The sequence below is a fragment of the Clostridium sp. UBA5712 genome (assembly GCF_002419845.1).
Classification (GTDB): Bacteria; Bacillota; Clostridia; order Clostridiales; family Clostridiaceae; genus Clostridium_J; species Clostridium_J sulfidigenes.
The window spans coordinates 115344-173014 of sequence record NZ_DIGW01000012.1; the positions used below are offsets into that span (position 1 = coordinate 115344).

Genomic DNA, 57671 nt, shown 5'->3' on the forward strand with positions numbered 1-57671 from the left:
CAAGAAAACTTCATAGAAGATAGCAATTTTGGAATCAGTGAATATATATCCTATAAAATTTACAAACCAATTATGAACCTAATACAAAAAGAAGGACTTTATAATGAAAGTCAGATTTTAATATATGTAGATAAGAATGAGATATATTGCAAATCAGATGATGAAATATACAAGTTAGAAAACTATCTAGTACCTACCCTTGAAGAAGTAAAATATAAATTGGATTCTATAATAGGTATAGAGGAACTTAAGAATTTTATAATAAATGTTGAAAATAATTGGAAGGTACAAAAAATAAGAAAAAGACTTGGACTAAAAACTTCAAAGATATCTATGAATATGATATTTACGGGAAATGCAGGCACAGGAAAGACTAATGCAGCTAGGGTTACCTTTGAATATTTAAACGCCTTAGGTATATTATCTAAAGGTGTATTTGTAGAGGTGAGTAAAGCAGATTTCGTTACAGAGAACATTAATGATACAGCTAAGAGAACAAATGATATAATTAGTTCCGCCTTAGGAGGAGTACTATTTATAGATGAAGCATATTCCTTATGTGAAAGTGAAGAAGATAAGGTAGGTAAGGAAATAGTAGATGCATTACTTAAGGGCATTGAGGACAATAGAGATAATTTAATAGTCATATTAGCTGGTTATGAAAAGGATATGGAAAGATTTTTAACTATAAATCAAGGTCTAAAATCTAGATTTTCGAATACTATACACTTTAAAGATTACAATCCAGTAGAAATGTATGAAATAGCAGTTAACATAGCTAAATCTAAGGGGTATAGAATAACCAAAAATGTAAAAGCAGGGTTAATAGATTTATTTACAAGAAACCAAATTACAGGCAAAAATGATTTAGGTAATGCTAGGTTTGTAAGAAACATAGTGGAAAATGCAATAATTGATGCTTCTAAAAAGTATCTAACTAATAGTGATAAGGAAATTGATTTATTAGATAGAGATAACTTTAACTTTAGAGCAAATGCAAAGTTTGATTTAGAAGAAAAATTAAATGAAATAATAGGACTTGATGACGTTAAAAAACTATTAAGAAGTCAATATAAGCTTATAGTTGCTCAAGAAAAAAGGAAGTCTGTTGGAGTAAATACTAAGATAGAGCAAAATTTAAATATGGTATTTACAGGTAATCCAGGTACAGGTAAAACAAGCATAGCAAGATTAGTAGCTGAAATGCTAAATAGTATGGGATTATTAAAGGTAGGCCAACTAGTAGAAACTGATAGATCAAGTTTTGTATCAGAAATTCCAGGGGAAACCCCAAAGAAAACAGAAGAGAAGTTTAAAGAAGCTTTAGGTGGAGTATTATTTATTGATGAAGCATATACCCTTGCCAATGATTCATTAGGAATTGAAGCCATAGAGACTCTGTTAAAGTTAATTGAAGATTATTCTAAAGAAGTAATAGTGATATTAGCTGGGTATGAAGAAGAAATGGAAGAATTCTTCGATGTAAACATTGGATTAAGGTCAAGATTTCCATTATGGACTAATTTTGCAGACTATAATCCCAATGAACTTTTTGAGATGGCTGTAAAGCTTGTTGAAGCAAAGGGGTTTAAGTTATCTAAGAATGGATACATAGCTTTAAAGAAAAGCTTTGTTGAAATCTACAATAACTCAGATGCACAATCAGGAAATGGAAGGATGGTTAGAAATTATGTGGAAAAACTAATCAGAAATCAAAGCATAAGAATTGTAGAAGAGGATATCAGTGTCTATGAGATGAACCTTATAACTGCTAAGGATGTAGAAAATATAAATGTTATTGAAGATGATAATATCTTTAATCTAGATAGTAGATTAGAGCTATTAGTTGGTAATGAGGATGCAAAGGAATTTTTGAAAAATCAATATAAGCTTTTAAAAGTTAGAGAAAGAAGAAAGAAATTAGGATTAGGCTCAGATATCAATAGATATATGAATATAATATTTACAGGGGAAAATGGAACAGGGAAGAAAACTGTAGCTAATATTCTCTCAGAAATGTATTATAGTATGGGAATAGTTAAAGCCAAAAACATTGTAGAAATGGATAAATATGAATTCATGGCAATGATTAATAAGGGAATAAAAATTGAAGATATATTTAGTAAATTTTCAGGGAAAATGCTATTTCTAAATAGGGTAGACCTTCTCCTAGAGGAACAGCAATATAATAAAATAGTATCAGATTTCATTAAATTCTTAGATAAAAATAATAAGGTTATATTAATCCTTTCAGGAGAAAAAGAAGGGATGAAAAAACTAGTATTATCTAATCCAGCCTTTAACTATAGATTTCCAACTTGGTTTGATTTTGAAGATTATGATTATATGGGACTATGTAATATAGCATTAAGTATATTAAGTAAAAAGGGATATTCTTTATCGAAGGATGCAGAAGAGGAAATTAATAAAACTATAATAGACATATACGGTAATCCAAATTTAGTAATAAAAAATGGATTAATGATAAAACAGTATTTAGATAATCTTATAAGAACTCAGAGTATTAGAATATGTGATGAAGAATTTAGTAGAGATAGTATAAATTTTATAACCTTAGATGATATTATAAACAGTAAGAAAGAATTTTTAAAAAGAAATATTGTAAAGTAGTAAAATAAAGTAGTAAAGAACTATATCAAGATATGTTTTGATATAGTTCTTTACTTTAGTATAAAATTTATAAGCTTGATATATAGAATTTGTATTAACAATTAATAAGTATTAACAGTATCTAAGTAGGCATTATTATTCCACAAGCTAATCGTTTCCCAGAATTACCAGCAGGTTGACTAGTAAAGTCATCAGCATTTTCATGGATTATGATAGCTTTTCCAACAATATCTTTTATAGAAAATCTGCTTAAATAAACATCCATTGCAGCAATACCATTTGATGACATTAGTGGTGGAAGATCTCCATAATGATAAGGGTGAGGTTCATTTGTTGGATTCCAATGTCCACCAGTAGTTTTAAAAGGATCACTTGGATCACCTATATTACAACTTTCAAACTCATGAATATGAAATCCATGGAAAAGTGAAGGTTTTCCTTCAGAGTTGTATCTTGGAATACCAGTAATATATACTCTAAGAATTATCCCATCATCTAAACAGCAAAATAATGCTCTGCCACGTAGTTCAGGAGCTAAAGGTCCACCTTCAATTACTGCATAAGCTGTTGGTTCAGGCATACCATGATTCATAATTATATCGTTAATACTAAATTTATCATTAGCCATTCTCATATTAATACACTCCATTTTATTGATACAATATAATTTATAATATGTTGTAGTAAGTTGGTGTGTGAACGCAAAATATAAATATTTTATGCACTTTGTTAAATTTAGTTTAATTAAATAAAATTTATGTAAATTTGATTTTAATCAACCGAAAATATATAATAGATATATAAGGAAGAGGAGGGATATAAATGGAAGTTCTTATATTTGTATTAAATGACCCAAGAGATTTAGAGGAAATAATGGTTGAATTCACTAACATAGGTATAAGTGGGTCTACAATTATTGATACTGTAGGGATGGCTAATATTTTATCTAGTTGTGAAGATGCAAGTATGTTTTCTTCACTTCAATTGTTATTAAACAAAGGAAGGTCATCTAATAAAACAGTATTTACCGTTTTAAAGAAAGAAAGAATAGAACAAGCACTAGAGATTATTAACAAAGTAACTGGAGGATTAAATGGTCCAGGTAATGGAATAGCATTTACAATTCCGGTTAATAGAGTAATTGGAGGTAGCTTTCAACAAAAATAGGAGGGACTGAAGTTAAAGATGAATTGGTTATATGTACTAGGGATAGTAATACTTGCAGGTATATTTTTAGGATTACTAGTAAGTTATATTAAACTACCAAAGGTAACAGGATACTTAGTAGCAGGGATAATAATAGGACCTTTTGTTTTAAAGATTGTACCTACTGAAGCTATCCATGGATTAACAGTTATTTCAGAGGCAGCCTTAGGGTTTATTGCTTATAGTATAGGTAGTTCTCTTAATTTTAAGGATTTAAAGAAAATTGGTTCTGGAATTATAATTATAGCTTTATTTGAAGCACTTATGGCAGTAGTAGTTGTAACTTTAGTTATGATAACAGTATTTAAGCAACCATTAGCTTTTAGTTTATCTTTAGGCGCAATAGCTTCAGCAACAGCACCTGCAGCTACAATTATGGTTCTAAAGCAATATAGAGCTAAGGGACCCTTAGTAAATACTCTTATACCAGTAGTTGCTATAGATGATGCCATTGCAGTTATAGCCTTTGGAATAGCTTTATCTATTGCAAAAGCTTTAACAAATGGTACAGGAGCTTTGACAGTGATGTCAATAATGAATCCTTTTATAGAGATTATAGGATCTGCTGTTTTAGGAATAATACTAGGATTTGTGTTAGCATTTATTAATAGGTTATCTAACAGTAGAGAGCAAACTATGAGCATGGCTATAGGTGTAATTTTATTAGCTATAGGCCTAGCTAACAAATTACATTTGTCTGGATTATTAACTTGTATGGTTATGGGTGGAACCATTAGTAACATTACCGATGGTAAAACTAAATTACTTACTGTATTAGATGAATTTACTAATCCAATATTTATAGCATTCTTTACCATATCAGGATTAGAACTAGATATGTCAGTTTTGAAGACTGTAGGTATAATTGGAGCTGGCTATGTAATAGCTAGAGTTATTGGTAAAGTTTTAGGAGCTTATTTAGGAGCTAAGATAGCTAAATCAGAACCTATAGTTCAAAAATACTTAGGATTAACTTTAGTACCACAGGCAGGAGTAGCTATTGGACTAGCACTTATAGTTCAAAATGAATTACCAGCTTATGGTACCCAAATTAGAACTATAATATTGGCAGGAACTGTTATATATGAGTTAATAGGCCCACTATGTACTAAAATTGCAATATTTAAAGCAGGTGAAGCAAATAAAGCTTAATAATAAATATGGTTCATGTATAACATCATTGATTTGGCTTTAAATTCACTATAAACAATGATATAATGAATGTATAAAATTAAATATATTTTATGGTTTTAAAGTTTATTCTTTAAATTAAAAGGGAAGTTGGTGAAAATCCAACACGAACCCGTCACTGTAACAAGGAGTGTATTCTAGATAAGCCACTGTTAACTTAGTTAATGGGAAGGTTAGAATACATGTTGATATGAAGTCAGGAGACCTGCCATAGGATATAGACCAAAAAACCCACGGGGAAACTGGGAGGTGTCTAACATGAAAGATGTATTTAGTGCTTTTCATAAGAGAAACTACTTTTGTAAATCTTTTAATTGTTATACTAGACATCCCGTATAGGATGTCTTTTTTCATGTATAAAAACATAAGTTTATATACATGAAATGCAGGGGAGTGATTAATCTTAAGGTCATTAATAATATTAGCTAAGACAAGGAGATTACAATGAGTAGTATATATGTAACTAAACAATTTATCTCTGATAGTAATATCAAAGAAAAACTAGGTCAAGTATCATTAATTCTTTTAGGAAGTTTAATTTATTCTTTAAGTGTAAATATGTTTATAGTTCCACATAAGTTTTTAAGTGGGGGAGTAGCTGGGATAGCATTACTTTTACAATATGTAACAGATATTCCTTCAGGGTATTTTACATTGTTTATCAATATACCTATATTTTGTTTTGGAATTAAGGTAATTAATAAGGAATTTGGGTTTTTAAGTTTTATTGGTATGATATCAATGTCCATATTTTTAATATTAACTGAAGATATAACTAGATTTATTAAAGTAGATGATTTATTAATATCATGCATAAGTGGAGGAGTTTTATGTGGTTTTGGTATGGCCATAATATTTTTAAATAAGGCTTCAGAAGGTGGAACGGATATAATAGCTATTGCTTTAAAGAAAAAGTATGGTGTTAATTTAGCTTCTATGACATTTATATTAAATGGAGTCATTGTTTTTACAGGGTTAATTTTAAATGATCTAACTATAACTATCTATACGTTAATATCTCTATTTATAAGAGCCTATATTCTAGATAAGGCTATTACTATGACTAATGAGAGAAAATTAATTATAGTGATAAGTAATAATCCAGAGGAAATAAAAAATTCTATCTTGGAACTTTTGGGAAGAGGTGTTACCTTTCTTCATGGAGAAGGTGCTTTTACAGGAGAGAAAAAGAAAGTTATATATTCTATAATGAGTTCTAAACAAGTGGAAAAGGCCAAGAAAGCTATACTAGATATTGATGCTAATGCAGTGATATCCATAATGAATGTGAATGAAGCTCATGGAAAGGGATTTAAACAGTTATCTTTTTAAGACGTAATTTAAATAAATATAAGAAAAAAGTGCTAGTCTTTTATAAGATCAGCACTTTTTTAAATTTAAATTTCATTTTGCATTAGCCATTTACTACAGCTAAGATAGTGTCCTCAGGAGTAAGAAGGGTTACTTCACTTGGAATATTAATATCTTTAGCTAGTAGTTTATCATTAAATTGCATATTAGCTACATTAACTTCAATATATTCTGGAATCTTTTCTACATTTCCTTGAAAATCAAGATATGGTCTAAAGGTTTCTAAAACTAGTCTTTTAGATTCCAAATTTTCTTGACCTATATAATTTATAGGAATAGTTAGTTTAATTACTTCATTTGGTTTAACATATTGTAAATCAAAATGTATAATTTCGTGTAGATTGTTTTTTTGAATATCTTTAACTACACAGTTTAGAGTTTTTCCCTCTAAATCAATAGGTATGATAGAACCACTAAAACTGCCTTTTAACATTTTTAACAGTTCAGTTTTATTCATCTTAGCAGAGATAGGTTCTTCTAAAAATTCACCATAGATTACGCAAGGTACTTCTCCCAAATTTCTAAGCTTCTTTAAATTCTCCTTTGAGCTTCTTTCATATACTTTAAATGTTGTACTTTTCATAATAAATCCCTCACTTATTTTTAATAATTTTTTGTTGATTTATTAAGCTCAGTATATAAATGAATCTAAGCACTATTAATTACACACAGAGCTTATACAAAGCCCACATATGCATCAACCTCCTTAAATATACTTATACCATGATAACATATATTAAGGAAAAAGCAAAATTCATAAAATATTAGAATAGATAATACTTTACAATGTAAATATATACATATATAATTATACATAGATATACTATGTATAGTAAACCGAGGTAAGGGGTGGAATTATGAAAATAAATAAAGAACTTTTGAAAGGAAGCACGACAATACTTATATTAAGTCTACTTAATCGAAAAAATATGTACGGATATGAAATGATTAAGGAGATAGAAGAAAGGTCTAAGGGTATTTTCTCTTTTAAAGAGGGAACGCTATATCCTATTCTTCATAGTTTAGAAAATGAAAATTTTATAGAAGCTTACTGGGATGAAGGCGAAGGAAAGCGTAAGAGAAAATATTACAAGATAACGGAAAATGGTAACAAAATTCTCAAAGAAAAAGAAGCAGAATGGAAATTGTTTAGTTCTACAGTTAATGAAGTATTAGGGGAGGGAGATTTATGTCTACAGTAAACCATCCGAAGGTAGAAAAGTATATAGAAGAAGTATGTGGATTAGTTAAAAATAAAAGAGTTCATAAAAAAATAAAAGAGGAACTTATAGATCACATAGAAGAGATTATACAAGAGTACAGAGATGTTGGAATAACGGAGGAGGAAGCTATAGATAAAGCTATTATGCAAATGGGTTCATACGAAGTTATAGGAAGGGATTTGAATATGGTTCATAAAGCATCTCCTGATTGGATGCTTTTAGGTATAACCGCTATATTTATATTAGTTAGCATATTTACTTTAGGCTTCATTCAGAAGAATAATGCATTGACACACAGTTCATATGCTAATTTTTTAGGTAAGACTATAATTTATGCATCAGGAGGAATTATATTAACAGCAGTTTTACTTAAAATTGATTATAGAAAATTAAAAAAGTACTCTAAATATGTTTATAGTGGAGTAATAATTCTGTTAATATCCCAAATCTTTATAAATACAGGCTATATAAATGGAGAAATGGGCTGGATAGTTATTGGGCCAATTAGTTTTAATGCTTTTAATATAGCACCTTTTTTTCTAATCATTGCTTTAGCTGGAATGCTTGATAAGTGGAATTGGAATGAGATTAAAAGTATATTAAAAGGGATTTTTATTGCTTTTGTACCAATAATATTTTTTATTATTGGAAATGCTTCAGTTAGCATTATTATATATGCCATATCAGCTATTACTTTGATGATTATATCAGGTGTGAAATTAAAACATATTATAACTTCCTTTGGAGCTATGGGGGTTATCTTTTTATCTTGTATGGTTAGTGAACCTTACAGAATAAAAAGATTTCATGTGCTTTTTAATCCTTCATTAGATGTAGATGGAATGGGATGGATTTATAATCAACTAGTTAAATTAAGGGAATCGGCGGGATTGTTTGGACAGGGAGCAAATTTTATACCAAATATGTTGCCAGAAATTCATACAGACTTTATATTTACCTATATAGTTTATTCTTTTGGATGGATTGCTGGAATAATACTAATTTCTTTAATTTTAGCATTCATAATAAGAATGGGTATAATAGGAAAAAGTACTAAAGAAACCTATGGTAAATTACTAGTAAGTGGATTTTGTGCATTATTTATAGTGCAGTTTTTACTAAGTATTTCTGTTAGCTTGACATTAGCACCTACAGTTTCAGTAAGCATGCCATTTATTAGTTATGGTGGAAGCCAACTTTTAATTAATATTTTAGCTATAGGTTTAGTATCTAATGTATGCAAGTGGAGAAATACGCCATATGATGCAGAAGTTAATTAGGTTTTTAATAAAATAAAAATTATGATTTACTATTATTATATAATAAAAGTATTAAGAAAATTTGTTGACATACATATATAATGATGGTAGTATTTAATAAAATATAACACTTAGGAGAATTAAAATGAGTAGAGAAATTAACTTTAAATCAACAAAAGTTAATATGGCATATTATCTTAGCTATTATAGATAGGGTTTGTATTTATAAACAATTATAGATGCAAGCCAGTTTAACAAATTTGGTTTGTGTCTATGATGGTTAGGAAGATTTGCTATACTCAAATGTTTAGTGATTAGACCACATAGATATATCTATGTGGTTTTTATATTTGATGCCTTCTTATTTAAACCACATGGAATCAATCTATGTGGTTTTATTTATTTTAGGAAGGAGATTAGAACATGAAAAACAGAGAGAACTTTACAAGTAGAGCAGGATTTGTGATATCTTGTATTGGAGCAGCAGTAGGACTTGGAAATATATGGATGTTTCCTTACAGGTTAGGTCAAAATGGGGGAGCTGTATTTTTAATACCATACTTTATTTTTGTACTTATACTAGGATCAACAGGGTTAATTACAGAGTTTGCCTTTGGAAGAGGTGCTGAGGGAGGAGCTTTAACAGGAATTAAAAAAGGATTTAAGAATAAAGGTTTAAAGGGAGGAACTCTCTTTGGATTTATACCAGCCATAGGACTTGCAGGAGTGTTTATGTTTTATAATGTGGTAGTAGGTTGGATAATTAAGTATTTAGGACTTAGCCTTAGTGGAAATATAAAAAATATTGATATACCTAAGTACTTTGAAAGTTTTGCAGGAAGCACCCAAACTATACCATGGAATTTACTAGCAATAGTACTAGCCTTGATAATTGTATGTATGGGTATATCTAAGGGAATTGAAAAAATAAATAAAATTATAATGCCTATGCTTTTTGGAATTTTTATATTGTTAGCTATTAGATCATTAACTTTACCTGGGGCGATAGATGGGGTGAAGTACCTATTAACACCACAATGGTCATACCTATTTAAAATAAATACATGGGTAATGGCACTTGGTCAAGCCTTCTTCACAGTATCTTTAAATGGATGCGGAATGGTGGTATATGGTAGTTACATAGAGAAGGATTTAGACATTCCAAGGTCTGCAGTGAGTACTGCTGTACTTGATACTATTGCGGCATTATTAGCATCCTTTGTTATTATGCCAGCAGTATTTGCCTTTGGCTTAGATCCAGCAGCAGGTCCACCTCTATTATTTATAACAATACCAACTATATTTAAAGCTATCCCTGGTGGACAAATACTTATGATACTATTCTTTTTAAGTGTATTATTTGCAGCAATTAGTTCTTCAATAAATATGCTAGAAGGGCCAGTAGAATCTTTTATGGCACAAACAAAATTAAGCAGAAAAACAGCTACTATTTTAATAGCTGTAGTGTCATTTGTATTATCAATACCTTTAAATTTAAATATGAATTTGTTTAGCAACTTTGCAGATGTAATTACTATAGTAATATCACCATTAGCTGCACTGTTAGTATTTATAGTATTTTACTTTATGTACAACAAAGAACAGGTGTTAGAAGAAATAAATAGAGGTGCTAAGAGAAAGTTAGGAAATAAATTTTTTATGTTTTCAAAATATGGGTTTACCCTTATAACAGTATTGGTAATAATACTAGGAATAATTTACGGTGGGATATAAGTCTGTTTATACTAATTTTAGATGTGGATTTTCCTATTTTAAAGAAGGTAATAACTATATATTCTAAATAGTAAATTCTCTGAAACCCGCATGAACAGAAGAACTAGTTAACTATTTTCATAGTTAACTAGTTTTATATATTAATATTTATATAGTTTTATAGGTTTATAGGTAAATATTTAAATAGTTTTATTCATATACTTTTATGAAATGCTAAAGAATTTTTTTATTTCATCAATTCTTTCTAAAGCTATATTATATCCGTGGTTATAGGCGTGTTTAATTTTATTAAGATCTTTTTCAAAGCTATCAATACCATCTTCTGCAGTAGGTCTTAAAATTATAGCTTTGCCATCTCTTTCAAGTTGTTCACAATACTTAACTCTATCATTGTAAAGCTCATGACGTGTAAGAAGAGGCTTTACTAAATTAGGATATTTCTTTTTTAAAACTTTAGCAGCAAAAATATTGCCTTTACCTAATTCTTTAATATACCCCTTAGGTCTAGTTAGAATAATTAGATGCTTTTCATTTCCATCTTCCATGGCTTTTAATACAGGAATAGGATCACAGATGCCTCCATCAAAATATTCATTATCATTAATTATAGCTGGAGGAAAGAAAAGAGGTATAGCACAACTAGCTCTTAACATATTGCATTTTTCATCTAAATCTTTACCATTTAAATATTCGGTAACTCCAGTTTTAGCATTAGTCACACCAACTAAAATTTTACCTTCATAGCTTTTAAAGGTATCCATATCAAAAGGATAAATCTTATTAGGTAACTCATCAAAAGCAAAATCTAAACCAAATAAGCTTTTACATTTAAAAAAGTTTCTAAAGCCTATATATCTTTTATCATGTCTATGGTTAATTAGAATATCATAGTTTCTTTTCTTTTGTTTTGATATATATGAAAAGCCGTTGGTAATACCTGCTGAAACGCCAATGCAATAAGGAAACATAATATCATTATCTAAAAGGGCATCCATTATACCAGCGCTAAAAATAGGTCTAAAGGTTCCACCTTCAAGAATTAAACTACTCATGATGTCAACTCCTTAAAATTAAATTTGTTAGATTGTTTTCTTACATAATTAAATTAAGATATTATTTTAATTATGATTCTTTAGAATAAACTCCATATTTTATTATACCTATATCTCCATAGAAAGTTAAGATATATTAATTTGAAAATAAGCTATGATATAATTATATCTATAAATTACTAATAGGTATTGTAGTATAAGTTATAGATAAAAAACAAAGGAGGACTATATATGTATTTAGTAAGTTCATGTTTAGCAGGAGTCAATTGTAGATATAATGGAAGTAATAGTGAGAATAAATATGTAGCCGAATTAGTAAAAGCAGGAAAAGCTATAGCGATATGTCCAGAACAATTAGCTGGTTTGCCCACTCCAAGGGCGTGTTGTGAGATTTTTATAGATGAAAATTCTAATAAAAGAGTAATTAGTAAGGACGGTATAGATTTAACCGAAAGTTTTTTAAAGGGAGCAGAGAAAACTTTAGGAATTATTAAAGCTGCTGGTATAAAGAAGGCAATACTACAGTCTAGAAGTCCTTCATGTGGGTACGGTATGGTATATGATGGAACATTTTCAGGAAAACTAATAGAAGGCAATGGATTAGTAGCAGAATTATTAATGAAAAATGGGATTGAAGTCTATACAGAAAATGATTTAGATAAAATATAATGTTATTATTTTAATTATTGATATGAGAGGTATGAAGATAAACTTTATTTTAAAAGTTTATATTTAAGTTAGGGGGTGATTAGCATAGAATACATAAAAGCAAAAAAATTAATATCTCAATATATACCTAATAATTCATGGTTTGATATCAATTATAATATGAATATCTATAAAGGATGTTGCCATGGATGTATTTATTGTGACTCCAGAAGTGAATGTTATCAAATAGAAGATTTTGATAGAGTTAGAGCAAAAGAAAAAGCTGTAGAAGCTATAGGAAAAGAACTTAAAGGGAAAAGGAAAAAAGGTGTAATAGGAACAGGCGCTATGAGTGATCCTTACAATCCATTTGAAAAAGAATATGAGCTAACAAGGGAAGCTTTGAAGGAGATTACTAGGTATAATTTTGGAGTTTCCATTGCCACCAAGAGCCCTTTGATTACTAGAGATATTGATATATTAAAGGAGATTTCAAGGCGCTCTCCTGTGTTAATAAAAATAACTGTAACTACCTTTGATGATGATTTATGTAAAAGGATAGAACCTAATGTGGCACCTAGTAGCGAAAGGTTTAAGGCTATAAAACAGCTTAGTGATAGTGGGATATATACAGGAATATTGCTTATGCCAATTCTTCCTTTTATTAATGATTCAGAAGATAATATAAGAAATATAGTTAGAGAAGCTCATAATTCAGGAGCTAAATTTATATTTGCTTATGGAATGGGGCTTACCCTTAGAGGGAATCAAAGGGCCTATTACTATGAACAATTAAGTAGACTATTTCAAAGGGAGAACTTAGTTAGAAAATATATTCATACCTATGGTGATAGATATGAATGTGAATCTTCTAATGGAAAGAAGCTTTGGAAGACCTTCACTGAAGAATGTAATAAATATGGAATTATATACAAAATGAAGGATATAATCAAGGATTATAGAAAGAATTATGAAGAGGAACAGCTGAGCTTATTTTAAGACTATTAAGATAAAATATTAGATTTACCTTACTTAATCTATGTTTCAATATATGATAAAATGTATATAGTATTTAATTAAAAGGGGGAAATGGTTTGTCTTATGTATGTTAAGGCAAAATCTATATAGTTAAAATGAAGGATATTAAATCAATATTCTATTGGATAATAGGATTTTTACTTGCGGATGGCTTTAGATATTTACTTAGGGATGTAGATATTCCAGAGATTTTTAAATGGGCATTAGGAATAGTTATAATTCTTGGAGGCTATATCCTTATAAATAAATTATTTATAAAAGATAGAAGCAAAGAAGAAATATAAACTAAAGGAAAAAATTTATTTTAAGGGGATGAAGATATGCACTTTGATGAGGAGTCAAAAAAATGGGATACAGAATATAGGGTTCAAAGAGCAAAGAAAATTAGTACTGAAATAGAAAACTATTTGGATAAAGATAACAATTTAAGAGCCTTAGAATTTGGATGTGGTACAGGGCTTATATCAGAAAATTTAACTCATAGATTTTCTGATATATTGATGATGGATTTATCTGAAGGAATGATAGAACAGTTAAAATTAAAAATAGAAAAAAACAAAATAAAAAATATGAAAACTTGGTGTGGGGATTTATTTCAATTTAACGATAATAAAAAGTTTGATGTGATTTATACATCTATGGTTTTTCACCATATAGAAGATCTACCAAAGGTAATAAAGAAGCTATATGATTTGCTAAATAAAGAGGGCAAATTAATAGTTGTAGATCTATGTCCTGATAATGGTGGTTTCCATGATGAAGTACAGGATTTTAGTGGACATAATGGATTTAAGCTTACAGAAATGGAAGGCTTAATAGAAGAAGCTGGGCTTGAAGTCATAGGTTCAAAAATATTTTATTCAGGAATGAAGAAAAGTGAAGGTAAGGAGCAACCATATCAGTTATTTAGTATGTGTGGTATAAGAAAGTAAATATATGTTACGAAGTTTTCTCAATTATAGATTAGATTTTAGAGTATACGCAATATTTCTTTTCTGTTGAAACTACATTATTATTTATTGACTTAATTTCAAATATTTGCTATAGTGATTTTATCAAATATAGGAGGTACAACAATGAAATTGTGTAATTGCTAATTAATTTTCATAATTGAAAATTGATGAAAGAAAGAATAAAATGCCTAATCATTAGGTTTTTTTGTGTACTTCTTTTAAATTGGCAATTAAAAGACATACCTCTTATAGAACTAAAATTGTATTTATGTTTTATATAGACGTTAAGTTTATTAGGACAGGAGCTATAGTAATTGGAGATTGTATATATTTATTTTTATTGCATTAAATATATAGTTCTTATTAGATAAACTTATTTAAGTATAAAATTGATTACAGATTTTTAGGCTACAAGAAAGCAGTGCTTTTTTGTAGCCTTTTGTTTTATATTTAATAAATCAATGGTTAGGCCTCAAAACTTATTTTAAGGAGGCTATATCAATGGATAAAACATTGAAGTTTGCACATGAAGAAGATGTAATTTGTGCAATGGAGTTAGTTTATGAACATGAAATCAGAAATATGTTAATTTCAAATATATTTGGGTTAAATAAAGCCTTATCATTTATTAATTTTGCTTGTATTAATGATACTGATAATGTAATTACAATAGGCTCACATTTAGAGATTACCACATTACTAATATCATATATCTATGCACCACAAAAGTTAGTGACACAGATTTCAGATATAAGTTGTGGTATTGATAATGGAGTATTTAAAAATATCAATGAACTTTTATCAGGTTATAAATATACAGAAATTATTAGCTCTAATTTTGATATAGGACTTGTAGAATATGAGAAGGAATCTTTTGACGTAGCAATTTTGGGTTTTGCTAATTTAATTAATATCTCAGAAGAAGTACAGATAAACAGGTTTAGTCTTGAAACTGGAATAGAATATGAGATGTTTGAAAGGTTATTAGCAAAGTCCAGTAAGTTGTTAAAAAAAGATGGAAGATTAGTAGTACTTACGAAACCAGGATGGATATTAAAGTTATGGAGTTTAATTCATGACCTTGGTTTACAATTAGAATATGATAGCTATAGTCTATACGTTGATAGTAATAGACATCCTAATGGATTTATTTGGTTAAGGTTCATTAAAAGAGATATAAATTTTAATCTGGAATTGCATAAGAGGAATATACTATCTTTAATGCATGATAACAACATTGATAGACTGTATGCTCATAGGAATAATTTAATATTTCCATATGTGGAGCTCTCCTATAGTAATTCTGAAGCCTATGTTAAATTAAATCAGAATTTAGAGTATATGCAATATTTCTTTTCCGTTGAAACTACAGCAAATCTAGCGGAATTGTGTGAAGGATATACAGCATGTCTAGTTACTCCATCCGTAGCACAGTATGCATATAAGATAAATAAAAACATAGTCCTTTTTGAACGAGATAACAGATTTAGAGAAAATGGTGGTCTAAAATTTGTAAAATTTGATTTGAATATTGGTTTAACAAAATTTTTACAGAATAAATATTTAAAAAAATTTGATAGAGTTATATGTGATCCACCATTCGATATCAAATTGGATGTTTTAGCAAATGATATTGTTGAATTGTTAAAGCAAGATAGAAAAAGTGTTGCTTATATAATATTTCCTAATAACAGAAAGAGTAGTTTAATCAATGCTATGAAGGTTAGAGGGTTATTATTAGAAGAGGAAACTCAAAAAATAAGTATAGAGTATTCTAGGCCACCTAAGATAGTTAGGGTTAATGGTAAAGATGCCATTCAATTATATAAGTTTATTTATATAATTTAAAACATTTTTATGGAAGATGGAGCAGTTAAGGTTAAAAATAGATAAGAATAAATGTCTATTAATAATTATCAGTAAATTTAAACTTAAAATTTAATTGAAGGTCTTTAAAAAATTTAATAATTCATATTATTGACCACGTGGTTTGTTTTTGATAATATATAATAGACCGTGTGGTCAATATTTATATTTGGAGGGTATTATGAATCAAAAAGAGAAAAGTCAGATAAGTAAAGATAAAATATTAAATGCTGCCATAGCGGAGTTTGGAACAAAGACATATGAAAATGCTTCGCTGAATAATATATGCAACGATAACAAAATTTCAAAGGGACTTATCTATCACTATTTTAAAAATAAAGATGAGTTATTTTTAAAATGTGTTAAGGTTTGCTTTGATGAGCTTGTAGATTATCTTAGTAAAGAAGAATTTGACCAATTGGATTTTCAGAAGTACATGCAAAATTATTTTGATTTAAGGTATCGTTTTTTTAAAGAGAATAATTATTACAGTCATATATTCTTTCATGCAATTTTACAACCACCTATACATTTGAAAGAACAAATCAAAGACTTAAGAGCTAATTTTGACACACTTAATATAAGTCACTATCGCATGGCCTTAAGTAATGTAACACTACGAGATAATATTACAGAAGAAGAAGCAATGGAATACTTCTTTGTTTTTCAAGAAATGTTCAATGGTTATTTTCAAAGTAAAGCTTATGAAAATCTGGACTTTAATTCACTAATAGAAATGCACGAACTGAAACTGTCAAAAATACTAAATATTATGCTTTATGGTATTTCAAAGGAGGAGTAGAAATAATGATATTATTAATTTTAAGGATTTTAGTGGCAATTGCAATTGCTTTTATTGTAGGTAAGCTTGTTTCAAAGATAAAGTTGCCTGCTATTCTAGGATGGTTACTTACAGGTATGATACTTGGACCACATGCATTTGGAGTTGTAAATGATGCAGTTTTAAATGCTCATTGGTATGAACCAATTATGCATATTTTAGAATGTGTAGTGGGACTTTTAATAGGCACGGAGCTTGTTTGGAAGAAAATTAAAAAATCGGGTAAGCAAATTATCATAACAACATTAACCCAATCATTAGGAACATTTTTTGTTGTGAGCTTGGTATTTGGGGTTGTATTTTATTTTGTAGGATTTCCTATTTATCTTGCATTTATATTTGGAGGTATTGCTCTTGCAACTGCACCAGCACCAGCACTTTCTATTGTGCGTGAGTTTAAAACAGACGGACCTGTAACTAAAACATTAATTCCTATGGCAGCCCTTGACGATATGGTAGGAGTAATTGTATTTTTTTCAACTATTTCTATTATATCTGCCAATCTATCTGAGCAAAAACTACCGGCTTATATGATATTACTTGTAGTTTTATTACCAATTATTATTGGGATTGTTGTAGGATTGCTTGCAGGAGTTGTACTGAAAAGAGAACGTTCAACAAAAGTAACTGTATTGCTACTGAGTGCAACCATACTAATATCAGCAGGTGTTGGTTTTATATTTAATGATTTAGTTTTACCAAAGCCTGTACTTAACTTTATGCTTATTGGTATGGCTTTCTCAGCAACGTTTTCTAATATGATTTCAGAAGAACGTCTAGAGCGGATTATGAACTCATTTAATCCTATTCTTGGTATTTCTATGATTGTAGTTATCTTAAATCTGGGAACACCGCTTGACTATCATCTGATTTTAGGTGCCGGACTATTTACTGCAATTTATATCATCTCAAGAGCTGTAGGTAAATATGGTGGAGCATTATTCGGAGCTGTTATAACAGATTCACCAGAAACCGTAAAAAAATATTTAGGACTCACATTGCTTCCTCATTCAGGTGTATCTCTCGTATTTACAGGTATAGCTGTTTCTGTTCTATCAGGACCAGCACCAGAATACGCTAAGGTCATCCAAGGAACAATTGCGGCGGCAGCGGTTATTAACGAGGTTATCGCAGTTATAGCATCTAAAAAGGCTTTTGAGTGGGCAGGAGAATTTAATAAAAAAGAGGAAATTAGCAATGAATGAGATAATATATAGAGAAATCAAAAAAGATGATTATGAAACCGTTAAATCTATAATAAATGAGAGTTTTGGACTTTATAGGTATATTGATAATGAAAAGGTATTAAAAAATCTTTTAAAATTATACTTACAAAGCTGTTTAGCAGAGAAAACCTTTAGCTGTGTTGCAGAAAAAGATGGAAATATTGTTGGTGTGATTTTAGGAAAGTCTAAAAATGATTATAAAATATTGACTCATTTAAAAAATATTTTAGGAGTAGTATTGTATAATTCAATAACGACATTAAAAGCTATACAATATAAAAGTAATATAAGTGATTATAGAAATATGCATCACATTTATCATAAGCTTCTTGCTGGTAGAGAGGCGGAGTTTGATGGAGTATTGACACTATTTGCCGTTACAGAAGACTGTAGAGGATTGGGTGTAGGTAAGAAACTACTTTCAAATCTTTGTGATTATTTACGAAATCACAACACAAAACATATTTATTTATACACAGACTCAACCTGTAATTATGGTTTTTATGATAGTCAAGGGTTTGAACGTTTAGCTGAAAAAAGTTTTGAAACAACCTGTGAGAGTAAACTTGTTACAATGAATGTTTTTCTATATGGATACAAAGTTGAATAAATAAATTAAGCCACTTAATATGAAGAAATTCAAATTGAGTGGTTTTTTGTAATAGGGATTTTAATTATTATAACAATATTAGATTGTTATAATATATCTACTAGTAAAAAGTTATTTATATAAATAAAGTTTTAGGGGAAGTTGCATTTATAACTGAAACATAAAAGAATATTGTGGTAAAATAAATCTAATGATATTGTACAATAAAGAGGAAGTTTATAGTGAAAAAAACCATAGGAATTTTTGCTCATGTTGATGCAGGTAAAACTACATTTTCTGAGCAATTACTTTATCATACAAAGAGTATAAAAACTAGAGGAAGAGTTGACCACAAAGAAGCTTTTCTAGATAGTCATAATATAGAAAGAGAAAGGGGTATTACAGTTTTTTCTGATATTGGAATTTTTAATTATGAAGATTCAGAATATTATTTAATAGATACTCCAGGACATATAGATTTTTCGCCAGAGATGGAGAGAGCTATGGGGGTTCTAGATTATGCTATCCTTTTAATAAGTGCAGTAGAGGGAGTGCAAGGTCACACAGAGACAGTATGGCAGCTACTAAGAAAAAATAATATACCTACTTTTATATTTATAAATAAAACAGATAGAGAAGGTGCTGACTTACAAAAGGTTATCCATGAGATAAGAAATAACTTAAGTAGTGAAGTTTGTTTAGTTGAAGAAGATTTATATAATTTAAGTAATGAAAATATAGAATTTATAGCTGAAAGAAATGAGGAATTACTGGAAACCTATCTAGGTAAAGGCTATGACAACTACTTATGGGTAGATAAATTAAAGGAGCTTATTAAGTCAGAAAAAATATTTATAGTTTTAAAAGGGTCAGCTTTATTAGATGAAGGTGTAAAAGAGTTTTTAGAGAACTTTAATAGTCTTAGTTATACTAACTATGAAGAGATAAAAGATAATAAATGCTTCAAAGGTAGAGTATTCAAGATTAAATATGATGAAAAAGGTAATAGAATTACCTTTATAAAAGCATTACAGGGTGAGTTAAAGGTAAAGGATGAAATTATATATAGTACAAATGGAGAAGAGATAAGAGAAAAAATAAATGAAATTAGAAGTTATAATGGAAATAAATTTGAGAGTAAAGATAAAATTGTTTCAGGTGAAATTTTTGGAATTATAGGCATAAGCTCTTTAAGAGCTGGTATGGGCATAGGAGTTTTAGATTTAAATGAGTTTTTTATGATTCCAACCTTAAGAGCAAAGGTAGAGTTTGATAAAAGTATAAACCCTAGAGAAGTGTTAGGATGCTTTAAAATTTTAGAAAGTGAAGAAAATAGTCTGAATGTAGTGTGGAGCGAGGAGTTACAAGAGCTTCATATTAGTATAATGGGAAAAATACAACTAGAAGTCTTAAAGGAAATATTAAAAGATAGATTTAACTTATTAGTGGATTTTGGAACCCCAGAAATATTATATAAGGAAACCATGGAAGGGGAAGTGGACGGCTTTGGACATTTTGAGCCTCTTCGTCACTATGCAGAGGTTTATTTAAAGTTAAAAGAAGGGCCTAGAGGATCAGGGATTACTTTTAAAAATAAATGTCACAGTGATTTTTTAACTACAGGAAATCAAAATCTTATAAGAACTCACATATTTGAAAGAGATCACAAGGGAATACTTACAGGAAGTACAATTACAGATATAGAAATAACCCTTATGAATGGAAGAGCACATTTAAAGCATACTGAAGGTGGAGATTTTAGAGAAGCAACTAAAAGAGCCCTTAGACAAGGATTAGAAAGTGCTAAAAATCTATTACTAGAACCCTATTACAAATTTAAAATAGATGTAGAGATAAACTTAATGGGTAGAGTTATCAGTGATATTCAAAAAATGAGTGGTAGCATTAATGAGCCTAAAAGTTATGGAGAAAGAGTTATAATTGGAGGAAGAGGTCCTGTAGCTACCTTTATGAATTATGCTTTGGACTTTCAAGCATTCACAAAGGGTGAGGGCAGCTTAAGTCTAGTATTTCATGGGTATGATATATGTCATAATCCAGAAGAGGTTATAGAAGCTAAAAGCTATAACAAGGACGTAGATCCTGAATACACATCATCTTCAATTTTTTGTGCTAAGGGTGTAGGTTATGCAGTTCCTTGGTATGAAGTTAAGGAACATATTCATTGTCTTAAATAAATATTATTAGAAATTTAATATATTAGGAGTGATTAATTATGGAAAAAGAAATTAATGTAGTTGTGTTAATGCCTATGGACGATAGCCATAAAATTGATTTAATGTCAGTGGCACCTGGATCTAATTTTATATTTACTTCAGCTAAAGAGATAAATAGGGAGACTCTTCAAGATGCTCACATAATTATAGGTAATCCTCCATTAGATATGGTTAAAGGATGTAAAAACTTAAAGTGGTTACAACTTGATAGTGCAGGAGCTGATTTATTTGTAAAAGAAGGGGTGCTTCCAAGGGGAGTAAAACTAACTAATTCAACTGGAGCCTATGGACTCGCTATATCAGAACATATGATAGGTGTACTACTTTCTATATATAAAAAGTTATACCTTTATAGGGATAATCAAAATAATAGTCTTTGGAAGAATGAGGGTGAAGTTAAATCTATTTGTGGATGTACTGCTTTAGTTATTGGACTTGGTGATATTGGAGGAGACTTTGCCAAGAGAATAAAAGCTCTAGGTGGATATACTATAGGAGTAAGAAGAAGTGATACTAATAAACCTGAATATTTAGATGAATTATATCTTATGGATAAGGTTGATGAGTTATTGCCTAAAGCAGATGTGGTAGCATTAAGTTTACCAGAAACTAAGGAAACCTATAAATTATTCTCTAAAGATAAAATTTCTAAGATGAAAAAGGATTCTGTACTTATAAATGTAGGTAGAGGTACAGCTATAGATACTGAAGCACTTTGTGATGCTTTAGAAAGTGGGAAATTTTTAGGAGCAGCTTTAGATGTGACAGACCCTGAGCCATTGCCAAAGGATCATAGGATTTGGGGAATAAAAAATGCAATAATTACACCTCATGTTTCTGGAAATTATAATCTAAAGGAAACCCACCATCGTATAGTTAAAATTGCTGTTAATAATTTAGAACGCTTTATAAAGGGAGAGGAACTCAGGAATGTAGTTAACTTATCTACAGGATATAGAGATTTAAAGACAAAGTAATATTTAAATTAAGGCTAAAGTTAGAACTTTAGTTATACATTGGTTAAAGGAGAGAGATACAATGGAGAAGCTTTATTATAAAGATCAATATATTAAAGAATTTGTAGCTGAATTAGAGAAGGTAGAAGAGAAAGATGGGAAGTTTCATGTGGTTTTAGATAAAACAGCTTTTTTCCCAGGAGGTGGAGGTCAATTTTGTGATCTAGGATTTATAGAAAATGAACCAGTAATAGATGTTTACGAAGAAGAAGGAATTATATATCATGTTCTTAATAAAAAGCCTATAAAGCTTCATAAATTAAAGTGCTCTATAGATTGGGAAAGAAGAAGGGATGGCATGGATCAACACCTCGGACAGCACGTTTTATCAGGGTGTTTTTATAAAATATTTAATGCAAATACAGTGGGTTTTCATATGGGAAGAGAAATATGTACTGTAGATATAGAGGGAATATTAGAAGAAGAAAAGATAAGAGAAGCTGAAAAGGCTGCAAATCTAATTATAGGAGATGATCTTCAAGTAGAATTTTTAGTGCCAGATAAAAAAGAGTTAAAGAAGATGGGATTAAGAAGAGCATTACCTAATACTAATGAAGAAATAAGAGTTGTTAAGATTTCAGATTTAGATATTAATGCATGTTGTGGAGTACATCCAAAGTCAACCTTAGAACTAAGAATGATTAAGGTAAGAAGATGGGAAAAACATAAAGGAGCAACGAGAATAGAATATGTAGCAGGGAAAAGAGCAATAGAAGATTCCTTTAGAAAAGATAAATTTACTACAAGGGTATGTAGATATTTAAATGCCAGTGAAGATGAGGCTATAAATGGCATAAAAAATATGAACGAAAATCTTAAAGCTGCTCTAGATAAAAATAAAAAGCTAAGTGAAGAAGTGGCTGCTTATGAAGTAAAGGACATGGTTGAAAAAGGGGAGAAAGTAGAAAATATAATTATAGTTAAAAAAGTTTATGATAATGAAGATATTAAATATGTAAATAAGGTAACTTCAAAGATTATTGAAAATAACAATACTATAGCATTAATGGCAATTAAAAATGGAGAAAGAGCAAACCTTATCTTTGCAGCATCAAAGGATTTTAAAGGAATATCTATGAATGAACTATTAAAAGATGCAATCACTTTAATTGATGGTAAAGGTGGAGGAAGTAGTCATCAAGCTCAAGGTGGTGGAAAGAATAATAACAACTTAGAGGGAGCTTTAGATTATGCTATAAATAAGATAAAAGGTAAATAGTATAAAATAGAAATTAGAATTAATGTTAATTCGCATTGGCATTTTATAATTGAGTACATAATATATGATTATATAGTATTATGGTGGAGTAATTATGAAATATGTAAAAGGTACATTAAGTTTAGTTAAATGTAAAGTAAACTCTATAAGAATGAGAATACAGGGGGTATATAGGAGTGACTATAATACAACAGCTACACAACTAGTAAATTCAAAAGAATTGAAAAGTGATACTGAATATTTAATATATGTAGAGCTTAATAAATTTAGGACTAATGTATTTAAAAAGAAGGGTAATCAGTGGTCTTTAGTAAAGTCTTATATATGTTCAATAGGAAAATCATCTACACCAACTATAAAAGGTACCTTTAAGGTCGGTATAAAAGGACCATACTTTGGAGTAGAGCATGGTTATAAATGCTATTATTATACACAAATCAAGGGAAATTACCTTTTTCATTCTATAATATATAATTTAAATGGAACAGTGAGAGATGGAAGATTAGGAATGAGGATTTCTGATGGATGTATAAGGCTTGCAAAGGAAAATGCAAAATGGATATATGATAATGTTCCAAAGGGAAGCACTATTTATATAGAATAGGTTAGGCATCTTCAAAAAATAAATAAGTCAGAATGATCGTCTATTTTATATTATCTGATGACTACCCGATCTAATACTCACATCTACTTCAAAGTGAGAGACGCCCCTAGCTAACGATTTCCCCTAAAGGACAACGAATTCTAAGTATCGAAAATACTGATACTAGGAGTTCAGTTAATAAGCTTCAGTGGGAGTAAAAACCCCCTCTGAAGCAAAGAAATCTGTTTATACTGCGTCAACAGAATGCTTAGATAGTGCTACTATATGCGGAACTTATTTCCTTGTCTAACTCAAAATATACTGCGCATCTTTGACTTATTATTTATTTTTAGATACCTTAATTAAAAGGGATTTTCACAAAATGAACTAAATCTTATATAAATGCGAAGCACTTTATAAAGATTAGCAATATTTTGTGAAAGCCCTTTTTTATTTAGAAAAACTATTAAAAGTAAGTTATGAAAAGATCTATTAGGCACTTGAATATTTGTTATATATGTTATATATTATATATAACAGATATAACAAATAAGGTGGTATGTAAAATGTTAAAGATAAATAATTTTTCAAAGTCTTATAGTGGTAGTAAAAAAGCTGTAGATAGTATATCTCTTGAAGTGAAACCAGGAGATATATTTGGATTTATTGGTCATAATGGTGCTGGAAAAACTACTACCATTAAAGCTGCAGTAGGAATTTTAGATTTTGAAGAAGGAGAAATTTTAATAAATGGTAATTCTATAAAGACTAGTCCAATAGAGTGTAAGAAGGATATAGCATATATTCCGGATAACCCGGATTTATATGATTCATTAACAGGTATACAATATTTGAATTTCATAGGAGATATTTTTAAGGTATCAAAGGAAGAAAGGGAGACACTTATAAAAAAGTATAGTGAAGCCTTTGAACTTACAAAATCTCTAGGAGATCTAATTTCATCCTATTCTCATGGAATGAAGCAAAAGTTAGCCCTTATATCAGCACTTATTCATAAGCCTAAATTACTAATTCTAGATGAACCTTTTGTTGGACTTGATCCTAAAGCAGCACATATTTTAAAAGGATTCATGAGAGAATTATGTAATGAAGGGGGAGCTATATTTTTCTCTACCCACGTACTGGAAGTTGCTGAAAAATTATGTGATAAGATAGCTATCATTAAAGGTGGAAAGATAGTAGCTTCAGGAGACACCAATAAAGTTAAAGGTGATGGTAGTCTAGAAGAAATATTTATGGAGTTGATTGACAATGAGTAATTTAAAAGTTCTATTAAAAAATAACATTAGGAATACTTGGGGAATAAATAAATTCCTAAAGGAAGAATCAAAGAGTGAAAAAGTAAAAAACATATCCATATTTTTAGCAATACTACTAGGCATATTTTCTATAGGTATGTTAATTGTAATGTATTCCTTGGCTGTAGTAGAGCAATTGGGTCAGTATGGATATTTAAGTCTTATTTTGATGAGTGCAATGCTTCTTAGTACTATGTTTTCATTGTTTACATCTGTATACAAGGCTCAGGGTGTTCTTTTTTCATCAAGGGATTTTGAAACCTTAATGAGTTTACCTATAAAACCAGGTATAATCTTAGCTAGTAAGATGATTGAATTATTATTATTGAATTATTTATTTGTAGCACTAGTAACAATTCCACCAGCTATAGTTTATTTTATGAAATCAGGTACAAGTATTATATTTTTTATTTATTTATTCATAGGAATAATTTTTATTCCGCTTATACCTATAGTTATGGCAGCTATTATAGCCTTTGCTCTTAGCTATGTATCTTCAAGAATGAAACGTAAAACTTTAATTTTAAATATAGGAACCTTGATAGTTGTAGTTGTAGTAATGATAGGTTCATTTAAAATGGATAAGATTATAAATATAGTTATAGAGAACAGTACATCTATAATCCAAGGGATAAAAACTATTTATCCACCTTCTTATTACTTTACGGATGCTTTAGCTAATTTAAGCTTATTATCTATGACAAAATTTATTTTATGGTCTATAATTCCTTTCATAATATTTTTAATAATCTTTGCTAGAAGCTTTAAGTCAATAAATTTAAGGTTAGGAGAAACTTTTAAAAGATCTAATTATAAATTAACATCCTTAAAAACAAATACTTTAAGGGGAGCCTTAATAAAGAAAGAATTTAAGAGATATTTTTCATCTTCTGTATATGTTACAAATACAATAATAGGTATAGTTTTAGTAACGGTAGCAGCTGTATCATCTCTAGTTATGGGAGGAGATTTTCTCATAGATCAGATGGCACAATCTAGTGATTCAGACCTTCAGGTACTAGCACCACTATTAAAACAGGTAATGCAATTTGCACCACTTATAATATTATCCTTTGGTATAGGATTAACTTGCACTACAGGTTCATCTATATCAATTGAAGGAAGAAATTTGTGGATTTTAAAATCATCTCCACTAGAAGTTAAAGATATATTCATTGGTAAGATAGGAGTTAATATTCTTTTACTAATACCAACTATAGTAGTGGATTCAATTATGTTTGCCATAGCCTTTAAGTTAACCCTAATAAATTTTATGTGGACTATATTAATTCCTACACTATTAGCTATTTTAGTATCAGTTGGGGGCCTTTTGATTAACTTGTTTTTCCCTAAGTTAGACTGGACTTCAGAAGTACAGGTTGTAAAGCAAAGTTTAAGCTCTATGATAAGTATTCTTATGGGAGCAGTGCTTGTAGTTGTAGTGATTTTTATAACTATTGGAATTAACAAGGTATTTGCGATTACAAATATAAATTTATATCTAGGGGTTATAGCATTACTACTAGTACTTTTGATATTATTAGTATGTACAATATTGAAAACTAAGGGAGAAAAGTTGTTTAATAAACTAAGGAGTTAAATAGGAGATGAGATTTTGATTTTAAAAATAGACTTTGACTCAGATATACCTATATATGTCCAGATAAAGAATCAGGTAGTTGAAGGTATAGCAAGAGGGGAACTAGAAGAAGGCGAAGAACTTCCATCCGTTAGAGGGTTAGCTGATGATATTGGAGTGAATATGCATACAGTTAATAAAGCATATTCACTTTTAAAGGATGAAGGTTATATTAAAATAGATAGAAGAAAAGGAGCTTTTGTATCTCTTAGCTTAAAAAGCTCTAATGAGGAGTTTAGAGAAAGTTTAAATTATGAACTAGAGTATTATATGGCTGAATGCTTTAATAGAGGCATAAGTAAAGAAGATATAAAGAGCTATATTGACGCTATTTTTAGTGGATTTAAGAAGGAGGATAGCTAATATGGATAAATGGTTATTCTTAGTATTTATGAATTTTATGTTATTATTTATATTTTTAACTAGTTTTTTTGTGAACAAAACATCTAATAGTGGCATTTTCTTTGGAGTGAGATTTCCTAAGGAATATCAAGAAGAAAAGGAGCTAAAAGATATAGAAAAATCTTATAGAATAATTATTTCAATCATATTTTTTATTATGCTTTTAGGAGTAAATATTTTATTCTTTAATCTTGATAACTATAGTGAAAATACTTTAGGATTTATAATGGCAATACTTATTATAGGTAGTTTAATAATAAGCTTTATAGTATATATTCCATATTATAAAAAGGTTAAAACCTTAAAAAAGCATAGAGACTGGACTTATACTAAAAGAAATGTAGTAGTGGTAGAGACTACTCTAAGAAAGCCTAAAAAGGATGAAAAGATAAAACCTATAGACTCAAAATGGTTTTTATTATTATTTATCTTTCCTTTAGTAAGTATTTTAGTAACTATGTATAGATATGATGCATTACCTAAGGTGATGGAGATTCCTTATACTAGCTTTGGGGTGTTTAAAAAGGAGACTTTAAGAGGTCATTTTATAATATATCAATTTCCAATTGTTCAAATTTTTTTAACAGCATTATTATATGGAATAAACAAAGTGATTATTAATTCTAAGGTGGATTTAAATAGTGGAAGTATTGAGAAGGCCATTATTCGAAAGAGGAAGTTTAAAAAAATAGGGTCAATATTAATGATGGTAATGATACTACAAATGCTTATTATGTTTTCGTTAATTCAAGCATCTATATTATTTAACTTTGATCCTATGATAATTAACTATGTATTTATGGTAATTTTCATGATAACTATGATTATATTTATCATTATTTTTATCAAAATTGGTCAAGGTGGAAGAAATATCGAAACAAAAGGTGAAAAAGATGAGTTATATAAAGATGATGATGATAAATGGATACTAGGAAGCATTTATTATAATAAAAATGATCCAGCTTGGATGGTAGAGAAAAGATTGGGTGTAGGTTGGACAGTAAACTTTGCTCATCCAAAGTCTTGGATAGCTGTGGGAGGACTTATAGTATTTATAATAAGTAATATAATTATGTCTATATTGCTTACTTGATTGTATTGTGTATAAAAATTAAATCAGAATTAAAGGAGTTACTAAAATGTTAGAACTAAGTTTAATTTCAGTATAATGAAATTAAAACCTTAGTTGACTTAGTAACTCCTTAATTTTTATACTTCTTAAGTATCATAACGTAAATATAGATTATCTATATCTTCTTTTTTCATAAGCCCTTCAACTAAATAACCCATTATGATGACTCCAGGTATATCAATTACTAATCTAGATAGGGTAAAGGCATAACCTATAGCGGAAATTTCGAAGAGTAATGTAGAAATTTTAGTAACACACCAAGCATTCATAAAAATAATAATATTACTAAATTTAACTCCTTTTTTTAAAAGCACTGCAGTAAAAGGAAATGCAGCATACATGGGGCCAGCAGCTATAGAGCCAATAAGAATAGCAATTAAAACACCAGTAAATCCGGAGTTCTTCCCCATATATTTCATTAATACTTCTTTTGGAACCCACACATCAATAAGGCCAAGAAGAATCATAATAGGTGGAAGTACAGATAACATCTGAATAAAGCTAGATTGAGCATTAATAAAGCTTTTAGTTCCTAAGTCCCAATTAAAGACGAATACTAAGATAAGTATTAATAAACTTAAAAGGAAAAAGGAATACCTTTTTAGAAAGTTAAGTAGTCTAATCAAAATAAAGTCACCACCTTTCCAATAAAGAAAGCTACTACAAAGGAAAAGACAAAGGCTATAAAATTTCTAAGAAAGGCAGCTTTTTTACCTATATATTTTGACTCTAAGCTATATGTCATGATACCAACCATGGTTAGAGTAGAAATTAAAGCTCCCACTTGTGGATAACCCGCTCCACTTTCAAGTAGTGTATTACCTAATGAAAAGGCTACAAAAGTTGGCATCATAGTTATGGAACCAGTAATAGAAGAAATAATAACTCCTAAAAATCCAGAATTAGAACCCATTAATTTTGATATGGTAGCTGCATCTACTATAGCAAGGAGAATTCCTACAGTGATAATGATACCTAAAAATTGAGGCATTATGTTTTCAAAGGATTTAAGGGAAATTTTTAGAGCCTTAATAGTTTTCTTCTTATCTTTGATTAAAGAAATAAGAAGTAGCACTAAAGCTAAAGTGTATAGAATAACACCTGTCATAACATCACTTCCAATAACTCTATAAAATCATATTATGCTCATAAATTTGTGAGGTTACATAATTATAGTATAATAAGTATTATCAAGGGTATGAAAAGAGAGGAGTGATGAATAATATAGATTATACTAATAAAGGAAGAAAAGATTATGCAAATATTTACAATAGGACATTCTAATTATACTGTAGAGAAGTTAATTCATATGCTAAGACATTATAACATTGACTGTGTAGTAGATATTAGAGGAACTCCTTATTCAAAGTATAATATTCAATTTGACAAGGAAACAATAAGGGAAACTTTGAAGAAGGAAGGCTTTATTTATATCTATATGGCTAAAGAGTTAGCTGCTAAGAGAGAAAATAGGATATCCTATTATGATGAAGGGTATTCAGATTTCGAGAAGGTAGTATATGAAGAGGATTTTATAAAAGGTATTCAAAGGCTAAAGGATGGCTGTGAAAAAGGATATAGAATAGCATTATTAGGTGCGATGCAAGATCCTATAAGATGTCATAGAAGCATCTTAGTGGGAAGAGCTTTAAGAGATCATGGATTCACTGTAGGACATATATTAGACGATTATTCTCTAGCTTCTCAGGAAGATATGGAAAGAAATCTATTAGATAAATATTTTAGTGATAGAGATCAAGTTACTATAGATACTATCCTTGGAACTGCACCTACAGAGAAAGAATTAATAGAAGAAGGATATCGATTAGCCAATAAAGAAATCGGATATCGGATTGAGCATTTAAAATAAAAGGATATCTATAAAATAATTCAAGTCCAGGCGTAAGTAATCTTTATTTTAATTACTTATACTTGGACTTATTATTATTGATGAATAATTTGAATGTATTCATTTGACTATGCTTTGAGAATTTCACTTTCATCACAAGTAGTGTCATTTTTATCTACTATAAGATTATAGGCCAACCCTATAAGAACTAAAATACCTCCAATAATTTTTCCTGTAGATGCTTTACCTAAGGTGATATAGTCAATTACTATACCCATAAATAATTGCCCAATAAATATAAAGAGAGTTAGATAAAAAGAAGATATTCTCGGAGTCATGTAATTTGAAATAACTATGGTTATAACTCCTAGGAGTCCTCCTAAATATGCTAAGAAGGGTATTGTGCTAAAGCTACTAAAGGTTGAAGGAAAGGTTTCTTTGCTGAATAAAAGAAATACTACTGAGAAAAACAGTCCAACTACATAGTTAAAAAAGGTTCCTTGAAATATACCGATTTTCTCTGCTAATTTAGAATTTATAGTTCTACCTATAACAATAGTTACACCAGCTAAAATAGAAATTATAATATATATCATTATTTATCTTTAATAAGGTTATAGAATAAATAATCTTATTAAAGTTCACCTCCTATCATTATTTAAAAATAGTCATAATTACGATACCTATAATCATAATTGATAAACCTATGAACTTCTTACCGTTAAATTTAATCTTTTTCATTCCAAGTAATCCATAGTTATCAATGATAATAGAAGAAATTGCTTGACCAAGTAATCCTAGAGAAATGCTTAAAGAAGCACCAAGAGCCATAAAACTTATATTACTAAAAAGCACTGTAAATACTCCAACGGCTCCAGCACTGTACCATAAAATAGGAATACCTTTTTGAATTTTTAATTTTGACTTAGTAGCAAATAATACAGTAATAATAGTAATTAAACCTACTATGTGAATGAGTACACTGGAAGAATAATTACCAATAGTCCCTGATAAGGTTCCATTAAACACAAGCATTACTGAAATTAATGCACCTATAAATATAGAAATAAAAATATTCATGACAATCCCCCTTTTAGTTACATATTGAATTTATCATAAAGCAGTTGAGAAGTATTATGACATATGTCATAGTTGTATTAAGAAAGTATTTAAGATGAGAAATAATTTTAATAAGTAATTTATATGATTTAGGAGATAAATATGAAGAAAATAAATAACTCAGAACTTATGAACACATATATAAATAAATACAATATTAATGATATCTTTACCAGTGATATGAGAGAATATATGGAATTATTTCACTTTAAGAGAAATGAATTTTTATGTAAAGAAGATGAGCCTATAGATTATTTATTCTTTTTTGTAGAAGGGAAGGCTAAAGTATATATTAGTTTAAAAAATGGTAAATCGCTTTTAATATGTTTTTATTATCCACTTATGGTACTAGGGGATTTAGAGCTAGTTAATTTTACAATGGCAACTACAAATATGGAAGTTATAGAAGAGGCCTATTGTATTGGCTTATCTTTTAAAAAGGTAAGAGAAAAACTACTTAATGATGCTAAATTTCTAAGATTTATTTGTAGTTCATTAGGCAATAAAATGGACACAGTTTCTAGGAATGGATCAATTAATTTACTATATCCACTGGAAAACAGATTAGCTAGCTATATAATGGCAACAAGGGAAGAAGGAAATAGAGTTGTATTTAATGAAACATTAACAGAAATTGCTGAGTTGCTAGGAACTAGCTATAGACATCTATTAAGGACTATAAATAATTTAATAAATAGGGAAGTATTAAAAAAAGACAATTACGGATATGAAATTATTAATGAAGAAATACTTAGAAGTTTAGCCGTGGATTTATATAAATAGATAATAAAGATGGACATATAAGCATTTTAAATTATATAAAATCCTAAAAATGAAAAATATTTATAGAAATTTGTCATTTAATTATTTACAAATATGTATATTTGATGTATGCTTAATATATGTATTGATATTATAAATATATAAATCAAATTTGAAAGGAGTTGTTGTATTATGATGAACAGAGAAAGATTAATATTAGATGAAGTATATACAGCCGCTCCAAATTTAAGATTTAAATGTTAGTTTCAGTGGATTAATATTAACAATTATATTCAGTTTAAAACCTTAGAAGTATAATAATATTATAATCCTAATTTTATAACTATATTTAATTTGAACTTATGCCTTGGAGTAGCCTAATCCAAGGTTTTTTTGTATGCAAAAATAAAGTTTTTTAACCAATAAGGTTATTATAAAAAAGCTAAAGGGCATAAGTTCAACGTCTTATTAAATGAAAATAAATTAAAGTATAAAGTTAGAAAGAGGGATTATATAGTTGAGAGAAAATAATATAAATGAATATTCAATAGGAAGAGTGTATGCTCAGCATAGAAATTTATACAAGATAATAACTGAAAAGGGAGAAATATCAGCTACCCTATCGGGGAAGTTACAATATGAATTAATTAATAAAAAGGACTATCCAGTTGTAGGGGATTGGGTTAATTATGAAGAGCTTGGTTATGGAGAAGGAATAATACATCAGATTCAAGAAAGAAAAACGCTTATTTGTAGAAAGGTAGCAGGAGTAAAAAATGAAGAACAGGCTTTAGCTGCAAATATAGATAAGATTTTTATAACAATGTCTTTAAATAATAATTTTAACCTAAGAAGATTAGAAAGATATATTAATATAGCATGGGATAGTGGTGCTACACCTGTTATCTTATTAACTAAATTAGATTTATGTGAGGATTTAGAAGATAAATTATTATCCTTAGATCAGGTGGCATTAGGTATAGATAAGATAAGTGTAAGTTCTTTAACTGGTGAAGGTGTAGAGGTAGTAAGGAATATTATAAAAAGCGATGATACTGTAGTTTTTATTGGATCTTCAGGGGTTGGAAAATCTACTATAATAAATAAATTATTAGAAAAAGAAGTACAAATTACTAAGGAAGTTGATGAATATGACAAAGGAAGGCATACTACAACCCATAGAGAGTTGTTTGTGTTGCCAACAGGGGGAGCTATAATAGACACTCCAGGAATGAGAGAACTTCAGCTAAGTCAGGGAGACGTAGAAGCCACCTTTAAGGATATAGAAGATCTTGCATTGAAGTGTCACTTTTCAGATTGTAAGCATAAAAGTGAACCTAAATGTGCTGTTCAACAAGCCATTGAAAGAGGAGAATTATCTAAGGAGAGATTTATAAGTTATGAAAAAATAAAAAAAGAAATAGCTAATGAAGAAAAACGTAGAAAGGCTAAAGAGAGAATAAATGAAAGAAAAGCTAGAATAAGAAGATAGATGAAAATATGTATTTTGGAAGTTGATGAAATTTTCTAAGAGCATAAATAATTTTATTAATATATTCATAATAAAGAAATTTGCATTAATATATTTATTATTCTAAAATAACCATACATACCATGCACATTTGTAGAAATATGTATGGTTATTTTATATGTGAAATATGGTATAATTATTTTATTAAATTGGATTAATACGGAGAATATTTATATGAAAATAACTACAGATAAGAAATTTTACAGATTACTTTTTAGTATATCAGTACCCATAGCTATACAGAACTTAATTACTTTTGCAGTAAGTATGATAGATACCTTAATGGTAGGATCTTTAGGCGAAGTCCAATTATCATCAGTAGCTTTAGCAAATAATTTATTTTTTATTTTGATGATTCTACTTTTTGGACTAGCTAGTGGATCAAATATTATGATATCTCAATATTGGGGGAAGAAAGATGTAAATTCTATTCATAAGATACTTGCAATTATGTATAGAGTTTGTACTGTTATAATAATTATATTTATAGCCATAGCAGCACTATTACCAACACAGTTCATGAGTATATTTTCTAATGATATAGCTGTTATACAAGGTGGGGCTAGCTATCTTAGAATAGTCTGCATAGGATACATATTCTATGGTTTAACAAACTGTACAATAATGATGCTTCGTTCTGTAAAAACGGTAAAAATTTCAATGTTAGTATATAGTGTGTCATTGTTGGTAAATGCTTTTTTTAACTGGATATTTATTTTTGGAAAATTTGGATTCCCAGCATTAGGCATAAGAGGAGCAGCTATTGCTACCGTTATGGCAAGAATCACAGAATTTATAATAGTTATAATATTTATGATTTATTTTGAGAAGAAGATAAAATTACGACCTAAGCATCTATTAAAGGTGGATAAGGTTATATTAAAGGATTATGTATCTACATGTACACCAGTATTATTTAATGAATTGCTTTGGTCTACAGGCTCCTCTATGATTTCAGTTATTGTAGCAAAAATGGGAACAAGTACAGTAGCAGCTAATAGTATAAATGGAGTTGCACAACAATTTGTAACAGTGTTTATATTTGGATTATCTAATGCTGCAGCTGTTATTATTGGTAATACCATAGGTGAAGGTAAAAAGAATAAAGCCATGGAATATGCCTTTACAATAGGTGTATTTAGTGTAATTACAGGGCTTATTGCCAGCGGAATAATATATGTTATTAAGCCCGTAATAGTAAACTTCTACAATGTTCCACAAAGCACAAAATTAATTGCTATGGAAATCATGAGTGTAACCTCTATTATTGTTATATTCCAAGCTTTAGGAAGTAATATGATGATGGGAGTTCTAAGAGGTGGAGGAGACGCAAGATTTGTATTATTAAATGATATTATATTTATGTGGTGTGTAGCTATTCCAGGAGGATTCATAGCAGTAGATATATTAGGGTTACCAATAGTAGCTGTATTTTTTATAATTAGGTGTGATGAGATAATAAAATCTTTGGTTAGTATAGTAAGAGTAAGTAGTGGGAAATGGGTAAGAGATGTTACTAGAGATTTTGCCATAGAAGAAGAGGAATAATTAATACCTTATAACATAATAAAAATAGGGGGTTATGAAATCTATGTATAAAGATTCAAAAGAAGATGTACTAAATAGACTTAGGGAAGATTCAGATTACATAGACCAATTTATAGATTATATTAACGAACAGCTAGTAATTAACCTAGACAACGCTAAAAGTATATTAGATGAAGGTTTAAAAATATGTACTGAAAATGAAAATATCAAAGGAATAGCTTGGTGTAGTGGAACTATAGGGTGGTATTTTAATTATTCAGGTACATATGAAAAGGGAGTACAGTGGCTATTAAAAGCTAATACATTATTTCAAAGCATAAGTGATGAAAAAGGGAAATTATATGTATCAAATGGTCTTATGAGTGCCTACTTTCAATTAGGATTATGTGAATTGAGTACAAAATGGGGAAAGATTGCTTTGAAAATAGCAAAAGAAATAAAAAATGATAAGTTTTTTTTAATAATATTAAATAATATTTGTGTTAATTATCTAAATCTGGAAAAATATAATGAAGCTAAAAAAATTATAGATTCATTGCAAGACATACCTTATGGTTATAATGATAATTTGAAAATAAATATGTATCAAGTTATTGCTGAAATTGAATGTGAACTTGGCAATTTAGAAAATGCCATGAATTTTATTAATGAATCTATTGAAATTGGAGAAAAGCTGAATTATGAAATTATAAGAAGTGAAGCTTTAAGGATAAGGGGAAAAATTAATTTTAAGGCTGGCAATCAAAAGGAAGCAGAAGAAGATTATTCAGCTGCATTAGAGCATGCCACAAAGAGGGATTATTATGAAGTTCAAGCTAGCATATTAGAGTCTTGGGCTCAGAGTGATTTAATTAATAATAAATATGATGAAGCTATTAATAAGCTAGTAAAGGCATTAGAAATATCTGAAAAAAATAAATACGTACTAATTAGTAGAAATATATATAAACGACTGTATTTATCTAACAAGGAGATTAATAAATATAAGGAAGCATTAGTGTATTATGAGAAGTATGTTGAAATAAATAATGAATTGAACTGTATAACTAGTGAATTAAGTCTTGCTGATTTAGAAAATGAAAAGAATAAGCAAGAAGCAGCTATATTCAAGTCATTATATGATGACATTAAAGTAATATCAACTATAGGGCAAAAAATAACTTCAGATCTTAATTTTGATAATATATTAGAAAATATACATAAAGAAATATCAATGATTATTGATGCAGAAGTGGTTGGTGTTTCTACCCTTAAGGAATCAGAAGGGATTTTAGATTATGCACTATTTATAGATAGAGGAAATAAGCTGAATTTAAAGAATGTTCATATAGAAGATGAAACAAGCATAGGAGCTTACTGTGTTAGAAATAGAAGCACTATTTTAATTAATGATCTGTATAAAGAATATAAAAAGTATGTACCAACCCTTAAGGTAAAAGTAAGTGATAATAATACTCAATCAGCAATGTATTGTCCTTTAATTCTAGAGGATAAGGTTAGAGGATTTTTAAATGTACAAAGTTATAAGAAAAATGCATATACAGAAAATGATTTAAACAAATTAAAGATATTAGCATCCTATGTTGCTATAGCTTTAGAGAATTCCTGTCTTTATAATAGAACTAAATATTTTTCTTCTCATGATTTTTTAACGGGATTACTGTCTAGGATGGAAATATTTGAAAAGGGAGAAAAAATATTTAAGGATTGTCAAAGAGAACGAAAGAAATTAGCTGTCATAATGATAGATATTGATGATTTTAAATTAATCAATGATAAGTATGGACATAGTTATGGAGACGGTGTATTAAAAATGGTTGGAGGCATAATTAAAAATAATGTTAAAAATCATGGAGTTGCAGGGAGATATGGTGGGGAAGAATTTTTAGTGATTTTACAAGGTATAAGTGAAAGAAAGATTTATTCAATCTGTGACAATATAAGAACATCAATTGAAAGAGCTAATATATATTATAGAGAAAAATCTAAATTAAAAGTAACATCTAGCCTAGGTGTATTTATGTATTCAGGTAAAGAGAAGAGCATTGATCAATGTATTAATTTTGCAGATGAAGCATTATATATAGCTAAAGCTGAAGGGAAAAATAAACTTGTAAAATATGAAAATTATTCTTAGTTATATAAAGTTAGTTAATTAGAAAATGTACATAAAAATAAAAAAGTTATTCTATAATGATAAAAGGAATTATTATAGAATAACTTTTTATATTAAATTAATTCTGTACTAATGTAAAAAATTATTTTCTATAAATTTAAAGGTATCGGAAAGATCTAGATTGTCCACAGCATCTTTAAGTAATGGAACTTTTGAATAGTCATCAAGAGGAATTTTATATTTTAGTATAGGATTTATTCTAAAGTAGTTTGGACCGATAAGCTCTTTGCAATATAAGTCTTCTAGAGGTGTATCATTTAGTAGAATTGAAACCAAAGGTGTTTTAACATTACATTTTGGTCTGAGCATCCACTGGAGAGCACCCCAAGAAGATGTATCTGATTTTATTTGGTTAAGTGTTGAGCCGGTACCAATAGATAATATACGAAAATCAGATAGTGAATGTTTAGGCTTAAGGAGCTTCATTACGGAAATCATAGAGGCGGCTGTAGGATTATTTACAATTACACCTCCATCTATAAAGTTCTTGTATGAAGGGAAATAAGTAGGAGCGGCAGAGCTAGCTAAAGCCACATCTACAACCTTAGATGTGTATGTTGAACCACGAGAAAGGTTATTAAAAAATACAGATTGCCAGTTATCGGATGAAAAACCTTTTACATTAAAGGATGGGATGAATACATATTTTTCAAGATCCCCAAGGGTAAGGTCTTCTGTAAATACAGATAATATGACTTCTCTTAAGTTTTTATTATTAAATTTAGGTCTGAAAAGGTTAAGATGAGAAGGATAAAATATACTTTTTACAGTCTCATAGTTGTACAAGTTATCAACATAATTTCCATCCTTTCCAGAAGCTAGAGCTAAGGCTATTAAAGCACCTGTAGAAGTACCAGCAAATAAGTTTGTATACTTTAAGATATCAGGATATTTATTATAAATGCGTTTTAATATACGTGTGGATAGGGCACCACGAATTCCTCCACCATCAAATACAATAATTCTGAATGTAGACATTAGACACCTCCGTTGTAGCTTATATGATTATTGTATTAATGATTATGTAGGTATGTGAATATATTATTATCTGTTTTAAAATATCTTTGACTTATAAAGAAGCTAAGAACTCTGTTTATCCGATGACTACCAGCTCTAATACTCCCACCTTTTTCAAAGTGGAAGTAAAAGACCTGCTATGTCCCTGGATAACGATTTCTAAGCATCATAGAAGCTAAGAACTCTGTTTATGAAGGTTTTTGAGATTACCTGGGGAATATTTAAATATGATAGATAATAATTAGATTAAATGAAAACAGTGAAGGAGGGTGAAGATTAGCTATGTTAAGTATATATAGTACATAGCTAGAAGAAATATGGAAGAAAGAAAAGTAAAAAATGTATTATTACCTAAAATTACAGCAATAAATGAAGAGGTATATTCTTTAGAGAAGAATATAGATGATGAAGATTATTTTAATAATGTAATGATGCTTAATTGTGACATAAGTAATGAGTGTGCATCACATGTTGAATTTTCGGAAGTTATATTTAAAAATGTAGATTTTAGAAATGTAAAATTTCCTCATATTGAATTTATAGATGTAAAGTTTGAAAACTGTGATTTATCAAATTCTAATTTAAATAATGGAATTCTGCATAGGGTAGAAATGAAAAACTGTAAGCTTATAGGTATAGATTTGGCAGATACAAATATTCAAAATGTCACATTAAATCAGTGTAGCGGTGACTATAGTAACATATCTTTCTCTACTCTTAAAAATGTAAATTTTATAGATTCGTCATTTAATAATGTAATATTTGAAAATAGTAAATTTAATAAAGTAAACTTTGAAAATGTAAGTATGAGGCAAATTGATATATCTAAGGCTATGGTGAAAGGAATTGATTTTAGAAATAGTGATATAGAAGGACTTATTGGAGATGTAAGAGATTTATATGGAATAGTAGTTACTCCAATGCAAGCACTATCGCTTTCGAGAATTTTAGGGATTGTAATTAAGGAATAGATGTATTAAAGAGACTGCCAGAGTAATGAATTTTAATTAGGATATTTAAAGTTAGGAGAAAACATATGATAACAATAATATCATCAGCTAAATCTTTAGATTTTGAAAAAGAAATATTTATAGATGAAAGTACCGAACCTGTATTTATGAATGAAGTAAGAGAATTAGTAGATATAATTAAAAATTACAATTTACAAGAAATAGCTAAGATAATGAAAATTAGTAATAAGTTATCAAAGGTAAATTATAATAGATTTCAATGCTTTTATGACCAACAAGTAAATACTAGGCAGGCTATTTTTGGATTTAGTGGGGAAGTATATAGAGCTATAAATCCTTTTGAATATGACAGATCAAACATAGAGTTTGCACAAAAGCACATTAGGATTTTATCAGGTTTATTTGGGGTTTTAAGACCTTTAGATAATATAAAAGAATATCGGCTAGAAATGGCTACAAAGTTAAGAGGTATACCTGAAGAGAATTTATATAAATTTTGGACAAAAAAGATTACTCAAAATATAGTTCATGATTTAAATCTTAAAGAAGATAAGACAATTTTGAATTTGGCCTCTCTAGAGTACTCTAAATCCATAGATAAAAGTAAGCTAGATACTATTAATGTCTATGATGTTGAATTTAAAGAAAACATAGAGGGAAAATATAAGATTATAGGAACATATACTAAGAGGGCTAGGGGGCTTATGGTAACTTATATTGTTAAAAATAATATAGATAATATAGAAGATTTAAAGAATTTTAAAGAAGAAGGTTATTGCTATAATAAAGAATTAAGTAGCAATACTAAATTAGTTTTTACTAGAGAAAAAATGATTTAGGTCTATGACTTTAGTATTAAATAATGTGACATTATAAAAGAAATTAAAGGTGCATTAATTATAAAAAGTAGGGGATTACTAAAATATATAAAATAAAAACTTGTATTTTAAATACAAGTTTTTTTATTTTAAAACATTATAAGATGATAATAGGAGCAAATTATGATAATAGTTAATATATTAATTGTAATGACAGTACTTTTTATAATATTTATCAAAACTATAAATTGTTTATTTTATTATGCTACTCTTGGTAAAAAGCGTGATAAGATAGAAACCTTTAATAGTCTTTACACCATGGGATTATATTCTCTTGATGAGTATGAAAAGTTAAAATTGGAAGAGCTAATTGTACAAAGTAAAGATGGATATAAGTTAAAAGGATATTATCTAAACTGTAATTTACCTTCAAAAAAAATAATAATATTATTGCATGGATACTTGGTTGGCCACTACAGGTCTTGCCAATATATAAAGTTTTTTATAAAAGAAGGATTTAATATTCTTTTAGTAGATCAAAGAGGTCATGGTAATAGTGAAGGAACTTATGCTACCTATGGAAGATATGAGTGTGAAGATTTAGATTTATGGGTAAGCTGTATAAGACAAAAAGTTGGGGAGAAATGCTTTATAGGTGTACATGGACATTCTATGGGAGCTGCTACTGGTCTTATGTATTCAGTTTTAGGAAAGAATAAAATAGATTTTATAATATCGGAATCAGCTTATGCAAATGCAATAGAGGTTATAAAAAGAAAGTTAAATAAATACAAAATTCCATTTTTCCCTTTCTATAATCTCGCTAATCATAAAATAAAAAAAGTATGTGGCTTTTCTTTAGGAGAAATAAGTCCAATGGATATGGTAAAGGAAAGCAAAGTACCAATTATGTTCATTCATGGAGATGAAGATGAATTAATACCATGTTATATGTCTATGGAAATGTATGAAATTAAAAAGGGAATAAAAAGCTTATGTATAATTCCAAGAGCTAAGCATAATACTTGTTATGCCACTAACCAAGAGAAATATGAAAATGAAGTAAAAAACTTTCTTAAAATGATATAATAATAAAAAGTCGCTAATAAATATTTTAAAATCAAGATAATATTTTAATGGGCGATGAAGGGGAATGAGAGTAGGATTAGTATTATCTGGTGGAGGCGGAAAAGGAGCTTATGAGATAGGAGTATGGAAAGCTATAAAAGAGTTAAATATAGATAAATACATAAAAGTAGTTTCAGGTACTTCTATAGGTGCTATAAATGCAGCTTTATTTGCTCAAGATGATTTTGAAGAAGCTAAGAAAATGTGGCAAGAGGTTACTATAGAGAAGTTGTTACCAGTAAATAGTAAAGTCTTAATAAGGAAAGGCGTAACCCTCGCTATTGGTAGTAGAAACATGAATTTAGTAAAAAAATATATGACAAAGAAATTAGAGCAGGGTGATATTCCTAGGGATGGAGCTAAGGATATTATAGAGAAATATATAAATATTGATAAATTAAAAAAGTCAAATAAAATATGTTATGTATCATGTACTGAAATGCCGGAGTTCTCTGCTAAATATTTTAAAATAAATGACTATGAAGAAGAAAAGGCTAGAAGTATATTATTAGCAACGGCTTGTCTTCCTATGATATATGAAAGTGAAGAAATTGGTGGAAAGACATATTTAGATGGGGGACTAGTAGATAATACTCCTATAAAACCAGTATATGAAGAAGGGTGTGATATAATAATAGCTGTACTATTATCTAAAGAAGCTAAAATAAAAAGAGAAGATTTTCCAGATGCAAAAATCATAGAACTAATTCCTTCAGATATAGAAACAAAAATATTAGATGGATTATTAAATCTAGATGAAGAGTCTAAAAACAAGAGAATTCAAAGAGGTTACTATGATACAAAAAATCTTTTAGAACCTATTTTTGAAATGGCAAGATATCAATTAATCGAAGAATTAGAAAGACAGGCTATGGACAGTGAATTACAAGAATTTGAAGAAAAAAATAAGGAAAGTTGGATAGCTAGAAATACAAGAAGAATAAAGAGAAAACTTGGAATAAAAAAACTTTAATAAATATTATGTAAAGTAAAAATATATAGATAAAAAGATAGATTCCTATAGGAGTCTATTTATTTTTAGTGGAAATAATATATAAATAAGTGTTATTATATATTAGTAAAATTTAATTAATGTATATAGATAATTTAGAAAAGGGTGAATTGCAGTGAATGAATTAGAGCAATGTAGAAAAGAAATCGATGAGATTGATAAAGAACTTATAAATCTATTTGAGAGAAGAATGGATGTTGCTATAAGAGTAGCTAATTGTAAAAAAGAAAATGATTTACCGATATATGATGAGGAGAGAGAATCAAAGGTTATTAAAAAAAATGTAGACAATTTAAAAAATAAGAACTATGATTTATTAGCAAGAAGATTTTTCTTAAGCATAATGGAGTTAAGTAGAAGTTTGCAAGAGAGCATTATAAAAAAGCATAAGTAAAGTTATTTAAATTAATCATATATAAAGGAGTAATGTTATGGAGTTTTACGGCATACTAGGTGAGAAATTAGGACATAGCTTATCACCAAGAATACATAAGATAATATTTCAGGCCATGGAAGTAGAAGGTGCATATAAACTATTTGAAATACCTAAAGGAAATTTAGAAAAATTCATAGATGCACTTAAACTTTTAAAAATTAAAGGAGCCAGTGTAACTATTCCTTACAAGGAAGAAATTATTAAGTATTTAGATGAGATATCACCAGAAGCACAAAGGATAGGTGCTGTTAATACAATATCACTAGAGGATAATAAACTATATGGTTATAACACAGATTACTATGGCTTTGGATATATGTTAAAGGTATATAATGTTAAGATACAAGACTCAATAGCTGTAATTTTGGGAAATGGTGGAGCTACAAAGGCTGCTGTGTGTTATTTATTAGACAATGGAGCTAAAAATGTTTATATAGTAAGTAGGACACCAGAAAAAAATAAGGGAATAAATCATGAAAAAGTTCAACTAATAAGTTATGAGCAGTTAAAAGAAATTCAAGGAGATATGATAATTAATACAACTCCAGTAGGTATGTTTCCTAATGAAGATGCCACTCCTGTTAATGATACTATCATAAATAATTTTCAAACAGTTGTAGATATAGTATATAATCCATCAGAAACAAAATTTTTATTAAAGGGAAAAGAGTTAGGAAAAAAAGTTGTAGGGGGATTATCTATGCTCATAGGACAAGGCGTAAAAGCACAGGAAATATGGCAAAAGAATTCTATTGATGACCAAGTAATTAAAGATATATATGAAATTTTAAATAGAGAGTTTAGTTAATTATAAGAGGTGATTGCTATGAAAATTATGGTTATAAATGGACCTAACCTGAATTTTTTGGGCATAAGGGAAAAACATATATATGGCTCAAAAAGCTTTGAGAAGATTGAAAATTACATAAAGGAATGCTCTAAATCCTTAGGACATGACATAGAGATGTTACAAAGCAATATAGAGGGAGAAATTATTAACTTCATCCAAAGGGCATACTATGAAAAATATGATGGAATAATAATTAATCCAGGTGCCTTTACCCATTATAGTTATGCAATCTATGATGCTATAAAAAGTGTAAACATAGATACTGTGGAAGTTCATTTATCACAGATTTATGATAGAGAAGATTTTAGACAAAAATCAGTTACTGCTCCAGCATGTATAGGTCAGATATGTGGTTTTGGAGAATATGGATATATAATGGCTATGAATGCTCTAGAAAATAAAATGAAGATTTCTAGCTAAAGTAGGTTATAATACTAATTAAACATTTGTAACCTAGGAGGAAGGGAAACTTATGGATGAGCTTAATAATAGGATAATAGACATCTATACAAGTCTTGCTGAAAGTGGAGTTAGATTTTATTATGAGGATGATATTAACCCTTTTAGCGAAATAAAAGAATTGAATTCTTGTAATGAAAAATACCTATGGTTCACGACTGATGGAGAAAATGAAGTTAAAGTATCCATAGAAGATTTCAGAGTATATCATTCAAAGGAAAACATTAATCTTTATGATTGGGTTGAAATAAGAGAATTTGATAGGCTTTTGGAAGAATTAAGTGAGAACTAGTAGAATCAAATGAAAAATAAACAACTAAGGTGTTAATTACTTAGTTGTTTATTATTTTTTTAAAATTTATAAATTGTGGATAAAATAAAGTAAATTTTCAGAAAAAAGGTTGATAATCTAAGATTTATCCACTTAGTGTTAATTATATTGTGGATAGAGTTGTGGAAAATGTTAATAATTACATTATTTTACAATGAAAAATATATAGCATTTATTGTGATTATAAAGTATTTTTTTAAAATAGTTAAAGTAAATTGTCTTTCTAGTATTTGGTAGAAGGTTAGTACAATTAATACTAGGAAGTTTTTATTATGGAATATACTTAGTATTACTAAACATGAAGAATATTAATATAAACATATTTTCATAAACATAAGGTATATTCAAAGGTTCATTATGAAAAAAAAATCATGAAAATATAAAAAAAATTTAATAAATCTATTGATTTATTAATAAAAAAAATATAGAATAATATTGTTTGTTTAGTAAATGTAAACTTAAGGTTTAGTATAATACATAAGATTGAGGTGGAATCGTGCAAATTGGAGAGAAGATAAAAAGTCTTAGAATCGAAAAACAGTTAACACAAGAAGAACTTGCAAACAGATGTGAATTATCCAAGGGGTTCATATCTCAAATTGAGAATGATCTCACATCTCCATCTATTGCAACACTTATGGATATTCTTCAGATACTAGGCACAAATTTAAATGAATTCTTTAGTGAGAAAATTAATGAAAGAGTTAAGTTTACAAATGATGATATGTTTGAAACTGAGGATGAAGATCTAAAGTATAGATTAAAGTGGCTCGTACCAGATGCTCAAAAAAATCAGATGGAGCCTATAATGCTCACATTAGAACCAAATGGAAAATACAAAGAAGAAACTCCTCATGAGGGAGAGGAATTTGGACTTGTGCTTCATGGTATTGTGAACCTGCATTTAGGAGATAAGGTATATAAAATACGTAAGGGAGAAAGCTTTTATTTTAAGCCAAAGTCTAATCATTATATTTCAAATACAGGAAAAACTGAGGCAACAGTAATATGGGTAAGTACACCACCGTCATTTTAAGTAGACAAATTTAATAAGGTGACACAAAAGTATAATTAGCATTATGTTATAAAAGAGGTGTTTATGTTGGGTGATAATATAATTGAAATTAAAGGTATATCTAAAACCTTTGAAGACAACAAAGTTTTAGACAATATAACTTTAGGGATAAAAAAGAATGAGTTTATAACATTACTTGGTCCAAGTGGCTGTGGTAAAACTACTACATTAAAAATTTTAGCAGGTTTTGAAACTTGCGATGAAGGTGAAGTTATATTTGAAGATAAGAAAATCAATGACTTACCTCCATATGAAAGACAGATTAATACAGTGTTTCAAAAATATGCACTATTTCCTCACATGAATGTATATGAAAACATAGCTTTTGGATTAAAAATAAAAAAACTTTCTAAAAGCGAAATTGATAAAAAAGTAAATGAAGTTTTAAAATTAGTAGATCTTAAGGGCTTTGAAAAAAGAAAAATTGAATCTCTAAGCGGTGGTCAGCAACAAAGAGTAGCTATAGCAAGAGCTATTGTTAATGAGCCAAAGGTATTACTTCTTGATGAGCCTTTAGGTGCTCTTGACTTAAAGCTTAGAAAAGAAATGCAAATAGAGCTTAAAAGAATACAAAAACAATTGGGAATTACTTTTGTATTTGTAACCCACGATCAAGAAGAAGCACTAACTATGTCTGATACTGTGGTAGTAATGAACAAGGGAGTGATTCAACAAATGGGTACTCCGGAAGATATATATAATGAACCTGAGAATAAGTTTGTAGCTAGGTTTATAGGAGAAAGTAATATTACAGACGGAATAATGTTAGAAGACTTTAAGGTTAAATTCTGTGGACGTATATTTGAATGTGTTGATAAAGGCTTTGATAAAGATGAATATATAGATGTGGTAATAAGACCAGAGGATATAAAAATAGTAAATAAAGAAGAAGGAAACTTAAAAGGGATAGTAAAATCTTCTGTATTTAAAGGAGTTCACTATGAATTAGAAGTAGAGGAAGAGAGTATGAACTTTATTCTTCATAATACTAAAAACTTTTCTATAGGTACAGAAATCGGAATGGATATTTATCCAGAAGACATTCACATAATGAAAAAGTCAGGAGAAGCGTAGAATGAAAAAGAAATCATATTTAGCTTATCCTTATGTATTGTGGAGTTCCTTGTTTATAATAGTACCTCTTCTTCTAATAGTATTTTTTAGCTTTACAGAAAAAGTGAGCGGAAGCTACCAATTCTCTATAAATAATTTTAAAAGATTAATGGATCCTTTATATATAAAGGTATTTACTAGATCTATTAGCTTAGCCTTACAATCAACAATTTTATGTTTAGTAATGGGATATCCCATTGCGTATATGATATCAAGAAAACCAGAGAATAAACGTGGAATGCTTATAATGTTATTTATTCTTCCAATGTGGATGAATTTCTTGCTTAGAACCTATGCATGGCTTGCAATTCTAGGAAAGAATGGTTTGCTTAATAACTTACTTAATATCATTGGGTTAAACTCAGTAGATATACTATATACAAATGGTGCAGTGCTTCTTGGAATGGTGTATAACTTTCTTCCATTTATGGTACTACCAATATATACATCGCTATTAAAGATGGATCAAGATTTAGTTAATGCTGCTTATGATTTGGGAGCCGGAAAAATTACAGCTTTTATGAAGATAATTTTTCCTTTAAGTATACCAGGAGTTATCTCAGGAATAACTATGGTATTTATGCCAGCGGTATCTACCTTTGTAATCTCGCAACTTTTAGGTGGTGGAAAGCACATGCTCATAGGAAATTTAATTGAGCAGCAGTTTACTTCTGTTGGAGATTGGAACTTTGGTTCTGCAATATCTATTCTTATGATGATATTAATTTTATTAGCTATGGGATTAACCTCTAAGTTTTCAGATGATGATGAAAAAGGAGGAGGTAGAGTATTATGGTAAAAGCAAAAAAAATATTTTCAAATATATATTTGATTTTAATATTTATATTTTTATATGCTCCTATTTTTGCCCTAGCACTATTTTCTTTTAATGATTCAAAATCCATGGCAAGATGGCAAGGGTTTACTTTTAAGTGGTATCAGCAATTGTTTCATAATGATAGAATAATTTCAGCTTTAATAACCACTGTAGTAGTAGCAATATTGGCATCAGCAATAGCTACAGTCATAGGAACAATAAGTGCTATAGGGATAGATAGAATGAGGGGGCCTAAAAAGGCAATGCTTCTCAATATAAACTATCTACCTGTATTAAATCCTGATATAGTAACAGCAATAGGTCTTATGATACTTTTTATATTTTTTAATATGAAGTTAGGATTTTTAACTATGTTACTTGCACACATAACTTTTAATATACCATATGTAGTTTTATCTGTATTGCCAAAGTTAAAACAACTTCCAGACAATGTAGAAGAAGCTGCTATGGATTTAGGCGCAAAACCTATGTATACCCTTAGAAAGGTAATACTTCCACAGATAAAACCAGGTATAATTTCAGGATTTTTAATTGCTTTTACTATGTCTATAGATGACTTTATTATAAGCTTTTTTAACACTGGAAATGGAGTAACTAACTTATCAATCGAGGTTTATTCTATGGCAAAGAGAGGTATTAAACCAGAGATTAATGCACTGACTACATTAATGTTTATAACAGTATTAATACTATTATTATTATCTAACAGAAAGCAAGCAATGGTAGGGAAGGAGTAATAAGATGAAAAAATTAAAAAAAATTATAGCTCTAGTATGTACAGGGGTAATGGTGACAGCTATGCTTACAGGTTGTGGGACAAAATCCTCTAGTGATGTTTTAAATATTTATAACGTTGGGGATTATATAGATGAATCTCTAATAGAAAAGTTTGAAGAAGAAACTGGTATAAAGGTAGTATATGAAACCTACGATACCAATGAAATCATGTATCAAAAGATAAAGAGTGGTGGATCAAAATATGATTTAATAGTTCCATCAGATTATATGATTGAAAAGATGAAGGATGAGAAATTAATCCAGAAGATAGATTATTCTAATATTCCTAACTATAAAAATATAGATGAAAGCTTTAAAAAGCCTAGCTATGATGAAAATGATGAATATAGTGTACCTTATTTCTGGGGAACTTTTGGTATTCTTTATAACAAAAATATGGTAAGTGATCCTGTAGATAGTTGGGACATTTTATGGAATGAGAAATACTCTGGAGAAATCCTAATGCTTGATTCAGTTAGAGATACTATGGCTATTGCCTTAATGAAGTTAGGATATTCTCAAAATAGCATAAATGAAAAAGAACTAGATAAAGCTAAGGCTGAATTAATAGCTCAAAGACCTTTAGTTCGTGCTTATGTTAATGATGAAGGTAAAGATAGACTTTTAGGAGAAGAAGCTGCTATGGGAATAGTTTATTCTGGAGATGCAATAACTCTTATGGAACAAAATGAAAATCTAGCTTATGGAATCCCTAAAACGGGTACCAATAAGTGGGTAGACGCATTATGCATACCAACAGATGCAGAAAATAAAGATTATGCAGAGAAATTTATAAACTTTATGTTAGAGCCGGGAAATGCTGTCCAAAACATAGATTATATAGGATATTCTACACCAAATAAAGCAGCTCTTGAAATGCTTTCACAAGATGTTAAATCTAATCCAGTAGCTTATCCAGATAAGACTCTTCTTGATAAATGTGAATCATTCATAGACCTTGGTGACAACATTAAGCTTTATGATGAAAGATGGATTGAAATAAAATCTAAATAGTATAAAAATAGTATAAAAATAGTAGCTAACCTATTTATGGTGAGCTACTATTTTTTATATCATAATGAAAATTCATTAAAATTTTTGTTAAATTTAATAGACTTTACACAAATATAATTTGATTAGGGAGGAATTTTTATGTATTGAATTCAATTTTATTGTATAATATATATATGAGAATATCTAAAATTAAAAAAATTAATTATAATAAATAATATAAATTAAGGAGGTAATATGCTTGAGTTAATGATTATATGTGGATTAGTATTACTAATTTGCATAACATCCAGTAAAGTATTATATAAGTTTGGTGTACCAATGTTACTTATATTCATCATTTTAGGAATGTTATTTGGCTCAGATGGTGTAGTAGGAATATATTTTGATAATTATGAGCTTACAAGAGAATTATGTTCCTTTGGGTTGGTATTTATAATGTTCTATGGTGGGTTTGGTACCAATTGGAAAGAAGCTAAACCTGTTGCAAGAGAATCCATTTTAATGTCTACATTTGGGGTAATAATCACATCAGGATTGACAGGATTATTCTGTTATTTTGTCCTTAAAACAAGTCTTTTAGAAGGGTTGCTAATAGGCTCCATAGTTGGGTCTACAGATGCAGCATCAGTATTTTCTATATTACGTTCACAGAAATTAAACTTAAAAGGAGAAATTGCATCTATACTAGAGGTTGAAAGTGGAAGTAATGACCCTATTGCATATATGCTAACATTAATAGTTTTAACATTAATGAATAATGGGGGTATCAGCTCAATAGTACCTACAGTAATTGGACAAATTATTTTTGGTATATTAATTGGGGTGATATTATCTAAGCTAACGGTCTATATAATGAGAAATGCAAATTTTGAAGTAGATGGATTTTATACAATATTCATAACGGCAATTGCCATTTTATCTTATGCATTAAGTGAATGGGTAGGCGGTAATGGATATTTAAGTGTTTATATAGCTGGTATTATCATTGGAAATAGCAAAATTCCACACAAGAGAAGCTTAGTTCATTTCTTTGATGGAGTATCGTGGATAATGCAAATTATGCTATTTTTTGTATTAGGTTTATTAGCATTTCCTTCTGAATTACCAAGTGTTATAGGGAGCTCTATATTAATATCAATATTTATGATAATAATTGCACGTCCAATCGCAACCTTTAGCGTTTTAAGTTGGTTTAAGATACCATTTAAACAACAGTTGTTTGTTTCTTGGGTAGGATTAAGAGGGGCAGCTTCAATTGTTTTTGCAATATATGCAATAACATCAGGGATACCATTAGAAAATGATATATTTCATATAATATTTTTTATAGCTTTATTATCAGTAGCTATTCAAGGCACATTAATCCCTAAAGTAGCTAGAAAGTTAGATTTAGTAGATGATACAAAAACAGTATTAAAAACATTTACCGACTATCAAGAAGATAGGTCTACAACATTAATAGAGTATAATGTTGACTCGAACAGTAGTTGGAAAGAAAAGACTATAATGGAAGCGGATATTCCAGAGGAGATACTTATTGTAATGATAAAAAGAGATAGTGAAATAATAGTTCCAAAAGGCTCTACACTAATTAATCAAGGTGATATATTAGTTTTAAGTGGAAATAATATAGAATATTTATTAGAAAAAAATGTTGGATCGTAGATTTTGTACAAAGTGGCTATAGAACTTATAGCCACTTTAGTTTTGAAATTTATATGAGGATTAATATAGTTATGAATTATTTTATTCTTAAATATTGTATTTTGAGTAAAATATTGCATATAAATAAATTAGCGTTATAATAGACTTATATACATTATTTTTAATTTAAGGAGGGAGTTAATTGGACAATTTAAAAGTTACTCCTTTAAGAGGAGAATATGAGAAGAATGGTGGAAAAATTGTAGAGTTTGCTGGGTATGAATTACCTACTCAATTTAAGGGAATTCTACATGAACATGAAACCGTAAGAGAAAGAGCAGGTTTGTTTGATGTTTCTCATATGGGTGAAGTGCTAGTAAAGGGAAAGGATGCTGAAAAATTTGTTAACTATCTTTTAACAAATGATGTGAAAACACTAAAAAATGGAGATGTCATATACAGTTTCATGTGTTATCCAAATGGTGGTGTTGTAGATGACTTACTAGTGTATAAATTTTCAGAAGATTATTATTATTTAGTTGTAAATGCAAGCAATAAAGAAAAAGACTTTAAATGGATGTTAGATAACAAAGATAATTTTGAGGTAACCATTGAAGATATTTCTGATAGTGTTGCTCAATTGGCACTTCAAGGGCCAAAAGCTCAAGAAGTATTACAAAAATTAACACAACTTAATTTATCAGATATAGGATTTTTCCAGTTTAAAGATGATATAGACATATGTAATAAAAAAGTTTTAATTTCAAGAACAGGATACACTGGTGAAGATGGCTTTGAAATATATGCAAAACCTGAGGATGTAGTAGTCTTATGGAGAGAAATACTTAAAGCTGGAGAAAATGAAGGTGTTGAACCTATTGGACTTGGCGCTAGAGATACACTAAGATTTGAAGCTACCCTTCCATTGTATGGGAATGAAATGGATGAAACTATAACTCCATTAGAAATGGGTTTTGGATTTTTTGTGAAACTTAATAAAGAAAATTTTATTGGTAAAAATGTTTTGATAAAACAAAAGGAAAATGGAGTAACCAGAAAATTAGTAGGATATGAATTGATAGATAGAGGTATAGGAAGACATGGCTATATAGTAATTAAGGATAATGAAGAAATAGGACATGTAACCACTGGATATATGTCTCCTACCTTAAACAAAACAATAGGATTTGCGTTAATTGATGCTAAGTACGCAGCATTAGGTACAGAAATTTTTATAAAAGTTAGAAATAAAGAATTAAAGGCAATGGTTGTCAATAAAAAGTTTTATAGTAAAAAAACTCAAAAATAAGGGGGATTAATCATGTTAGTATTGGAAAATTTATTGTATACAAAGAATCATGAATGGATAAGAGTAGAGGAAGATAAAGCTTATATAGGAGTTACAGATTGTGCACAAAAATTATTAGGTGATATAGTTTTTGTAGATTTACCATCAGAAGATGATGAGTTTTCTAAGGGAGAAGCTTTTTCAACAATTGAATCTGTTAAAGCTGCTGAAGATATTTTCATGCCTGCAAGTGGTAATGTACTACAAGTTAATGAAGAGTTAACTGATAATCCTATTCTAGTAAATGAAAATGCATATGACGCTTGGATGATTTGTGTAGAATTATCAAATAAAGATGATTTAAAAGATTTATTAAAAGCTGAAGAGTATGAAGAATTATGTAAAGACCTATGTAAAGAAGGTGAATAATATGTTTCCTTATATTCCTATTACAGAAAGAGAAAAAAAACAAATGCTTGATTTTATTTCTGTAAAATCAATAGAGGATTTATTTAAAGATATTCCGGATAATTTAAAATTAAATAGAGAATTAAACATTGATAAAGGTTTATCTGAGTTAGAAGTTGAGAAAATAATGACTAACTTAGCTAATAAAAATAAATCTATAGAAGATTTTATTTGTTTTTTAGGTGCAGGCATGTATGATCATTATGTTCCTTCTATATGTAAACATTTAACTGGAAGAACAGAATTTTATACAGCTTATACTCCATATCAACCTGAAATTAGCCAAGGAACTTTACAAGCAGTTTTTGAGTATCAAACTATGATTTGTAACTTAACAGGTATGGAAGTTTCAAACTCATCTATGTATGATGGGGCTACAGCAGCAGTAGAAGCTTCTGTAATGGCTATAGAAAATACAAAGCGAAATACCATAATAGTTTCTAAAACAGTACATCCGGACACAAGACAAGTTTTAAAAACTTATCTAAAATATAAAGGGTACGATTTATTAGAAGTTGATGAAAGTAATGGAGTTACAGATATTGAGAAGGTAAAATCATTATTAAATAAAGATGTAGCAGGAGTTATTATACAAAGTCCAAACTTCTTTGGAATTATAGAAGAGGTAGAGGAATTAGAGAAGGATATCCATTTAAATAAATCTTTACTTATTATGAGTGTGGATCCATTATCTTTAGGTGTTTTAAAAAGCCCTGGTGAACTAGGGGCAGATATAGCTATAGGGGATGGTCAAAGTCTTGGTGCTAATATTAACTTTGGAGGACCGGGTCTAGGATTTCTAAATACTACTAAAAAGCTTATGAGAAAAATGCCAGGTAGAATTGTTGGAGAAACTGACGACAGTCATGGTAACAAAGGATATGTATTAACACTTCAAGCAAGAGAACAACATATAAGAAGAGAAAAAGCTACCTCTAATATATGTTCTGATCAAACATTGATGGCAATAGGTGCTGCTGTATATATGGCTACAATAGGAAAAGAAGGTATAAAAGAAATAGGAGCTCAATGCATCAAAAAGTCTCACTATGCTTTTAATCAATTAATAGAGAATGGTAAATATAAGCCACTATTCAATAAACCATTTTTTAAAGAGTTTGCAGTGAAATCTGATACTTGCTTATGTGAAATAAATAACAAATTACTAGATAATAATATTTTAGGTGGATATATTTTAGAAGAAGATTACCCTCAATATAAGAATTCTATGTTACTTTGTGTAACAGAAAAAAGATCGAAGGATGAAATAGACAAATTAGTTAAAGTGATGGAGGAGATATAATGAAAAGTTATAATAAAGTTATCTTTGAACTATCATGTGAGGGTAAAGTAGGTTATACGCTTCCACAAATAGATGTGGAGGATATAAATATAGAGTCTGTTATACCTAAAAATATGTTAAGAGAAGAGGATGCATATCTTCCACAAGTAAGTGAAGTTGATGTAGTTAGACATTACACTGCTCTTTCTAATAAAAACTATTGTGTAGATAAGGGGTTCTATCCTCTAGGTTCTTGTACTATGAAATATAATCCTAAAATTAATGAAGATGTGGCTATGTTTTCTGGTTTTAGTAAAATTCATCCTAAAGAATCAGCAGAAAATGTACAAGGTGCATTAGAACTTATCCACGACCTTTCCTTAAAGTTATGTGAAATTACAGGTATGGATGATTTTACATTGCAACCCGCTGCTGGAGCTCATGGTGAATTCACAGGACTTTTATTAATAAAAGCATATCATGAAAGTAGAAATGATTTTAAACGTAAAAAAATAATAGTTCCTGACTCAGCTCATGGTACAAATCCTGCAAGTGCAAAAGTGGCAGGTTTTGAAATAGTTGAAATTAAATCTGATAAGGATGGATTGGTTTCAATAGAAGAACTAAAAAAAGTTTTAAATGATGAAATAGCGGGACTGATGCTTACAAATCCAAATACTTTAGGTTTGTTTGAGAAAAATATAGAGGATATAAGTAAGTTGGTTCATGAAGCAGGCGGACTTTTATACTATGATGGAGCAAACTTAAATGCTATTATGGGAAAAGCTCGTCCTGGTGATATGGGATTTGATGTGTGTCATTTAAATCTTCATAAAACATTTTCAACACCACATGGTGGTGGTGGTCCAGGAGCAGGTCCAGTAGGCGTATGTGGTAAACTTTCTAAGTTTCTTCCGGTTCCAATTATAAAAAAGGAAGAAGAGAAGTTTGTATTTGATTATGATAGACCTGATTCTATTGGAAAAGTAAGAAGTTTTTATGGGAATTTTGGAGTGTTAGTTAGAGCCTATACCTATATACTAACTATGGGAAGTGAAGGACTGAAAGCTGCTTCAGAGAATGCTGTATTAAATGCAAATTATATAAAAGAAGCTTTGAAAGATTATTATAAGGTAGCTATAGATGAGGTATGTAAGCATGAAGTTATCTTTGCTGGTTTAAAAGATAACCCAAATCATATATCAACTTTAGATGTAGCTAAAAGATTGATTGACTATGGTGTACATCCACCAACAGTTTATTTTCCTCTAATAGTTGAAGATGCTCTTATGATAGAACCAACTGAAAGTGAAAGCTTAGAGTCCATCAATGAGTTTGTTGAAGTTATGAAGATAATAGCTATAGAAGCTAAGGAGAATCCAGAAGTTTTACATGAAGCTCCTCAAAATGCTTTAGTAAGAAGGTTAGATCAAGTTAAAGCAGCAAGAACACCAATCTTAAAGTGGAGTAAGTAACTTTTTAAGAATTAAAATTTATAGGCATTAATATAATAATGTCAAAGATTATATTAATGCCTTTTTATAAATATTTGTTAAAGTTTTAACTAAAATAAGCTTGCATATAAAGTTAATATAGTAATTCATACAGAACATATTAATACGAGGAGTGTAGTTATGAAAGATATAATTGTAATAGGCGGAGGACCTGGTGGTTATGTGGCTGCCATTAGAGCAGCGCAATTAGGAGCAAAAGTGTGCCTTATAGAAAAAGAAAATTTAGGTGGGACATGTTTAAATTATGGGTGTATTCCAACTAAAACCATATATAGAACTGCAGAACTTTTTAATAACTTAAGTCATATTGAAGACTTTGGTATTAAAGCAAATAATTTTGAAATAGATGTAGATAAAATTCAAGAAAGAAAAGGAAGCATTATAAAAACCTTAGTAACTGGAATAGAAGCTCTTTTAAAGGGAAATAATGTAGAACTTATAAGGGGTAAAGCTACATTAATTGATAAAAATACTGTAACAGTATGCAGTGAAGAAGAAATAACTATTAAAGGAAAAAATATAATTATAGCTACTGGATCTCAAGCTGAAATCCCATCCATTGAAGGAATATATGATAGTAAAAATATTATAACAAGCACTGAACTTTTAGATTTTAATCATATACCAAAATCCTTAGTAGTTATAGGTGGTGGAGTAATTGGAATGGAGTTTGCCAGCATTTTTAATACTATGGGAAGTAAAGTTACAGTGATAGTTGCGAGAAATTCTATACTATACGATATAGATAAAGATATTTCAAAGAGATATTCAGCTATGGCAAAAAAGTCTGGAATAGAGATTCTTACTTCAACTAAAGTTATAAGTTTTAGAGAGACTGAAGAAATAATTATACAATGTCAGGGTAAGAAAGGTGACTTTGAAGTAAGAGGGGAAAAAGTACTTCTTGCAAAGGGAAGAAAACCTAATTTTGAAGGTATTGATGTAGATAGGTTAGGAATAAACACATATAAAAAAGGCATAGTGGTTGACGAAAATTATGAAACTTCTTTAAAGGGTGTATATGCTGTTGGAGATGTTAATGGGATTTCACTTCTTGCTCATGCAGCTTCTCACCAAGGGGTGGAAACTGTGGAACATATATTATTAAATAAACCTTGTCATAAAGCAGTGATTCCTTCTTGTATTTTTACTTTCCCTGAAATAGCAGTAGTAGGAATTACAGAAGAAGAAGCTAAAGAAAAGGGAATAAACTATAAAAAAAATAAATTTATGTTTGGTGCCAATGGAAAAGCTTTAGCTTTAGGTGAAGGTGAAGGTTTGGTAAAAGTTATAAGTGATGAAAACAATGTGATTTTAGGTGTGCACATTCTTGGACCCCATGGGTCAGATTTAATACTAGAAGGCACTATCATGGTTGAAAAGGAAATGACGGTGTCAGAGCTGAAAGAAGTGGTTCATAGTCATCCAACGTTAGGTGAGGCACTACATGAAGCTGTCTTAGGATTAAATAAAGAAGCCATACACAGTATAAATAGGTAACTACTATTTTTAAAATATGCATTATATTATATTCAAAATAAAAAGGAGAAAAAATGAGATATATTGATAATAATTGCACAGATCCTTATTTCAATTTAGCTCTAGAGGAATATTTATTAAGAGGAGTGAATGGTGAATATTTTGTGCTTTGGAGAGATGAACCTTGTATAGTGGTTGGAAAAAATCAAAATACTTTATCAGAGATTAATGAGGAATATATTAAAAAGCATGATATAAAAGTTGTAAGGAGACAAAGTGGAGGCGGAGCTGTTTTTCATGATCTTGGGAATCTAAACTTTACATTTATAGTTGAGGATGATGGAAAAAAGTTTAATGATTTTAAGACCTTTGTTATTCCAATCATAGGTGTATTAAATGAATTAGGAGTAAAGGCAGAGTTTTCAGGGAGAAATGATCTTTTAATAGATGGTAAAAAGTTTTCTGGAAATGCTCAATGTAAATATAAAAATAGAGTAATGCATCATGGGACTTTATTATTTTCTTCTGACATAGTTAACTTAAGTGATGCTTTAATTTCTAAACCCATAAAATTTTCAGATAAAGCAGTTAAATCTGTATCTAGTAGGATTACAAATATTAGTGAACATTTACAGGAATCCTTTAGTGTTATAGATTTTAAAAATAAAATATTCGAGTATATCGGTAGAGAAGAAAAAGATAAGGTTATAACTACTTTAGATAATGAGGAAATTGAAGAGATTGAAAATCTAGTTAAAACTAAATATGAAACTTGGCAGTGGAATTTTGGACAGTCG

General features: G+C 29.1%; 56 protein-coding genes and 1 riboswitch (2 of these 57 cut by a window edge). Of the genes, 48 read left to right on the forward strand and 8 right to left on the reverse strand.

What is annotated here, in order from left to right:
• A protein-coding gene (locus B3B03_RS10295) for an AAA family ATPase (protein WP_346877248.1) crosses the window boundary here: on the forward strand, positions 1–2631 show its 3' portion. Its footprint begins 738 nt before the window's first position; the window shows 2631 of its 3369 coding nt (coding positions 739–3369); the start codon falls outside the window, past its left edge; the stop codon is at positions 2629–2631.
• 121 nt (positions 2632–2752) lie between these two features.
• Here B3B03_RS10295 and B3B03_RS10300 read toward each other — a convergent pair whose 3' ends face one another.
• Positions 2753–3265, reverse strand: coding sequence for a superoxide dismutase family protein (locus B3B03_RS10300; protein ID WP_346877249.1), 513 nt, complete (start codon positions 3263–3265; stop codon positions 2753–2755).
• A 188-nt stretch (positions 3266–3453) separates the two neighbouring features.
• Here B3B03_RS10300 and B3B03_RS10305 point away from each other — a divergent pair, with 188 nt between their 5' ends.
• From B3B03_RS10305 to B3B03_RS10315, 3 genes are all read left to right on the forward strand, one after another.
• Entirely contained in the window at positions 3454–3798 is a 345-nt protein-coding gene (locus B3B03_RS10305) for a hypothetical protein (protein WP_346847329.1), read from the forward strand.
• 18 nt (positions 3799–3816) lie between these two features.
• The gene (locus tag B3B03_RS10310) at positions 3817–4989 is read left to right on the forward strand and encodes a cation:proton antiporter (RefSeq protein ID WP_346847330.1); all 1173 of its coding nucleotides are present in this window, start codon (positions 3817–3819) and stop codon (positions 4987–4989) included.
• Positions 4990–5065: 76 nt separating this feature from the next.
• A riboswitch (cobalamin riboswitch) is annotated at positions 5066–5255 on the forward strand.
• Positions 5256–5472: 217 nt separating this feature from the next.
• Positions 5473–6360, forward strand: coding sequence for a YitT family protein (locus tag B3B03_RS10315; RefSeq protein ID WP_346877250.1), 888 nt, complete (start codon positions 5473–5475; stop codon positions 6358–6360).
• Positions 6361–6442: 82 nt separating this feature from the next.
• Here the strand turns inward: B3B03_RS10315 and B3B03_RS10320 are convergent, their stop codons facing one another.
• Positions 6443–6982, reverse strand: coding sequence for a 50S ribosomal protein L25 (locus B3B03_RS10320; RefSeq protein ID WP_035133935.1), 540 nt, complete (start codon positions 6980–6982; stop codon positions 6443–6445).
• A 274-nt stretch (positions 6983–7256) separates the two neighbouring features.
• On the opposite strand from B3B03_RS10320, the gene B3B03_RS10325 reads away from it, so the two are divergent.
• The 3 genes from B3B03_RS10325 (at position 7257) to B3B03_RS10335 (ending at position 10615) form a co-directional block, all read left to right on the forward strand.
• A complete protein-coding gene (locus tag B3B03_RS10325; RefSeq protein ID WP_035133937.1) occupies positions 7257–7601 on the forward strand; it encodes a PadR family transcriptional regulator in 345 nt (114 codons plus the stop codon).
• On the forward strand, positions 7589–8902 hold the full coding sequence (locus tag B3B03_RS10330; RefSeq protein ID WP_346877251.1) for an FtsW/RodA/SpoVE family cell cycle protein: 1314 nt from the start codon (positions 7589–7591) through the stop codon (positions 8900–8902). Before B3B03_RS10325 ends, B3B03_RS10330 begins: the two co-directional genes overlap by 13 nt.
• 402 nt (positions 8903–9304) lie before the next feature.
• Positions 9305–10615: a sodium-dependent transporter gene (locus B3B03_RS10335; RefSeq protein ID WP_346877252.1), complete on the forward strand. Its 1311-nt coding sequence runs from the start codon at positions 9305–9307 to the stop codon at positions 10613–10615.
• Positions 10616–10818: 203 nt separating this feature from the next.
• Here B3B03_RS10335 and B3B03_RS10340 read toward each other — a convergent pair whose 3' ends face one another.
• The gene (locus B3B03_RS10340; RefSeq protein WP_035130106.1) at positions 10819–11667 is read right to left on the reverse strand and encodes a patatin-like phospholipase family protein; all 849 of its coding nucleotides are present in this window, start codon (positions 11665–11667) and stop codon (positions 10819–10821) included.
• A 231-nt stretch (positions 11668–11898) separates the two neighbouring features.
• Between B3B03_RS10340 and B3B03_RS10345 the strand changes: the two genes are divergently transcribed.
• The 16 genes from B3B03_RS10345 (at position 11899) to B3B03_RS10420 (ending at position 28336) form a co-directional block, all read left to right on the forward strand.
• Complete coding sequence (locus tag B3B03_RS10345) at positions 11899–12336, forward strand: DUF523 domain-containing protein (RefSeq protein ID WP_346847334.1); 438 nt, start codon at positions 11899–11901, stop codon at positions 12334–12336.
• Positions 12337–12414: 78 nt separating this feature from the next.
• A complete protein-coding gene (locus B3B03_RS10350) occupies positions 12415–13314 on the forward strand; it encodes an SPL family radical SAM protein (protein WP_035130249.1) in 900 nt (299 codons plus the stop codon).
• A gap of 134 nt (positions 13315–13448) precedes the next feature.
• A complete protein-coding gene (locus tag B3B03_RS10355) occupies positions 13449–13637 on the forward strand; it encodes a hypothetical protein (RefSeq protein ID WP_035130112.1) in 189 nt (62 codons plus the stop codon).
• A gap of 36 nt (positions 13638–13673) precedes the next feature.
• Complete coding sequence (locus tag B3B03_RS10360; RefSeq protein WP_035130114.1) at positions 13674–14285, forward strand: class I SAM-dependent DNA methyltransferase; 612 nt, start codon at positions 13674–13676, stop codon at positions 14283–14285.
• 522 nt (positions 14286–14807) lie between these two features.
• Positions 14808–16154 (forward strand): hypothetical protein, encoded by a 1347-nt coding sequence (locus B3B03_RS10365; protein WP_346877253.1) that lies wholly within the window; start codon positions 14808–14810, stop codon positions 16152–16154.
• A 199-nt stretch (positions 16155–16353) separates the two neighbouring features.
• Entirely contained in the window at positions 16354–16974 is a 621-nt protein-coding gene (locus B3B03_RS10370; protein WP_346877254.1) for a TetR/AcrR family transcriptional regulator, read from the forward strand.
• A gap of 5 nt (positions 16975–16979) precedes the next feature.
• Entirely contained in the window at positions 16980–18218 is a 1239-nt protein-coding gene (locus B3B03_RS10375; protein WP_346877255.1) for a cation:proton antiporter, read from the forward strand.
• Complete coding sequence (locus B3B03_RS10380) at positions 18211–18849, forward strand: GNAT family N-acetyltransferase (protein ID WP_346877256.1); 639 nt, start codon at positions 18211–18213, stop codon at positions 18847–18849. Before B3B03_RS10375 ends, B3B03_RS10380 begins: the two co-directional genes overlap by 8 nt.
• Positions 18850–19070: 221 nt before the next feature.
• The gene (locus B3B03_RS10385) at positions 19071–21026 is read left to right on the forward strand and encodes a translation factor GTPase family protein (protein ID WP_346877257.1); all 1956 of its coding nucleotides are present in this window, start codon (positions 19071–19073) and stop codon (positions 21024–21026) included.
• A 38-nt stretch (positions 21027–21064) separates the two neighbouring features.
• Positions 21065–22042 (forward strand): D-2-hydroxyacid dehydrogenase, encoded by a 978-nt coding sequence (locus tag B3B03_RS10390; protein ID WP_346877258.1) that lies wholly within the window; start codon positions 21065–21067, stop codon positions 22040–22042.
• Positions 22043–22103: 61 nt separating this feature from the next.
• On the forward strand, positions 22104–23300 hold the full coding sequence (locus B3B03_RS10395; protein ID WP_346877259.1) for an alanyl-tRNA editing protein: 1197 nt from the start codon (positions 22104–22106) through the stop codon (positions 23298–23300).
• A gap of 151 nt (positions 23301–23451) precedes the next feature.
• On the forward strand, positions 23452–23904 hold the full coding sequence (locus B3B03_RS10400) for a L,D-transpeptidase (RefSeq protein WP_346847432.1): 453 nt from the start codon (positions 23452–23454) through the stop codon (positions 23902–23904).
• Positions 23905–24449: 545 nt separating this feature from the next.
• Positions 24450–25163: an ABC transporter ATP-binding protein gene (locus B3B03_RS10405; RefSeq protein WP_346847343.1), complete on the forward strand. Its 714-nt coding sequence runs from the start codon at positions 24450–24452 to the stop codon at positions 25161–25163.
• Positions 25156–26802, forward strand: a complete 1647-nt coding sequence (locus B3B03_RS10410) for an ABC transporter permease (protein ID WP_346877260.1) — start codon at positions 25156–25158, stop codon at positions 26800–26802. The genes B3B03_RS10405 and B3B03_RS10410 overlap by 8 nt, the downstream gene beginning before the upstream one ends.
• 15 nt (positions 26803–26817) lie before the next feature.
• Positions 26818–27204 carry a GntR family transcriptional regulator gene (locus tag B3B03_RS10415; RefSeq protein WP_346847345.1) on the forward strand — a complete coding sequence of 129 codons (387 nt, stop codon included), beginning with the start codon at positions 26818–26820 and terminating at the stop codon, positions 27202–27204.
• A 1-nt stretch (position 27205) separates the two neighbouring features.
• Positions 27206–28336 carry a DUF5808 domain-containing protein gene (locus B3B03_RS10420; protein ID WP_346877261.1) on the forward strand — a complete coding sequence of 377 codons (1131 nt, stop codon included), beginning with the start codon at positions 27206–27208 and terminating at the stop codon, positions 28334–28336.
• Between the two features lie 125 nt (positions 28337–28461).
• Here the strand turns inward: B3B03_RS10420 and B3B03_RS10425 are convergent, their stop codons facing one another.
• Together B3B03_RS10425 and B3B03_RS10430 are read right to left on the reverse strand one after the other, a co-directional pair.
• Positions 28462–28944: a permease gene (locus B3B03_RS10425; protein WP_414632302.1), complete on the reverse strand. Its 483-nt coding sequence runs from the start codon at positions 28942–28944 to the stop codon at positions 28462–28464.
• A 53-nt stretch (positions 28945–28997) separates the two neighbouring features.
• Positions 28998–29483 carry a permease gene (locus B3B03_RS10430; protein WP_346847348.1) on the reverse strand — a complete coding sequence of 162 codons (486 nt, stop codon included), beginning with the start codon at positions 29481–29483 and terminating at the stop codon, positions 28998–29000.
• Between the two features lie 147 nt (positions 29484–29630).
• On the opposite strand from B3B03_RS10430, the gene B3B03_RS10435 reads away from it, so the two are divergent.
• Positions 29631–30245 carry a DUF488 domain-containing protein gene (locus B3B03_RS10435; protein WP_346847349.1) on the forward strand — a complete coding sequence of 205 codons (615 nt, stop codon included), beginning with the start codon at positions 29631–29633 and terminating at the stop codon, positions 30243–30245.
• A gap of 107 nt (positions 30246–30352) precedes the next feature.
• Here B3B03_RS10435 and B3B03_RS10440 read toward each other — a convergent pair whose 3' ends face one another.
• Both B3B03_RS10440 and B3B03_RS10445 read right to left on the reverse strand, forming a co-directional pair.
• Positions 30353–30820, reverse strand: a complete 468-nt coding sequence (locus B3B03_RS10440; RefSeq protein WP_346847350.1) for a DMT family transporter — start codon at positions 30818–30820, stop codon at positions 30353–30355.
• A 58-nt stretch (positions 30821–30878) separates the two neighbouring features.
• Positions 30879–31304, reverse strand: coding sequence for a DMT family transporter (locus B3B03_RS10445; protein WP_346847351.1), 426 nt, complete (start codon positions 31302–31304; stop codon positions 30879–30881).
• Between the two features lie 141 nt (positions 31305–31445).
• On the opposite strand from B3B03_RS10445, the gene yeiL reads away from it, so the two are divergent.
• The 4 genes from yeiL to B3B03_RS10465 all read left to right on the forward strand — a co-directional run bounded on the left by yeiL (position 31446) and on the right by B3B03_RS10465 (position 37321).
• Positions 31446–32126 (forward strand): transcriptional regulator YeiL, encoded by a 681-nt coding sequence (gene yeiL, locus B3B03_RS10450; protein ID WP_346847352.1) that lies wholly within the window; start codon positions 31446–31448, stop codon positions 32124–32126.
• A 496-nt stretch (positions 32127–32622) separates the two neighbouring features.
• Entirely contained in the window at positions 32623–33597 is a 975-nt protein-coding gene (gene rsgA, locus B3B03_RS10455) for a ribosome small subunit-dependent GTPase A (RefSeq protein WP_346877262.1), read from the forward strand.
• 213 nt (positions 33598–33810) lie between these two features.
• Complete coding sequence (locus B3B03_RS10460; RefSeq protein ID WP_346847354.1) at positions 33811–35184, forward strand: MATE family efflux transporter; 1374 nt, start codon at positions 33811–33813, stop codon at positions 35182–35184.
• Positions 35185–35227: 43 nt separating this feature from the next.
• Positions 35228–37321: a GGDEF domain-containing protein gene (locus B3B03_RS10465; protein WP_346877263.1), complete on the forward strand. Its 2094-nt coding sequence runs from the start codon at positions 35228–35230 to the stop codon at positions 37319–37321.
• 108 nt (positions 37322–37429) lie between these two features.
• Here the strand turns inward: B3B03_RS10465 and B3B03_RS10470 are convergent, their stop codons facing one another.
• Positions 37430–38338: a patatin-like phospholipase family protein gene (locus B3B03_RS10470; protein ID WP_346877264.1), complete on the reverse strand. Its 909-nt coding sequence runs from the start codon at positions 38336–38338 to the stop codon at positions 37430–37432.
• Between the two features lie 356 nt (positions 38339–38694).
• On the opposite strand from B3B03_RS10470, the gene B3B03_RS10475 reads away from it, so the two are divergent.
• The 20 genes from B3B03_RS10475 to B3B03_RS10570 form a co-directional block, all read left to right on the forward strand.
• Entirely contained in the window at positions 38695–39348 is a 654-nt protein-coding gene (locus tag B3B03_RS10475) for a pentapeptide repeat-containing protein (RefSeq protein WP_346877265.1), read from the forward strand.
• 65 nt (positions 39349–39413) lie between these two features.
• Complete coding sequence (gene yaaA / locus B3B03_RS10480) at positions 39414–40187, forward strand: peroxide stress protein YaaA (protein ID WP_346847358.1); 774 nt, start codon at positions 39414–39416, stop codon at positions 40185–40187.
• 162 nt (positions 40188–40349) lie between these two features.
• Positions 40350–41255, forward strand: coding sequence for an alpha/beta hydrolase (locus B3B03_RS10485; RefSeq protein ID WP_346847359.1), 906 nt, complete (start codon positions 40350–40352; stop codon positions 41253–41255).
• A gap of 64 nt (positions 41256–41319) precedes the next feature.
• A complete protein-coding gene (locus B3B03_RS10490; protein ID WP_346847360.1) occupies positions 41320–42267 on the forward strand; it encodes a patatin-like phospholipase family protein in 948 nt (315 codons plus the stop codon).
• A gap of 154 nt (positions 42268–42421) precedes the next feature.
• Positions 42422–42700, forward strand: coding sequence for a chorismate mutase (locus B3B03_RS10495; protein WP_346847361.1), 279 nt, complete (start codon positions 42422–42424; stop codon positions 42698–42700).
• A 37-nt stretch (positions 42701–42737) separates the two neighbouring features.
• The gene (aroE, locus tag B3B03_RS10500; RefSeq protein ID WP_346847362.1) at positions 42738–43550 is read left to right on the forward strand and encodes a shikimate dehydrogenase; all 813 of its coding nucleotides are present in this window, start codon (positions 42738–42740) and stop codon (positions 43548–43550) included.
• An 18-nt stretch (positions 43551–43568) separates the two neighbouring features.
• A complete protein-coding gene (gene aroQ / locus B3B03_RS10505) occupies positions 43569–44012 on the forward strand; it encodes a type II 3-dehydroquinate dehydratase (protein WP_150846162.1) in 444 nt (147 codons plus the stop codon).
• A 52-nt stretch (positions 44013–44064) separates the two neighbouring features.
• The gene (locus tag B3B03_RS10510; protein WP_346847363.1) at positions 44065–44343 is read left to right on the forward strand and encodes a hypothetical protein; all 279 of its coding nucleotides are present in this window, start codon (positions 44065–44067) and stop codon (positions 44341–44343) included.
• Between the two features lie 535 nt (positions 44344–44878).
• Positions 44879–45418, forward strand: coding sequence for a helix-turn-helix domain-containing protein (locus B3B03_RS10515; protein ID WP_035130168.1), 540 nt, complete (start codon positions 44879–44881; stop codon positions 45416–45418).
• A gap of 63 nt (positions 45419–45481) precedes the next feature.
• Positions 45482–46531 carry a spermidine/putrescine ABC transporter ATP-binding protein gene (potA, locus tag B3B03_RS10520; RefSeq protein WP_346877266.1) on the forward strand — a complete coding sequence of 350 codons (1050 nt, stop codon included), beginning with the start codon at positions 45482–45484 and terminating at the stop codon, positions 46529–46531.
• Position 46532: 1 nt separating this feature from the next.
• A complete protein-coding gene (locus B3B03_RS10525) occupies positions 46533–47369 on the forward strand; it encodes an ABC transporter permease (protein ID WP_035130173.1) in 837 nt (278 codons plus the stop codon).
• Entirely contained in the window at positions 47363–48145 is a 783-nt protein-coding gene (locus tag B3B03_RS10530; protein ID WP_346847365.1) for an ABC transporter permease, read from the forward strand. Before B3B03_RS10525 ends, B3B03_RS10530 begins: the two co-directional genes overlap by 7 nt.
• A 4-nt stretch (positions 48146–48149) precedes the next feature.
• Positions 48150–49199: an ABC transporter substrate-binding protein gene (locus B3B03_RS10535; protein ID WP_346847366.1), complete on the forward strand. Its 1050-nt coding sequence runs from the start codon at positions 48150–48152 to the stop codon at positions 49197–49199.
• 234 nt (positions 49200–49433) lie between these two features.
• Entirely contained in the window at positions 49434–50864 is a 1431-nt protein-coding gene (locus B3B03_RS10540; RefSeq protein WP_346847367.1) for a potassium/proton antiporter, read from the forward strand.
• A 181-nt stretch (positions 50865–51045) separates the two neighbouring features.
• The gene (gene gcvT, locus B3B03_RS10545; protein WP_346847368.1) at positions 51046–52152 is read left to right on the forward strand and encodes a glycine cleavage system aminomethyltransferase GcvT; all 1107 of its coding nucleotides are present in this window, start codon (positions 51046–51048) and stop codon (positions 52150–52152) included.
• Between the two features lie 12 nt (positions 52153–52164).
• Positions 52165–52560, forward strand: a complete 396-nt coding sequence (gene gcvH / locus B3B03_RS10550) for a glycine cleavage system protein GcvH (RefSeq protein ID WP_035130183.1) — start codon at positions 52165–52167, stop codon at positions 52558–52560.
• A gap of 1 nt (position 52561) precedes the next feature.
• On the forward strand, positions 52562–53902 hold the full coding sequence (gene gcvPA / locus B3B03_RS10555) for an aminomethyl-transferring glycine dehydrogenase subunit GcvPA (RefSeq protein WP_346877305.1): 1341 nt from the start codon (positions 52562–52564) through the stop codon (positions 53900–53902).
• Positions 53902–55356: an aminomethyl-transferring glycine dehydrogenase subunit GcvPB gene (gcvPB, locus tag B3B03_RS10560; RefSeq protein ID WP_346877267.1), complete on the forward strand. Its 1455-nt coding sequence runs from the start codon at positions 53902–53904 to the stop codon at positions 55354–55356. The genes gcvPA and gcvPB overlap by 1 nt, the downstream gene beginning before the upstream one ends.
• A 159-nt stretch (positions 55357–55515) precedes the next feature.
• A complete protein-coding gene (lpdA, locus tag B3B03_RS10565; RefSeq protein ID WP_346877268.1) occupies positions 55516–56895 on the forward strand; it encodes a dihydrolipoyl dehydrogenase in 1380 nt (459 codons plus the stop codon).
• Positions 56896–56948: 53 nt separating this feature from the next.
• On the forward strand, positions 56949–57671 hold the 5' portion of the coding sequence (locus B3B03_RS10570; RefSeq protein ID WP_346877269.1) for a lipoate--protein ligase. 261 nt of this gene lie beyond the right edge of the window; 723 of the gene's 984 nt are visible here — the first part of the coding sequence; it begins with the start codon at positions 56949–56951; the stop codon falls past the right edge of the window.

What these genes read in the sequence shown, in the direction of transcription:
- B3B03_RS10300 (WP_346877249.1), bottom strand. Translation starts at nt 3,265, where the DNA reads ATGAGAATGGCTAATGATAAATTTAGTATTAACGATATAATTATGAAT.
- B3B03_RS10305 (WP_346847329.1), top strand. Translation starts at nt 3,454, where the DNA reads ATGGAAGTTCTTATATTTGTATTAAATGACCCAAGAGATTTAGAGGAA.
- B3B03_RS10310 (WP_346847330.1), top strand. Translation starts at nt 3,817, where the DNA reads ATGAATTGGTTATATGTACTAGGGATAGTAATACTTGCAGGTATATTT.
- B3B03_RS10315 (WP_346877250.1), top strand. Translation starts at nt 5,473, where the DNA reads ATGAGTAGTATATATGTAACTAAACAATTTATCTCTGATAGTAATATC.
- B3B03_RS10320 (WP_035133935.1), bottom strand. Translation starts at nt 6,982, where the DNA reads ATGAAAAGTACAACATTTAAAGTATATGAAAGAAGCTCAAAGGAGAAT.
- B3B03_RS10325 (WP_035133937.1), top strand. Translation starts at nt 7,257, where the DNA reads ATGAAAATAAATAAAGAACTTTTGAAAGGAAGCACGACAATACTTATA.
- B3B03_RS10330 (WP_346877251.1), top strand. Translation starts at nt 7,589, where the DNA reads ATGTCTACAGTAAACCATCCGAAGGTAGAAAAGTATATAGAAGAAGTA.
- B3B03_RS10335 (WP_346877252.1), top strand. Translation starts at nt 9,305, where the DNA reads ATGAAAAACAGAGAGAACTTTACAAGTAGAGCAGGATTTGTGATATCT.
- B3B03_RS10340 (WP_035130106.1), bottom strand. Translation starts at nt 11,667, where the DNA reads ATGAGTAGTTTAATTCTTGAAGGTGGAACCTTTAGACCTATTTTTAGC.
- B3B03_RS10345 (WP_346847334.1), top strand. Translation starts at nt 11,899, where the DNA reads ATGTATTTAGTAAGTTCATGTTTAGCAGGAGTCAATTGTAGATATAAT.
- B3B03_RS10355 (WP_035130112.1), top strand. Translation starts at nt 13,449, where the DNA reads ATGAAGGATATTAAATCAATATTCTATTGGATAATAGGATTTTTACTT.
- B3B03_RS10360 (WP_035130114.1), top strand. Translation starts at nt 13,674, where the DNA reads ATGCACTTTGATGAGGAGTCAAAAAAATGGGATACAGAATATAGGGTT.
- B3B03_RS10365 (WP_346877253.1), top strand. Translation starts at nt 14,808, where the DNA reads ATGGATAAAACATTGAAGTTTGCACATGAAGAAGATGTAATTTGTGCA.
- B3B03_RS10370 (WP_346877254.1), top strand. Translation starts at nt 16,354, where the DNA reads ATGAATCAAAAAGAGAAAAGTCAGATAAGTAAAGATAAAATATTAAAT.
- B3B03_RS10375 (WP_346877255.1), top strand. Translation starts at nt 16,980, where the DNA reads ATGATATTATTAATTTTAAGGATTTTAGTGGCAATTGCAATTGCTTTT.
- B3B03_RS10380 (WP_346877256.1), top strand. Translation starts at nt 18,211, where the DNA reads ATGAATGAGATAATATATAGAGAAATCAAAAAAGATGATTATGAAACC.
- B3B03_RS10390 (WP_346877258.1), top strand. Translation starts at nt 21,065, where the DNA reads ATGGAAAAAGAAATTAATGTAGTTGTGTTAATGCCTATGGACGATAGC.
- B3B03_RS10395 (WP_346877259.1), top strand. Translation starts at nt 22,104, where the DNA reads ATGGAGAAGCTTTATTATAAAGATCAATATATTAAAGAATTTGTAGCT.
- B3B03_RS10400 (WP_346847432.1), top strand. Translation starts at nt 23,452, where the DNA reads ATGAGAATACAGGGGGTATATAGGAGTGACTATAATACAACAGCTACA.
- B3B03_RS10405 (WP_346847343.1), top strand. Translation starts at nt 24,450, where the DNA reads ATGTTAAAGATAAATAATTTTTCAAAGTCTTATAGTGGTAGTAAAAAA.
- B3B03_RS10410 (WP_346877260.1), top strand. Translation starts at nt 25,156, where the DNA reads ATGAGTAATTTAAAAGTTCTATTAAAAAATAACATTAGGAATACTTGG.
- B3B03_RS10420 (WP_346877261.1), top strand. Translation starts at nt 27,206, where the DNA reads ATGGATAAATGGTTATTCTTAGTATTTATGAATTTTATGTTATTATTT.
- B3B03_RS10430 (WP_346847348.1), bottom strand. Translation starts at nt 29,483, where the DNA reads ATGACAGGTGTTATTCTATACACTTTAGCTTTAGTGCTACTTCTTATT.
- B3B03_RS10435 (WP_346847349.1), top strand. Translation starts at nt 29,631, where the DNA reads ATGCAAATATTTACAATAGGACATTCTAATTATACTGTAGAGAAGTTA.
- B3B03_RS10440 (WP_346847350.1), bottom strand. Translation starts at nt 30,820, where the DNA reads ATGATATATATTATAATTTCTATTTTAGCTGGTGTAACTATTGTTATA.
- B3B03_RS10445 (WP_346847351.1), bottom strand. Translation starts at nt 31,304, where the DNA reads ATGAATATTTTTATTTCTATATTTATAGGTGCATTAATTTCAGTAATG.
- yeiL (WP_346847352.1), top strand. Translation starts at nt 31,446, where the DNA reads ATGAAGAAAATAAATAACTCAGAACTTATGAACACATATATAAATAAA.
- B3B03_RS10460 (WP_346847354.1), top strand. Translation starts at nt 33,811, where the DNA reads ATGAAAATAACTACAGATAAGAAATTTTACAGATTACTTTTTAGTATA.
- B3B03_RS10465 (WP_346877263.1), top strand. Translation starts at nt 35,228, where the DNA reads ATGTATAAAGATTCAAAAGAAGATGTACTAAATAGACTTAGGGAAGAT.
- B3B03_RS10470 (WP_346877264.1), bottom strand. Translation starts at nt 38,338, where the DNA reads ATGTCTACATTCAGAATTATTGTATTTGATGGTGGAGGAATTCGTGGT.
- B3B03_RS10475 (WP_346877265.1), top strand. Translation starts at nt 38,695, where the DNA reads ATGGAAGAAAGAAAAGTAAAAAATGTATTATTACCTAAAATTACAGCA.
- yaaA (WP_346847358.1), top strand. Translation starts at nt 39,414, where the DNA reads ATGATAACAATAATATCATCAGCTAAATCTTTAGATTTTGAAAAAGAA.
- B3B03_RS10485 (WP_346847359.1), top strand. Translation starts at nt 40,350, where the DNA reads ATGATAATAGTTAATATATTAATTGTAATGACAGTACTTTTTATAATA.
- B3B03_RS10490 (WP_346847360.1), top strand. Translation starts at nt 41,320, where the DNA reads ATGAGAGTAGGATTAGTATTATCTGGTGGAGGCGGAAAAGGAGCTTAT.
- aroE (WP_346847362.1), top strand. Translation starts at nt 42,738, where the DNA reads ATGGAGTTTTACGGCATACTAGGTGAGAAATTAGGACATAGCTTATCA.
- aroQ (WP_150846162.1), top strand. Translation starts at nt 43,569, where the DNA reads ATGAAAATTATGGTTATAAATGGACCTAACCTGAATTTTTTGGGCATA.
- B3B03_RS10510 (WP_346847363.1), top strand. Translation starts at nt 44,065, where the DNA reads ATGGATGAGCTTAATAATAGGATAATAGACATCTATACAAGTCTTGCT.
- potA (WP_346877266.1), top strand. Translation starts at nt 45,482, where the DNA reads ATGTTGGGTGATAATATAATTGAAATTAAAGGTATATCTAAAACCTTT.
- B3B03_RS10525 (WP_035130173.1), top strand. Translation starts at nt 46,533, where the DNA reads ATGAAAAAGAAATCATATTTAGCTTATCCTTATGTATTGTGGAGTTCC.
- B3B03_RS10530 (WP_346847365.1), top strand. Translation starts at nt 47,363, where the DNA reads ATGGTAAAAGCAAAAAAAATATTTTCAAATATATATTTGATTTTAATA.
- B3B03_RS10535 (WP_346847366.1), top strand. Translation starts at nt 48,150, where the DNA reads ATGAAAAAATTAAAAAAAATTATAGCTCTAGTATGTACAGGGGTAATG.
- B3B03_RS10540 (WP_346847367.1), top strand. Translation starts at nt 49,434, where the DNA reads ATGCTTGAGTTAATGATTATATGTGGATTAGTATTACTAATTTGCATA.
- gcvH (WP_035130183.1), top strand. Translation starts at nt 52,165, where the DNA reads ATGTTAGTATTGGAAAATTTATTGTATACAAAGAATCATGAATGGATA.
- gcvPA (WP_346877305.1), top strand. Translation starts at nt 52,562, where the DNA reads ATGTTTCCTTATATTCCTATTACAGAAAGAGAAAAAAAACAAATGCTT.
- gcvPB (WP_346877267.1), top strand. Translation starts at nt 53,902, where the DNA reads ATGAAAAGTTATAATAAAGTTATCTTTGAACTATCATGTGAGGGTAAA.
- lpdA (WP_346877268.1), top strand. Translation starts at nt 55,516, where the DNA reads ATGAAAGATATAATTGTAATAGGCGGAGGACCTGGTGGTTATGTGGCT.